The 57,671-nt window shown below is 42.8% G+C and carries 55 protein-coding genes and 3 riboswitches (1 of these 58 running past the window's edge); of the genes, 49 read left to right on the forward strand and 6 right to left on the reverse strand.

Annotated features, from left to right (window positions below):
• The 8 genes from DSBG_RS11125 to DSBG_RS11155 all read left to right on the forward strand — a co-directional run.
• The coding region (locus DSBG_RS11125) for a putative manganese transporter (RefSeq protein WP_282434212.1) at positions 1 to 427 on the forward strand (427 nt) is incomplete at its 5' end.
• 75 nt (positions 428 to 502) lie between these two features.
• Positions 503 to 1,366, forward strand: coding sequence for a uroporphyrinogen decarboxylase family protein (locus DSBG_RS11130; RefSeq protein WP_068964405.1), 864 nt, complete (start codon positions 503 to 505; stop codon positions 1,364 to 1,366).
• 213 nt (positions 1,367 to 1,579) lie between these two features.
• Positions 1,580 to 1,715: riboswitch (cyclic di-AMP (ydaO/yuaA leader) on the forward strand.
• Between the two features lie 176 nt (positions 1,716 to 1,891).
• Positions 1,892 to 2,104 carry a YrzR-like zinc ribbon domain gene (locus tag DSBG_RS21820; protein ID WP_083236832.1) on the forward strand — a complete coding sequence of 71 codons (213 nt, stop codon included), beginning with the start codon at positions 1,892 to 1,894 and terminating at the stop codon, positions 2,102 to 2,104.
• Positions 2,105 to 2,481: 377 nt separating this feature from the next.
• Positions 2,482 to 3,870 carry a cytochrome ubiquinol oxidase subunit I gene (locus tag DSBG_RS11135; RefSeq protein WP_068964406.1) on the forward strand — a complete coding sequence of 463 codons (1,389 nt, stop codon included), beginning with the start codon at positions 2,482 to 2,484 and terminating at the stop codon, positions 3,868 to 3,870.
• Entirely contained in the window at positions 3,861 to 4,865 is a 1,005-nt protein-coding gene (gene cydB, locus DSBG_RS11140) for a cytochrome d ubiquinol oxidase subunit II (protein WP_068964407.1), read from the forward strand. The genes DSBG_RS11135 and cydB overlap by 10 nt, the downstream gene beginning before the upstream one ends.
• Positions 4,866 to 4,991: 126 nt before the next feature.
• Entirely contained in the window at positions 4,992 to 6,755 is a 1,764-nt protein-coding gene (gene cydD, locus DSBG_RS11145) for a thiol reductant ABC exporter subunit CydD (RefSeq protein WP_068964408.1), read from the forward strand.
• Positions 6,752 to 8,479, forward strand: a complete 1,728-nt coding sequence (gene cydC, locus DSBG_RS11150) for a thiol reductant ABC exporter subunit CydC (RefSeq protein ID WP_068964409.1) — start codon at positions 6,752 to 6,754, stop codon at positions 8,477 to 8,479. The genes cydD and cydC overlap by 4 nt, the downstream gene beginning before the upstream one ends.
• A gap of 115 nt (positions 8,480 to 8,594) precedes the next feature.
• Positions 8,595 to 8,879 carry a LysM peptidoglycan-binding domain-containing protein gene (locus DSBG_RS11155; protein ID WP_068964410.1) on the forward strand — a complete coding sequence of 95 codons (285 nt, stop codon included), beginning with the start codon at positions 8,595 to 8,597 and terminating at the stop codon, positions 8,877 to 8,879.
• 77 nt (positions 8,880 to 8,956) lie between these two features.
• Here the strand turns inward: DSBG_RS11155 and DSBG_RS11160 are convergent, their stop codons facing one another.
• On the reverse strand, positions 8,957 to 9,595 hold the full coding sequence (locus DSBG_RS11160; RefSeq protein ID WP_068964411.1) for a lactate utilization protein: 639 nt from the start codon (positions 9,593 to 9,595) through the stop codon (positions 8,957 to 8,959).
• A 184-nt stretch (positions 9,596 to 9,779) separates the two neighbouring features.
• Positions 9,780 to 11,108 carry a DNA recombination protein RmuC gene (locus tag DSBG_RS11165; protein WP_068964412.1) on the reverse strand — a complete coding sequence of 443 codons (1,329 nt, stop codon included), beginning with the start codon at positions 11,106 to 11,108 and terminating at the stop codon, positions 9,780 to 9,782.
• A gap of 374 nt (positions 11,109 to 11,482) precedes the next feature.
• A riboswitch (TPP riboswitch) is annotated at positions 11,483 to 11,595 on the forward strand.
• Positions 11,596 to 11,678: 83 nt separating this feature from the next.
• Here DSBG_RS11165 and thiD point away from each other — a divergent pair.
• From thiD to DSBG_RS11295, 24 genes are all read left to right on the forward strand, one after another.
• Positions 11,679 to 12,482 carry a bifunctional hydroxymethylpyrimidine kinase/phosphomethylpyrimidine kinase gene (thiD, locus tag DSBG_RS11170; RefSeq protein ID WP_068964413.1) on the forward strand — a complete coding sequence of 268 codons (804 nt, stop codon included), beginning with the start codon at positions 11,679 to 11,681 and terminating at the stop codon, positions 12,480 to 12,482.
• Entirely contained in the window at positions 12,479 to 12,733 is a 255-nt protein-coding gene (locus tag DSBG_RS23715) for a cytosine permease (RefSeq protein ID WP_068964414.1), read from the forward strand. Before thiD ends, DSBG_RS23715 begins: the two co-directional genes overlap by 4 nt.
• Positions 12,734 to 12,990: 257 nt before the next feature.
• Positions 12,991 to 13,803 (forward strand): hydroxyethylthiazole kinase, encoded by an 813-nt coding sequence (gene thiM, locus DSBG_RS11180; protein ID WP_068964415.1) that lies wholly within the window; start codon positions 12,991 to 12,993, stop codon positions 13,801 to 13,803.
• Positions 13,796 to 14,425, forward strand: a complete 630-nt coding sequence (gene thiE, locus DSBG_RS11185) for a thiamine phosphate synthase (protein WP_068964416.1) — start codon at positions 13,796 to 13,798, stop codon at positions 14,423 to 14,425. The genes thiM and thiE overlap by 8 nt, the downstream gene beginning before the upstream one ends.
• Before the next feature lie 178 nt (positions 14,426 to 14,603).
• Positions 14,604 to 14,774, forward strand: a complete 171-nt coding sequence (locus DSBG_RS11190) for an aspartyl-phosphate phosphatase Spo0E family protein (protein WP_068964417.1) — start codon at positions 14,604 to 14,606, stop codon at positions 14,772 to 14,774.
• A 336-nt stretch (positions 14,775 to 15,110) separates the two neighbouring features.
• Entirely contained in the window at positions 15,111 to 16,259 is a 1,149-nt protein-coding gene (locus DSBG_RS11195; RefSeq protein ID WP_068964418.1) for an SGNH/GDSL hydrolase family protein, read from the forward strand.
• 25 nt (positions 16,260 to 16,284) lie between these two features.
• Positions 16,285 to 17,676 (forward strand): FAD-binding oxidoreductase, encoded by a 1,392-nt coding sequence (locus DSBG_RS11200; RefSeq protein ID WP_068964419.1) that lies wholly within the window; start codon positions 16,285 to 16,287, stop codon positions 17,674 to 17,676.
• Positions 17,677 to 17,680: 4 nt separating this feature from the next.
• Entirely contained in the window at positions 17,681 to 18,958 is a 1,278-nt protein-coding gene (locus tag DSBG_RS11205) for a (Fe-S)-binding protein (protein WP_068964420.1), read from the forward strand.
• 74 nt (positions 18,959 to 19,032) lie between these two features.
• Positions 19,033 to 20,316: an NPN-dependent 2-hydroxyacid racemase, LarAH10 family gene (gene larAH10, locus DSBG_RS11210; protein ID WP_068964421.1), complete on the forward strand. Its 1,284-nt coding sequence runs from the start codon at positions 19,033 to 19,035 to the stop codon at positions 20,314 to 20,316.
• A 1,888-nt stretch (positions 20,317 to 22,204) separates the two neighbouring features.
• The gene (locus tag DSBG_RS11215) at positions 22,205 to 23,272 is read left to right on the forward strand and encodes a M42 family metallopeptidase (protein WP_068964457.1); all 1,068 of its coding nucleotides are present in this window, start codon (positions 22,205 to 22,207) and stop codon (positions 23,270 to 23,272) included.
• Positions 23,263 to 24,276 carry a M42 family metallopeptidase gene (locus DSBG_RS11220; RefSeq protein WP_068964422.1) on the forward strand — a complete coding sequence of 338 codons (1,014 nt, stop codon included), beginning with the start codon at positions 23,263 to 23,265 and terminating at the stop codon, positions 24,274 to 24,276. The genes DSBG_RS11215 and DSBG_RS11220 overlap by 10 nt, the downstream gene beginning before the upstream one ends.
• 28 nt (positions 24,277 to 24,304) lie before the next feature.
• On the forward strand, positions 24,305 to 25,300 hold the full coding sequence (locus DSBG_RS11225; protein WP_068964423.1) for a M42 family metallopeptidase: 996 nt from the start codon (positions 24,305 to 24,307) through the stop codon (positions 25,298 to 25,300).
• A gap of 558 nt (positions 25,301 to 25,858) precedes the next feature.
• Positions 25,859 to 26,269 carry a VOC family protein gene (locus DSBG_RS11230; protein ID WP_068964424.1) on the forward strand — a complete coding sequence of 137 codons (411 nt, stop codon included), beginning with the start codon at positions 25,859 to 25,861 and terminating at the stop codon, positions 26,267 to 26,269.
• 227 nt (positions 26,270 to 26,496) lie between these two features.
• Positions 26,497 to 26,859, forward strand: a complete 363-nt coding sequence (locus tag DSBG_RS11235; protein WP_242877564.1) for a hypothetical protein — start codon at positions 26,497 to 26,499, stop codon at positions 26,857 to 26,859.
• A 24-nt stretch (positions 26,860 to 26,883) separates the two neighbouring features.
• On the forward strand, positions 26,884 to 27,417 hold the full coding sequence (locus tag DSBG_RS11240) for a flavodoxin domain-containing protein (protein ID WP_068964426.1): 534 nt from the start codon (positions 26,884 to 26,886) through the stop codon (positions 27,415 to 27,417).
• 421 nt (positions 27,418 to 27,838) lie between these two features.
• Positions 27,839 to 28,648 (forward strand): metallophosphoesterase, encoded by an 810-nt coding sequence (locus DSBG_RS11245; RefSeq protein WP_068964427.1) that lies wholly within the window; start codon positions 27,839 to 27,841, stop codon positions 28,646 to 28,648.
• Positions 28,649 to 28,833: 185 nt separating this feature from the next.
• The gene (locus DSBG_RS11250) at positions 28,834 to 29,103 is read left to right on the forward strand and encodes a zinc ribbon domain-containing protein (RefSeq protein ID WP_068964458.1); all 270 of its coding nucleotides are present in this window, start codon (positions 28,834 to 28,836) and stop codon (positions 29,101 to 29,103) included.
• Positions 29,104 to 29,373: 270 nt separating this feature from the next.
• Positions 29,374 to 29,901 carry a hypothetical protein gene (locus tag DSBG_RS11255; RefSeq protein WP_068964428.1) on the forward strand — a complete coding sequence of 176 codons (528 nt, stop codon included), beginning with the start codon at positions 29,374 to 29,376 and terminating at the stop codon, positions 29,899 to 29,901.
• Positions 29,902 to 30,476: 575 nt separating this feature from the next.
• Entirely contained in the window at positions 30,477 to 30,686 is a 210-nt protein-coding gene (locus tag DSBG_RS11265; protein ID WP_068964430.1) for a hypothetical protein, read from the forward strand.
• A gap of 89 nt (positions 30,687 to 30,775) precedes the next feature.
• Positions 30,776 to 31,273, forward strand: coding sequence for a hypothetical protein (locus DSBG_RS23720; RefSeq protein ID WP_068964431.1), 498 nt, complete (start codon positions 30,776 to 30,778; stop codon positions 31,271 to 31,273).
• A gap of 137 nt (positions 31,274 to 31,410) precedes the next feature.
• Positions 31,411 to 32,007: a DJ-1/PfpI family protein gene (locus tag DSBG_RS11275; protein ID WP_068964432.1), complete on the forward strand. Its 597-nt coding sequence runs from the start codon at positions 31,411 to 31,413 to the stop codon at positions 32,005 to 32,007.
• A gap of 643 nt (positions 32,008 to 32,650) precedes the next feature.
• The gene (lepB, locus tag DSBG_RS11285) at positions 32,651 to 33,193 is read left to right on the forward strand and encodes a signal peptidase I (protein WP_068964434.1); all 543 of its coding nucleotides are present in this window, start codon (positions 32,651 to 32,653) and stop codon (positions 33,191 to 33,193) included.
• A 105-nt stretch (positions 33,194 to 33,298) separates the two neighbouring features.
• Positions 33,299 to 33,631, forward strand: coding sequence for a DUF6054 family protein (locus tag DSBG_RS11290; protein WP_068964435.1), 333 nt, complete (start codon positions 33,299 to 33,301; stop codon positions 33,629 to 33,631).
• A gap of 427 nt (positions 33,632 to 34,058) precedes the next feature.
• Positions 34,059 to 34,982 carry a TIGR01777 family oxidoreductase gene (locus DSBG_RS11295; protein ID WP_068964436.1) on the forward strand — a complete coding sequence of 308 codons (924 nt, stop codon included), beginning with the start codon at positions 34,059 to 34,061 and terminating at the stop codon, positions 34,980 to 34,982.
• Positions 34,983 to 35,021: 39 nt separating this feature from the next.
• Here DSBG_RS11295 and DSBG_RS23090 read toward each other — a convergent pair whose 3' ends face one another.
• The 3 genes from DSBG_RS23090 to DSBG_RS11305 form a co-directional block, all read right to left on the reverse strand.
• The gene (locus DSBG_RS23090; RefSeq protein WP_176716252.1) at positions 35,022 to 35,180 is read right to left on the reverse strand and encodes a hypothetical protein; all 159 of its coding nucleotides are present in this window, start codon (positions 35,178 to 35,180) and stop codon (positions 35,022 to 35,024) included.
• Positions 35,181 to 35,222: 42 nt separating this feature from the next.
• Positions 35,223 to 35,423 carry a sulfur carrier protein ThiS gene (thiS, locus tag DSBG_RS11300; protein WP_068964437.1) on the reverse strand — a complete coding sequence of 67 codons (201 nt, stop codon included), beginning with the start codon at positions 35,421 to 35,423 and terminating at the stop codon, positions 35,223 to 35,225.
• 128 nt (positions 35,424 to 35,551) lie between these two features.
• Positions 35,552 to 35,652: riboswitch (TPP riboswitch) on the reverse strand.
• 70 nt (positions 35,653 to 35,722) lie between these two features.
• Positions 35,723 to 36,031 carry a DUF6506 family protein gene (locus DSBG_RS11305; protein ID WP_068964438.1) on the reverse strand — a complete coding sequence of 103 codons (309 nt, stop codon included), beginning with the start codon at positions 36,029 to 36,031 and terminating at the stop codon, positions 35,723 to 35,725.
• Between the two features lie 349 nt (positions 36,032 to 36,380).
• Here DSBG_RS11305 and DSBG_RS11310 point away from each other — a divergent pair, with 349 nt between their 5' ends.
• Together DSBG_RS11310 and DSBG_RS11315 are read left to right on the forward strand one after the other, a co-directional pair.
• Positions 36,381 to 37,439 carry a lipoate--protein ligase family protein gene (locus DSBG_RS11310; protein WP_242877566.1) on the forward strand — a complete coding sequence of 353 codons (1,059 nt, stop codon included), beginning with the start codon at positions 36,381 to 36,383 and terminating at the stop codon, positions 37,437 to 37,439.
• A complete protein-coding gene (locus DSBG_RS11315; RefSeq protein WP_068964439.1) occupies positions 37,415 to 38,527 on the forward strand; it encodes a geranylgeranyl reductase family protein in 1,113 nt (370 codons plus the stop codon). The genes DSBG_RS11310 and DSBG_RS11315 overlap by 25 nt, the downstream gene beginning before the upstream one ends.
• Before the next feature lie 33 nt (positions 38,528 to 38,560).
• On the opposite strand, the gene DSBG_RS11320 is transcribed toward DSBG_RS11315, so the two are convergent.
• Positions 38,561 to 39,607, reverse strand: coding sequence for a lipoate--protein ligase family protein (locus DSBG_RS11320; protein ID WP_068964440.1), 1,047 nt, complete (start codon positions 39,605 to 39,607; stop codon positions 38,561 to 38,563).
• A 305-nt stretch (positions 39,608 to 39,912) separates the two neighbouring features.
• On the opposite strand from DSBG_RS11320, the gene DSBG_RS11325 reads away from it, so the two are divergent.
• From DSBG_RS11325 to DSBG_RS11395, 15 genes are all read left to right on the forward strand, one after another.
• The gene (locus DSBG_RS11325; protein WP_068964441.1) at positions 39,913 to 41,883 is read left to right on the forward strand and encodes a sigma-54-dependent Fis family transcriptional regulator; all 1,971 of its coding nucleotides are present in this window, start codon (positions 39,913 to 39,915) and stop codon (positions 41,881 to 41,883) included.
• A 388-nt stretch (positions 41,884 to 42,271) separates the two neighbouring features.
• A complete protein-coding gene (locus DSBG_RS11330) occupies positions 42,272 to 43,048 on the forward strand; it encodes an acetoin reductase (RefSeq protein WP_068964442.1) in 777 nt (258 codons plus the stop codon).
• Between the two features lie 386 nt (positions 43,049 to 43,434).
• A complete protein-coding gene (locus DSBG_RS11335; RefSeq protein WP_068964443.1) occupies positions 43,435 to 44,595 on the forward strand; it encodes a hypothetical protein in 1,161 nt (386 codons plus the stop codon).
• A 21-nt stretch (positions 44,596 to 44,616) separates the two neighbouring features.
• On the forward strand, positions 44,617 to 45,675 hold the full coding sequence (locus DSBG_RS11340) for a 2,3-butanediol dehydrogenase (protein WP_068964444.1): 1,059 nt from the start codon (positions 44,617 to 44,619) through the stop codon (positions 45,673 to 45,675).
• 178 nt (positions 45,676 to 45,853) lie between these two features.
• Positions 45,854 to 46,429, forward strand: a complete 576-nt coding sequence (locus tag DSBG_RS11345; RefSeq protein ID WP_068964445.1) for a DUF116 domain-containing protein — start codon at positions 45,854 to 45,856, stop codon at positions 46,427 to 46,429.
• A gap of 765 nt (positions 46,430 to 47,194) precedes the next feature.
• Positions 47,195 to 48,157 (forward strand): pyruvate dehydrogenase (acetyl-transferring) E1 component subunit alpha, encoded by a 963-nt coding sequence (pdhA, locus tag DSBG_RS11350; RefSeq protein WP_068964446.1) that lies wholly within the window; start codon positions 47,195 to 47,197, stop codon positions 48,155 to 48,157.
• Positions 48,158 to 48,181: 24 nt separating this feature from the next.
• On the forward strand, positions 48,182 to 49,153 hold the full coding sequence (locus DSBG_RS11355) for an alpha-ketoacid dehydrogenase subunit beta (RefSeq protein ID WP_068964447.1): 972 nt from the start codon (positions 48,182 to 48,184) through the stop codon (positions 49,151 to 49,153).
• A gap of 84 nt (positions 49,154 to 49,237) precedes the next feature.
• On the forward strand, positions 49,238 to 50,269 hold the full coding sequence (locus tag DSBG_RS11360; RefSeq protein ID WP_068964448.1) for an ATP-NAD kinase family protein: 1,032 nt from the start codon (positions 49,238 to 49,240) through the stop codon (positions 50,267 to 50,269).
• Between the two features lie 88 nt (positions 50,270 to 50,357).
• Entirely contained in the window at positions 50,358 to 51,950 is a 1,593-nt protein-coding gene (locus DSBG_RS11365) for a 2-oxo acid dehydrogenase subunit E2 (protein ID WP_068964449.1), read from the forward strand.
• Positions 51,951 to 51,968: 18 nt separating this feature from the next.
• Positions 51,969 to 53,510 (forward strand): lipoyl synthase, encoded by a 1,542-nt coding sequence (lipA, locus tag DSBG_RS24205; protein ID WP_068964450.1) that lies wholly within the window; start codon positions 51,969 to 51,971, stop codon positions 53,508 to 53,510.
• Between the two features lie 29 nt (positions 53,511 to 53,539).
• Positions 53,540 to 53,974, forward strand: a complete 435-nt coding sequence (locus DSBG_RS11375; protein ID WP_068964451.1) for a glycine cleavage system protein H — start codon at positions 53,540 to 53,542, stop codon at positions 53,972 to 53,974.
• Between the two features lie 2 nt (positions 53,975 to 53,976).
• Positions 53,977 to 55,488 carry an FAD-binding oxidoreductase gene (locus DSBG_RS11380; RefSeq protein WP_068964452.1) on the forward strand — a complete coding sequence of 504 codons (1,512 nt, stop codon included), beginning with the start codon at positions 53,977 to 53,979 and terminating at the stop codon, positions 55,486 to 55,488.
• Positions 55,485 to 56,654 (forward strand): (Fe-S)-binding protein, encoded by a 1,170-nt coding sequence (locus DSBG_RS11385; RefSeq protein WP_068964453.1) that lies wholly within the window; start codon positions 55,485 to 55,487, stop codon positions 56,652 to 56,654. Before DSBG_RS11380 ends, DSBG_RS11385 begins: the two co-directional genes overlap by 4 nt.
• Before the next feature lie 110 nt (positions 56,655 to 56,764).
• Entirely contained in the window at positions 56,765 to 57,199 is a 435-nt protein-coding gene (locus DSBG_RS11390) for a glycine cleavage system protein H (RefSeq protein ID WP_242877568.1), read from the forward strand.
• Positions 57,192 to 57,671 carry the 5' portion of a radical SAM protein gene (locus tag DSBG_RS11395; RefSeq protein ID WP_083236833.1) on the forward strand. The gene runs 630 nt beyond the window's last position, so 480 of the gene's 1,110 nt are visible here — the first part of the coding sequence; it begins with the start codon at positions 57,192 to 57,194; its stop codon lies off the right edge, out of view. Before DSBG_RS11390 ends, DSBG_RS11395 begins: the two co-directional genes overlap by 8 nt.

Here is a 57,671-nt window from a genome sequence, read left to right on the forward strand (position 1 = left end):
ATGTGGCATTGATTGTGATTGTCCAAAATGTGGCAAACATAAGAATATCCTGATAAATAGTCTGGTTCATACCTTGAAAATTGCTCTCTTTTTGTACGTTACTGTTTTTATCATCGGGATCTTAGCGGATCAGTTCGGAGAAGAGGGAATCTATGCTCTGCTTGGACGAAATTCCTTTCTTCAACCGGTTTTCGCTGCATTGATCGGTATGATTCCAAGTTGTTTTTCTTCTGTGCTCATCGCGGAGGGTTTCATCAAAGGGGCCTTAGGTTTCGGATCCCTTATCTCTGGGTTATTAGCCAATACGGGATTTGGGATCCTAGTTCTTTTCAGGGAACTTTCCTTGAAAAAAACCTTCGGGATTATCCTGCTCTTACAAGCTATTAGTATCCTGGTGGGGGAGTTATTTTATTTTGTGATAGCGTAGCTGAAAGTCCCTGACTTCTATCATTGGAGAGAACTTCGAATCTCGAATATCGAACATCGAAAAGGGGAATGAGTAATGGACTTCAAGTGTACGGGAGATGATCTGGAGCAGATTCCGGAAGAGGTGATTGAAAAAACGGGTATTACCTTTCCTGGCGCTCATTCGGACAAAAATAATATGGCAACCCTTGCCAAAGAGCTAAGGAAACACAGAGGGGATGTTATAGCTAGGGTTCCTTTCTGTGTTACGGTGGAAGGAGAGGCATACGGCGCGCTTATCAAGCTGGGCGATGCTATGAATGGGCCCAGGGTAGAAAGTTACCGGTATACTTCGATTGAAGAAATGTCCAATATTCAGAGTTTGAACTTAAATGAAGGCCGCATCAGAGAAGTCCTAAACGCCGTGGAAATTCTAGCAAAGGCGGGAGAAAAGGTGGCTCTGAGTGTGGAGGGTCCTTTTACGATTCTATCGTCACTTATAGATCCCATGAATTTTTATAAAGGCTTACGGAAAGAGCCACAGCGGATTCAGGAAATTCTGACGGTCGTTGAAGAGGGTATCATTCGATATAGCCTTGAAGGTATCAAGCGGGGAGCCTCAATTATTTCTTACGGGGACCCAGTTGGAGCAATAGGTATTTTGGGACCAAAAGTATATCGGGAGTATAGCGGCCCCTCAAGTTGGCGAATTATTAAGGGTATTAAACAAGCAGGTGGGAAAGTGCTTCTCCATCTCTGCGGAAAGACTTCAACTGCACTGGAAAAAATAGAGATGGCTAGATCTTTTCCTATTCAAGCAGTTGGAGCTTCGACTTATGGGCAGGCATTGTTAGGACTACAAGATACGTTGACTGAGCCCATTGTGGTTGGGCATAGATGTATTAAAGGAAGCTTAGGCAGGATGAATCAAGCTGTTCTGTGGGGTATTGAATTAATATAGAGATTTTTTAGTATGTAAAAATTAAAGCCAAAGCCTTAAAAAACTCTTCTTGGAAAGGAAGTTTACCCATTAATCGAATCACCAGAATAACAATCTATCAATTTTTAACGCCTAGTTAGTACAGGAAGTATATTCCTGACTCCAAAGGGTTGACATATTCTCGACTGACAACTTATAATAGTGATATCGGTTGTCAGTTGTTTCAACAAAATAGTTAAAGACGCACTAAGTTCCACACAAGTGGAAACGGGGGATCCAGCTTTTTGGGGTGAATCCGCCTTTTGCTGGTAGGGCTGTCTCTTTAGCCCGAATCCGCCAGCTAACTTCGTAAGCGCTTCCAAGAGAGAAAAAATCTGATGTAAAGGGTCCTGCGTCTAGTTCAACGCGGGACTCTTAACGCATTATTGAGAGGGCAGTGAAGGCTGCTATAAACCACTAGCTATCATATTTGATCATTGTCCCGTGCTAGTCTGTGAACATGGCTATCCGGACACAAACACAAGTAGTAATAGGGAGTTGATGGTATTGACTTGTCCCTTGTGCGGAGCGCACGACACGGGCCGGATCGGCCGTAAACGTTATTATTGTCACGAGTGTTGTCTTGAATGGACAAAGGACAGTAGTGAGCTGAAAATTTATCGCATTGGTCCAGACGGGACAGTTTGTCAGGTGAAAGGCGAGCAGATTCTTGAGACTGCGGTTAGCCATAGTCAGAGGTTAAGATTCGTTTATTTGTGAACTTATATCCTTGACAACTCCGGCCATTCATGGGGGAATAGCTGGAATGTTTATCTACCACCAATTTAGTGCCCTTAAATTTTGGCGCGCTCACGTAGTAATTATATAGCTTTGCTCAAGGCCAATCCGTCTCAGACAGATGGTCTTTTTTCATTGAGTTAAACTCTAAACTATTTAGAATTCAGAATATTTTAGTTGACTACTTAATTAATAATTAGTATAATAACAAACAATATAATATTAAGTTTACACGTATCATATTGAAAGAGATACAAACAAGGTGAGGGAAGAGAGGTGGACGATCATAAAACGAACGTTATCCTTTGAACAGGGAAAGACATATTAGGGTATTATACTAAAAAAATGGGGGTGCAACGATGACTGAACTCATCTTGTCCAGATTACAATTTGCCGTGGTCTCATCTTATCATTTTTTATTCGTGCCATTGACACTGGGGTTATCTGTTTTAGTTGCGATGATGGAGACCTGGTATGTACGTACCGGAAATGAAACGTACAAAAAGATGACTAAGTTTTGGGGAAAGTTATTTCTTATTAACTTTGCCATGGGGGTCGTGACAGGATTAGTGCAAGAATTTTTATTTGGAATGAATTGGTCCGAGTATTCCCGGTTTGTCGGAGATATCTTCGGAGCACCATTGGCCGTTGAGGCCTTAGTGGCTTTCTTTATAGAATCAACATTTTTAGGTTTGTGGGTTTTTGGATGGGATAAATTACCCCAAAAGGTACATGCACTTAGTATTTGGCTTGTGGCTATTGCCTCCAATGTATCCGCACTTTGGATTTTGATTGCCAACTCCTTTATGCAAGAACCGGTCGGGTATGTCTTACGCAATGGTCGGGCCGAGATGACTGATTTTTGGGCCTTAATTACGAATCCTCATGTTTATTATCAGTTTCCGCATGTGGTTCTCAGTGGATTTGTGACCGCAGCATTCTTTGTTATGGGAATTAGTGCTTATCATATGTTGAAAAAGAACCATCTGGACGTTTTTCGTCGATCATTTCATATGGCTGTGATTTTCGGGTTAATTAGTGCTGTTGGAGTCGCCGGTATAGGGCATTTACAGGCAATGCATCTTGTGCAAACGCAGCCTATGAAGATGTCAGCAGCTGAAGCGCATTGGGAGACGGAAAATCCAGCTGGGTTATTGTTATACGCATCTATTGATCAGCAGGGACATGAAAACAACGCTGAGCTTAAAATACCTGGTTTATTAAGCTTTCTGTCCTACAACCGTTTTACAGGTGAGGTTAAAGGAATTAATGAACTTCAGGCTTCTGCAGTTGAGAAATTTGGACCAGGCAACTATATACCACCAGTAACCTCTCTGTTCTGGAGTTTTCGAATTATGTTAATTGCAGGTTTATGGTTAGTCTTGATCCCTCTTCTGGGGCTTTACTTTTATAAGAAAAGAAGTTTAGACAAAAAGTCGTGGTTCTTAAAAGTATTACTATGGACTATTCCTGTACCCTATATCGCCAATACCTCAGGTTGGTTCATGGCAGAAGTTGGACGTCAACCTTGGATCGTTTATGGATTACAAAAATCAGAAGCAGGTCTATCCACCTCGGTTTCGGCAACCTCCATCCTTATTACTTTAGTGGGTTTTACCCTGATTTATGGAATTTTGGCGGTAGCAGACGTCTATCTCTTGTTAAAGTTTATTAAGAAGGGTCCAGAAGATACTAACACGGAAGAAACGCTGAAAAGTGGAATAAAGGGGGCGTCATTGTGGACTTAAACATCCTCTGGTTCATACTCATTACCGTCTTGTTTGTCGGATTCTTTTTTCTGGAAGGATTTGATTTCGGAGTAGGAATTCTGCTTCCTTTTCTAGGGAAAAACGATTTAGAACGTCGTGTGATTATTAATACAATCGGGCCTATCTGGGATGGGAATGAGGTCTGGATGATTACGGCCGGTGGGGCAATGTTTGCTGCTTTTCCTAATTGGTACGCAACTTTGTTTAGTGGCTTCTATCTTGCGTTGTTTCTGGTGTTGTTTGCCTTAATTATCCGTGGTGTCGCCTTTGAATTTCGCAGTAGTGACAGCAGTCCCCGTTGGCGGGCCACTTGGGATTGGATGATATTCACTGGCAGTTTTCTGTCAGCACTCCTGTGGGGTGTTGCTATGACGAATATAGTTAAAGGAGTGCCGATTGATGCTCATATGCAATACGTTGGTACCTTTTTCACCCTACTCAATCCTTATGCAATAGTTGGCGGTCTAACGACGTTGCTGGTTTTCATGCTTCATGGGGCCTTGTATCTCAACTTGAAGACTACGGGTGAGATGGCTGAACGAGCATCAAAGATCGCCAAGAAAATAGCCTTGGTCGGAATTCTGGTTGTTCTGCTGTTTGCGGGTTTAACTTATTTCCAAACAGATTTGTTCGCTAATCTTGGGGCTGGTATCACTTTGCTAGCCGCAGGAGTAGCCTTAGTCTTGACCAATGTTTTAATCCGTTCTCACAAAGGGGGTTGGGCTTTTGTTAGCAATAGTGTAACGATTCTCTTGTTCACAGGAGCTTTATTTTGGGGACTGTTCCCTCGCGTGATGATTTCCAGTCTGAATCCAGAGTGGAGCCTAACTATCTATAATGCCTCATCCAGTCCGTACACTTTGAAGATTATGACGATCATTGCCCTGACTATGGTCCCGATTATTCTTTTGTATCAGGGATGGACCTATTGGGTTTTTCGCAAACGCGTTACAGAAAGAGACCTTCGCTACTAAGTTGGTACCCCTCAAGAATGAAGGGGCAAGTGACGTCTTGCCCTTTCATTTTGCATCCTTAGACCTTTTGGGATACTCTATAGCAAAGGCTCATGATGTACGGGAACGAACGGGAGATGACCTTAAATGTTTGATAAGCGATTAGTTCAAGAGGGGAGGCCTGTCTGGAGCTACCTGTTGCTCACTGTTGGGTTGAGTATGGGGATTGCTTTTCTGGCCGTTGCTCAAGCTTGGTTTGTCTCCCGGGTTGTGGCCGGAGTGTTCCTGGAGGGGGCTACCCTTAGAACTGTTTGGAATGCACTTTGCACAATTCTTGGGATTATTGTGTTGCGAGCGGTCCTGCAATGTGTCAGTGAAATAAGTGCTCATGAAGCATCTTCGCACATCAAGCTGAGTTTGCGCAACCGTTTAATGAACCATATTGTCTCATTAGGGCCGGTGTATGCTCGAGGGGAAAGGGCAGGAGAGTTAATCACCACAGTAGTGGATGGCATAGAATCTCTAGAGGAATATTTTTCGAAGTATCTGCCGCAACTTGTGCTGGCCGTAGGAATACCTCTGCTTATTTTAGGGTTTGTGTTTCCTCTAGATTGGAAATCTGGCTTAATTCTTCTATTGACAGGACCGCTTATCCCTGTATTTATGATATTGATTGGAAAGCTGGCCGAGAAAAAATCCCTGCACCAGTTCCAAAATTTAAGTTGGATGAGTGCTCATTTCTTAGATATTTTGCAAGGAATGACGACGTTAAAAGTTTTTGGCCGTGCTAAAGATCAAATACGGGTGATTTCGAGGGTTAGTGAGTCATATAGGGAAGCTACACTAAGTGTGTTGCAGATTGCTTTTTTATCGGCACTAGTCTTAGAGCTCCTTGCCACGATGAGTACAGCCTTAGTCGCTGTAACTATAGGGTTAAGGCTAGTGTATGGAACACTATCTTTCTCTGCGGGATTGTTTCTGTTGCTACTTGCTCCTGAATTTTACAACCCCCTCAGAACTCTCGGATTAAATTTTCACGCAGGTTTATCTGGGGTAAACGCTGCAGAGCGAATCTTTGAAATTATGGATCTGCCTTTAATGGATAGCGATAAGGAAGCTGTTAACAAGGAGGGGGATACTCTAAAAATACGCCGGGAACATGTAATATCCTCCGATTTTCATCTTTCGTTTCAAAACACTAAGCTGACGTACCAATCAGGTTCTACACCGGCTCTAAATGGAATCAATTTATCCCTGCATTATGGTGAGAAAATTGCTCTTGTCGGGCCTAGTGGAGCTGGAAAAACTTCGCTTGCTCAGTTAATTCTTCGCTTTATTGAGCCTTCTGCGGGAGAAGTTTATGTTAACGGAGGTTTACTTAGGACCATCTCACTTGAGAGTTGGCGGGAACAGATTGCTTATGTATCCCAGAGTCCTTATCTATTTGCGGGAAGTGTTGAGGAGAATATTCGCTTTGGAGGTCCCTCTGCTACGATCGAAGAGGTCATGTCTGCGGCCCGAGGAGCCGCGGCCCACGAGTTTATATCACAACTTCCAGACGGTTATCAAACCCAGCTTGGAGAAGGGGGTACTCTCTTAAGTGGCGGACAGGCCCAGAGGATTGCTATTGCTAGGGCTATCTTGAAAGATGCCCCGCTGCTCATCTTGGATGAAGCGACGTCTGGATTGGACTCGGAGAGTGAGCATTATGTTCAGCAGGCCTTGAAACGACTGATGCAGGAAAAGACCGCTTTAATTATCGCCCATCGGCTGAGCACAGTTCGTCAAGCTGATCTTATCGTAGTGATGGAGCAGGGGCGAATCTTAGAACAGGGTAAGCACGAAGAATTGATGAAGATGCAGGGGCTCTATTATCGAATGGTTTCAGAATACCGAGGTGGATCAATATGAAGAGCATGCGATGGTTAATCCGCTTGATATTACCTTATTGGCGGCGAATCTTATTGGCTTTGATCTTAAGTACGCTTGCAATTACCAGTCACATCGGCTTGATGGCGGCGTCTGCCTATTTGCTTGCCAGGGCTGCTCTTCATCCGCCGATTCTGGATTTAATGGTAACGATTGTTGGAGTACGTGTTTTTGGGCTTTCGCGCGCGGTTTTTCGCTATTTAGAGCGCTATGTTTCGCATGATGTGACGTTTCGGGTCTTAAGTCAAATTCGAGTGAAGTTTTATCAAGGCTTAGAACCACTAGCCCCTGCCCGGTTGTTAAACGTTCGCAGTGGAGATTTGCTGAGCAGGATTGTGGCGGATGTGGAAATACAGCAGAATCTTTTTTTGCGTGTTTTTGCTCCTCCGTTCGTCGCCGTACTGGTTCTCTTTGGCTATGGGCTTTTTTTAGCTCATTATGATGTACGATTCTCTTTTATTCTTGCTGCCTGCTTTCTGGTAGCAGGGCTTGGAATTCCGTTGGGTATAAAAGGTTTGAGTCGAGGTGTCGGACGCCGGATGGTTGCCTTGAAGGCCGAGCTGAGTACACAAGTCGCGGATACCCTCTTGGGAATGACCGAATTAGTGGTTTATGGTCAAATCCAAAAGCACTTGGCAAAAATCCAACGAACTGACCAGAAATTGCAAGCGCAACAAAGTAGAATCGCCGGACTTTCCGCGCTGTCCAGCGCTCTGACGGGAATGATCGCGAACCTGGGCCTGTGGGCTGTTCTTGTTCTGGGGATTCTTCTCGTTGAAAATGGGAATTTAAGCGGAGTGAACTTAGGGATGTTAGCTCTGGGGACCTTCAGTAGCTTTGAAGCGTTGTTTCCCTTAGCGCTTGTTCCGCATTATTTAGAGCAAAACCGTGCCGCAGCGGAGCGCTTGCTAGAGTTGATCGAAAGTGAACCCGCATTTAAAAGTAGTGGGGGACTGTCTCCAAGGCCTAAGGGAATGGATTTGGCGTTTAATGAAGTGAGCTTTAGGTATGAGCCAGACGCCCCATGGGCTTTGAACCAGCTCACCTTTCGGATTCCACAACACGGTAAGATGGCGATTGTTGGACCAAGCGGAGCAGGCAAAACCAGCGTGGTGAACCTTCTGCTTCGTTTTTGGGATTATGATGCGGGGCAGATTGACTTGGGTGGGCATTCAATCAGGGAGTACACTCCGGACGATGTTCGAGGTTTTATTGGGGTTGTGACCCAGCGAACACATTTATTTAATGCAACAATTAGGGAAAATCTCCTTTTGGCCAAGCCTAAGGCAACGGAAGATGAACTGATTCAAGCGGCTCAGCAGGCAAAGCTTCATGATTTCATCCTGTCAACGCCTCTAGGGTATGATAGTCGCGTTGGGGAAGGTGGATTTAAACTATCGGGGGGACAGAGACAACGCTTGGCAGTTGCTCGAGTCTTTTTGAAAAACGCTCCGATCTTAATCCTTGACGAAGCCATGGCAGGACTCGATCCTTTGACTGAACGAGAGGTCATGGATGAAATCTATCGACTTATGGAAGGGCGGACAACTTTAGTGATAACGCATCGCCTTCTCGGATTAGAGAAAATGGATGAGATATTAGTGCTTGACCACGGGCGGATCGTGGAACGTGGTAAACATGGAGAGCTCCTTCAACAACAAAGGCTCTACCATATGTTGTGGGAGACAGAGTCGGTATTCGATTAAAAATATTACTTTTCTGGAAATTATTGAATTCTCTTGCGAAAATACGTGCACAGAAAAGATTTGTCCTACCATAAAATGAATATGGATAAATTTCCAAGAGAAGGGATGTCTATTGATGTACTATATAGTTCAACCGGGAGATTCTCTGCACAATATTGCTATGCAGTATCATACAACGGTTAGGCGTTTGATGAATTTAAATCCTCGAATAAGCAATCCTAATAAAATTCATGTTGGTCAAAGAATAGAAGTTGGTAATCAATGGAGCGCTCTCAATCCATGGAGGGGAAATGAATATCAGAGAGGCCAGGAAGAATATAAAAGGGGTCGCGAAGCATACCGAAGGGGCCAAGCCGAATATCGAAGAGGCCGAGAATACTCGAAACACCATGATCGGTAAATTCCACAAGATAATAAAAATCCCGCTGAATGTTTACAGCGGGATTTGCTCATCTCATTATATGAAAGAATCGAAGATTAGAATCCGTAGCTCTCAGGTATAATTACTACAGTTATGTCGGTTGCCACTGGCTTTTTTCTCATTACAGAATATACCCTACATATTCTAGTTGGGGCCTGACAATTAACACATACACCGGTTTTTGTACATGGATTTGGAGTTTCCAGTCTTTTATTATTCATTGGAGCTGCAATGCCTTCTAATCTTTCGAAAGCAGCACTTTCATTTTTGCATACTTTGTCAACACTTGCTACTATGATAACTTTTTTAGGACCAAAACTCATGGCACCTACTCTATTTCCAATCCCATCTATATTTACAAGCATACCATCCATAGTAATTGCATTACTGCTACATAAGTATAAATCACTTAGCATTTCTTCTCTGGCAATAGCTAACATTTCTTCGCGCGTAATACCTGGTGTGCCGTGGTCCAAAACCTTGCCACCAACACCTTTAACCTTATCTTGAATTCCCATTTTCTTTATTGTCATTGATCCACCAAAACCCACTGTCATTTCAGGCTTGACGTGACTCATAATAAAAGCCGCGGCCTCCTCGGCAGTAGAGAAGTACACCGCATCAAACTCATTTTTTTTAAAAGCTTCAACCGCTTTTCGACCAATTGTTTCCTTATGCCAATCTTTTATTTCCATAATAATTTCCTCCTTTTTACTTAATAACAACTTCTATACCTTTTGTTACCTCGATTCTAGCTTTTGTTTATTAGTCTTTCTCTACGCTTTTAATTATATATGATATTTATGACAAAAAGATAGTATGCACTTAAAGGGTAGATACTATCAGAAAGGAATGTATTAATAAATGGAAGGGATGTTTTTAACAGTCATCGTTCTCCGTTCCTTGCCCCAAAAGTGATTCGACTTCGTCGTTGGGAAGTGTCTGCACATTTTTAAGCTTTCGGGCAATGGTTCGGGATTTTCTAGTCGCGGTTTCAATGGTGTTGCTCGCTTCTTGGAGCTTTTTTTGTGTTTTTTCAAGGATTTCCACAAATTTGCCAAATTCGGTTTTTACAGCGCCGAGTAAGTTCCATACTTCGCTAGAACGCTTTTCAATGGCCAAGGTTCTAAAACCCATTTGTAAGCTATTGAGGAGAGCAGCAAGTGTGGTTGGGCCGGTAATGATGACTTTATAGTCCCGTTGGAGGAGTTCACAAAGGCCGGGACGACGCAACACTTCTGCATACAATCCTTCAACAGGTAAGAATAAGATGCCAAAATCCGTGGTATTAGGGGGATCAATATATTTATCACGAATGGTTTTCCCCTCAAGCTTGATGCGGTTTTCCAGGGATTTTCCGAGTTCCTCAATGCGTGGAAGGTTGGCATGATCTTGAGCTTCAATTAAGCGTTCATAATCTTCCAGCGGGAATTTCGCATCTATCGGAAGCCAAATGAAGCTGTCATGGCCGTCTCGAGCAGGAAGTTTGATGGCAAATTCGACGCGGTCGTTGCTGCCAACTTTGGTCGGGACATTCTTGGCATATTGTTCAGGAGTTAGGATTTGTTCTAATAAATTCCCGAGTTGAATTTCTCCCCATATTCCGCGAGTTTTTACATTGGTGAGGACTTTCTTTAAGTCCCCGACGCCGGAAGCCAGGCTTTGCATTTCTCCAAGCCCTTTATGCACCGCTTCTAAGCGCTCACTGACTAATTTAAAGGATTCTCCTAAGCGTTGTTCAAGGGTGGCCTTTAGTTTTTCGTCCACTGTTGCTCGCATCTGGTCTAATTTCTGACCGTTATCTTGTTGGATAAGAATAAGCCGTTCTTCCACCGTTTTGCGTAGTTGTTCTAATTTCTGATCATTTGTTTTGGTCAAGGCAGCTAATTGATTGGCGAAAATGTCCAATTGATTGCGTTGAAGAGTTGCAATTTCCGTCATACGCGTCAGTACAGATTCATTAAATGAATGGACGGACTGATTTAGTTCTTCGCGGACTTGTCTGGCGTTACTAGATGATTCCTCTCGGTTCCTGGAAATTTCTCCATTGACAAGTCGCTCGTTGCGTTCGAGGGATTTCTCTAAAGAAGCAAATTTGCTCTCGAACTGGACAACGGAGGTGTGTGATGATTGTATTAATAGGATAATTAGTAAGATGATGTTTATTACGACTAGAGCAATTAATCCGAACAGCAATGATTCTGTCATTATATTAGAGCCTCCTGTTATTTAGTGTGCTTTTAATTAATACTTTATCATACTGGGGACATACCGGGTCTTATTAAAAAAATAAATCGTTGACAAACAAGTCTTGGAGTTATTGAATGTACGAGTAAGAAACCGTGATTTTTCCATAAGAAAAACCGCCTCTTTATATTGTCGAAAAAAGTAAATAGAAAAGATAATATGATGATGTAGATTTTATAAACGATTTTGCGATTTAAGGCGGATGCTATCCCTTTGGAGTGATCCCCAATTAGTACCGATATTCACTAAAGTGATTGCTCACCAATGGTAAAGGGAATACATTTTATTGCGTTGACTTAAAGCTACTTCCATGTTAGATTTAACGAAAGTAAATATCATAATGGGCGGGGGGCTGGAAAGGCCAGCTGAGATTTAGACACGATAAGGTCTAGGACCCTTATAACCTGATCTGGATAATGCCAGCGTAGGTAAGCATTTTACTCTTTTAGAAGATGAAAGAGCACAAACCCTATTCTGGGATTTGTGCTCTTTTTGTTGAAAAGAATTTACATGAATTTAGGAGGACGTTCAATGAAAAAGGTACTGACCATAGCTGGTTCAGATTGTAGCGGGGGAGCTGGGATTCAAGCCGATTTAAAAACGTTTTCTGCTCATGGAGTCTATGGGATGAGTGTTATAACTGCGGTCACGGCCCAGAATACTCAAGGAGTCACTGCGGTACAGGATATTTCTAGAGACGTCATTGAGAAACAAATCGAGGCCATCTTTGATGATATTGAGGTCGATGGAGTGAAAGTGGGCATGGTTTCTCAAGTACAAACTATCGAAGTGATTGCGGAGCTGCTGAGACACTACGAGCCCCAAACGATTGTTGTTGATCCAGTCATGGTATCTAAAAGCGGCTACCACTTGTTAAACCCGGAGGCGGAAGTAACTCTGATTAAGGAATTGCTGCCTTTGGCTACGCTCGTTACACCTAATATCCCTGAGGCAGAGGTCATGACCCAAACGTCCATTCAGACATTGGAGCAAATGGAGGAGGCTTCCAGAATCATTTACCAGATGGGAGTTAAGAATGTTCTACTTAAGGGGGGGCACTTAGAGGATGATGCTATCGATATCCTCTATGATGGACAGGAATTTAGCTACTTTTTCTCTTCGCGGATTGCTACAAAAAACACCCATGGAACCGGTTGTACATTATCTTCTGCTATCACCTCAAATCTAGCCTTGGGATATAGTTTAAACGAGGCCGTCTCTTTAGCTAAGGAGTACATTACCATTGCCATTCAGCATTCTTTATCGATCGGTAAAGGTGTAGGGCCAATACATCACTTTTATACTCTTTACAAAAAGGCGGGATTAATCGAGTGAGCGTCTCTGAAAAAAATAACTTGAGCATGTTTAACTTTACGACCCTCTGGTTTGGTGCAGCGATTTCGGTGGCCGAAATTTCAGCTGGCGGGTTACTGGCTCCTCTAGGTTTTAAAATGGGGCTTTTGGCGATCCTTCTTGGACATTTAGTGGGAACAACTCTTCTGGTTTTAGGAGGAATCATCGGAACCACGGAAAGAATTCCAGCCCTAGTCTCTGGGAACCATCCTGGCAATCGTCGTCAATATTGAACAATAACAAGACTTCCTCTATGCCATTGGTTCGGTGTTTGCACCTCTGTTTGCCATCCTTTTGACGGACTACTTTCTATTAAAAAATAAAAAGATACAAACAGAACTGTTAGTAAATTGGGCTACCCTAGGTCTCTGTGTAATAGGAACGGGATTATATTACTGGTTTGTTAAGTTGAACCTTGTCTGGGTTACACCATTCCGGTTATGCTGATTATAAGCTTAATACGTTTAATAACTTGGAGGTTGACTGATAAATGGATATACGTGAAAAAATCCTTGCCAACCTAAGCGCAGTAAAAGAAAAAAAACCGTTAATTCACCACATAACTAATTATGTTACGGTCAATGACTGCGCTAATATCGTCCTGGCCATTGGAGGTTCCCCGGTGATGGCGGATGATCTCGAGGAAGTAACCGAGATGGTTGGCTTTGCCTCAGCACTAGTTCTTAATATTGGCACTCTAAACTCCAGAACAATTGAAAGTATGCTGGTTGCTGGCCAACAGGCGAAGGAATTGAGTGTGCCGGTGATTCTAGATCCAGTTGGAGTAGGAGCTACTAGGCTACGAACCAATACCGCTGAGAAACTCATTAGAGAACTAAAGCCTGAGGTAATCCGGGGTAATATGTCCGAAATCAAAGTTTTAGCAGGCCTAGACGTAGCCATCAAGGGGGTCGATTCGCTTGCGGACGAACAAAACAGTTCAAAAATTGCCAAAAAGCTGGCCTCAGAATTAAACTGCGTGATTGCCATTACAGGAAAAACAGATGTCGTTTCCGATGGCCGTCAAGTTTGTCTGCTGGACAATGGACACCAAATTTTGGCTGATGTCACAGGTACAGGGTGTATGACGAGCTCCCTTGTAGGTACCTTTTGTGGTGCAACCCCTGATTATTTCACGGCGGCCGTGGCTGGCATAATCAGCATGGGCCTAGCAGGTGAGAATGCTCAGGCTTTGTTGCACCATGGTGAGGGAATAGGAACATTTCGAGCCCGGTTATTGGATAGTATCTATAATCTAACCCCCGAAACTTTGGCCAGAGAAGGTAAAATCAGCTATGAGTGATGTCTTGGTGGACTATAGCCTGTACCTTGTTACGGATCGGAGCATGCTTCGTGAAAGAGATCTGGGTCAGAGTATTGAACTAGCTATTCAGGGCGGGGTTACCTTGGTGCAACTTCGAGAAAAGTCAGTTTCTACCCGCGAGTTTTTACAGTTGGCTATCAGGGTAAAAGAGATAACATCCCATCATCGAATACCTCTAATTATTAACGACCGTCTTGACATTGCCCTTGCTGTTGATGCTGACGGATTACATGTTGGACAAGATGATCTCCCCTTGCCCAAAGCAAGAGAGCTCTTAGGACCCCGTAAAATTATTGGGGTTTCGGCCAGCACTTTGGCAGAAGCCATACTTGCCCAACAACAGGGTGCTGACTATTTAGGAGTCGGAGCCATTTTTAGCACATCAACTAAAACTGATGCCCCTGAGGTCAGTCTTGAGCAATTAGAAATCATTAAGAAATCGGTTACAATTCCCGTGGTTGCAATCGGCGGAATCAATGAGATGAACATAAAACAGGTTCTGGCTACTGGTATTGACGGTGTTTCAGTCGTATCTGCTATTTTGGCGAAGAAGGACATTTTAACTGCCGCAAATAAGTTGCAAGAACTGATTAGGTCATAAATAATGCGCTCTTCCTTAGACGAGCGCATTATTTTATGGCTGTATTTCTTGAATCTGCAACAAATAGCAACATCTAAGGATAGAAGTTGCTATTTGTTGTTAGTGCTTTCATATTGCGGAAAAATAGTGTAAACTATATAAATGTTTGTAGATTATCGACTTAACATGGAGGGAAAGAGTGTCTGAAACAATTGATCAAATAATTCAGCAAATTGAAGAACTACGACTAAGTCTTATTAAGATTAAAGAGGGAAGATCTTATACCGATAAGGAAGTAGTAACAGCAAGTCAAAGATTGGATCAAGTCTTAAATAAATACCAAGAATTGATCAATCAACACGGAGGCTAATTGTAATGATTTACAATTAGCCTCTGTCTTTTTGAACTAGTTAAGAAGGTCCCTTCTCGCCATTCATGGTCAGCGTATCTGGTGTAACTATGGCGGCTACCTTCGCCAAGGCTAATAAGAAAGAAAGTTAACACGTGCGAAGACAGTGTCTTCGGACTCCTGCCCAGTTTTCCTTTAAAAGCTTGCAGTAGAAGTGTTGAAGAAGATGGAAGTGGGGAAGCAATACAGAATAAACAAGGTTACTCGAAGCTTGACGTATGATATAATTATTTGTCTGATATTAGATATCTCTGACTAATTTATGTTCATTCGAAACTGGCTAAAGGAGGAAAGTCCTTGATATTTCGCAAAACAATTACATATGCACTTATCCTATGTCTCATCATTATATTACCCGTTAGTATGTTTATGCCCAAGTCCGCAGTAGCCAGCCTAAATGGGACCCTGGATATGGTTTCTTTAGGGGATTCAATCGGTTATGGTTTAGGAGCGTCTGCTGGGCAAGGATATTCTGAACTCTTCTATTCCTATTTACAAAGCAGACCTGAATTAGCAGGTATAAGATTATACAATCTATCCCAACCAGGTGCTCAGAGTTGCGATCTCTTAGATCAATTAAAAAGCGATGGTATTCTGAAAGGTCATCTAGGAAACGCACGTGTTGTAACCGTAAGTATTGGAGGAAACAATCTTCTTGAACCAGTGATTTGGTGCGTAGCAACTGCATACCATCTGGATCCAGCAGACCCAAAATTGGATGATAAACTTGAGAAAGCTATTGAAACTGATAAAAATCAGAACAACACTCTTCTCAGAGTAGCACTTTCTGAGACCCTGGAAACAGAGTTGAACGCGGGAGTGACCAAGTTTAAGGAGAATTGGCCGAAAGTGGCCGAATTACTTAAAACTCAGGCCCCCAAGAGTCAAATTTACGTTTTGACCGTTTATAACCCATTTCCTCAGGATGATCTCTTATTTTCTCTATTTGATCCTTATGTCCAGCAAATTAATTCAACGATCAAGGCCGGAGATGGTTACACTACAGCGGATATTTATACCTGTTTTCTGGAAGAAAGCGCGCAAAAGCCGTTGAACTTTGATTTGTTCCAGGACCAAATCGACCCACATCCTACTCAACAAGGTCACAAGATGATTTCCCAAATACTGACGACCCTATTCAATCTGGCTGATGCTTCTCCTTGGGAAAGCAAAGTAGGGGTTGTGACAAACAAGACATGGACTATTAAATTTAACATGACCTTGGCCGACTCAGCTGGAAAATTCATTCAAGTCTATACTGCAACTGGCCTCCCGGTGAATGTCACTGTTAAACTCGGAGGAGTAGGGTCCGATTCCCTCAGCGTGTTTCCTCCTCCTAATGGCTATGCCTCGGGTCGTTATAGCCTTCTGATAAAGGATGGATTACTTTCTGAATCTAGTCGGAAATTAGATAGAAGCGTAAGAATGGATTTCACGGTGGAATGAAAATGAATGGAAGGAGGCAACGATTTTGAAATCAGAGATTATCCAGAGGCTTACAGAAATTGTTGGGAGAGATAATATATATACAGCTTTAGAGGATCTATATTGTTATACCTATGACGCTTCCTTTGTTAAAGCAGATATTAAAAAAGATTTAGCAGGAGTTGCTGTGTATCCAGGAAACACCGAAGAAGTTTCCCAAATTCTAAAGCTAGCAAATCTCGAAAAAATCCCAGTCGTTCCGCGAGGAGCAGGGTCAAATGTCAGTGGAGGGACGATTTCTATTGGGGACTGCATTGTTTTGGTTTTGAAGAGAATGAACAAAATTCTGGAGATTGACCGGAAAAATTTGATTGCCGTTGTAGAAACTGGGGTCATCACGGGCCAATTGCAAAGTGAAGTTGAGAGTGTAGGCTTGTTTTATCCACCAGATCCTGCTAGCCAAGCTTTTTCCACTATGGGTGGGAACGTGGCGGAATGTGCAGGAGGACCGCGTGGTGTTAAATATGGAGTGACTCGGGATTATGTAATCGGGCTTGAAGTCGTGCTACCGACCGGAGAGGTTATTAATACTGGTGGAAGAACAATCAAGAACGTAACGGGTTATGACATGACAAACCTCTTTACGGGTTCAGAAGGAACGTTGTGTGTCATAACTAAAATCATCGTCAAACTTATCCCTTTACCCGAAGGTAAGAGCACTATGATGGCAGTTTTCTCTGAGATCGAGCAAGCCTGTGAGACCGTATCAGAAATTATTGCTGGCGGATTGGTTCCCTGCTCGCTTGAATTGTTAGATAATATTTATATTAAAAACATCGAGGAGTATGCTAAAGTTGGGTTGCCAACAGACGCCGGTGCAGTTCTTTTGATAGAGGTCGATGGGGATTCGGAAATTTTAGCTAAGCAGATTGGGAAGATAGAGCAAACTTGTCGACGGCTAGGGGCAGTACAGATCCGGATTGCCAAGACGAAAGAAGAAGCCAACGAATTATGGCGTGCGCGTCGTTCAGCCTTTGCTGCAGTATCTAGAGTGAAACCAACCATTATCGGTGAAGATGCGACTGTTCCTCGAAGTAGTATTCCTGTTGCTGTAAGACGGATTCAAGAAATTGCGGCTAAGTATAATATTATCATTGCCATCCTCGGACATGCCGGGGACGGAAACTTGCACGCCACGATCCTTACCGATGCCACGGACCTGGAGGAGGCGGCGCGGGTAGAAAAGGCCATCGACGAAATCTTTGTAGCGACCGTGGAAATGGGTGGATCCTTAAGTGGTGAACATGGAATTGGTCGGGCAAAATCCAAGTTCATTACACGACAGACCGGGGAGGTTGGACTTGAAGTACAACACCGGATTAAACAAGCGCTTGATCCTAACAATATCTTAAACCCCGGCGTAATGTTTGGAGCGTGATGGGATGGAACGTTCATTTGAGTCTTGGGAAAAAGAAGTCATTCGCTGTATTCGTTGTGGCGCCTGCCAGAATGTCTGTCCGGTATTTAAAGAGCTTCAGGCTGAATCCACGGTAGCGAGAGGAAGAGTTAAGCTAATAAGCGGAGTGATCACTAAAGAATTAGATCTTACTGAAGGTTTTAGCGACAAAATGTCGTTGTGCTTGATGTGTAAAGCTTGCGTAGTAAACTGTCCCAGTGGTGTGAAAGTAGATAAGTTAGTGGAAGCGGCGCGTAAGGAAATCGCAGAGCAGAAAGGTCTCTCTCTGCTTAAAAAACTAATCTTTCGTTTGGTTCTCAAAAACCGTTGGGTTTTCAACACAGGAATGAAGGCGGGCAGTGCATTCCAAGGTTTGGTCTTCCGCAAAGGGCCTCAAGGTAAAGGAATGTTGCCAAGAATGTCGCTGGGACTGGACAAAAGAAGACTTCTTTCACCACTGGCACCCAAATCGTTCAGGTCGGGATGCCCTCAAGTAATTAAAGTTCCAGGTGCTAAACTGCGGGTTGCCTTTTTTACGGGGTGTATGATTAACTACATTTATACAGATATTGGTAACGCAGTCCTCAACGTACTTAAACACAATGGGGTTGAGGTCGTTATTCCCTCTCTCCAAAACTGTTGCGGTACCCCTGTTCGGATTAACGGAGATTATGAATCTGCTAAAGAGATGGCCAAAGCAAACATCGATGTTTTCTGGAATGAGGAGGTTGATTTGATCGTCGTGGCCTGTGGTACCTGTGGCTTGGCGCTTAAGGAAGAGTATGCTGAGTTACTCGAAGATGACCCAATTTATGCTGAAAAGGCCAAGAAGTTAGGAGCCTTAGTTAAAGATTTCACAGAACTGGTGGTCTCCTTGGAGGGATTTGCGGACAGAATAGGTCATTTGCCAATGAAGGTGACCTACCATGATCCTTGTCACCTCGTCAGAGGATTAAAGGTAAAAGAGCAACCTAGGCAGATCATTAAAAGTATTCCGGGAGTAATTTTTAATGAAATGCAAAAATCAGATACCTGTTGTGGAAGTGGAGGTTCTTTCAGTTTAGCTCATTATGAACTTTCGACCAAAATAAATGACCATAAAGTTGATGATATTAAGCAAACAGGTGCAGAGGTGTTGGTTACTGGGTGCTCTGCCTGTCGAATGCATATCGCGGACGGTCTGCATCGTCAGAACGTCGCGGTGAAGGTGATCCATACAGCCCAACTTTTGGAAATGGCTTACGCAGCAAAGAACAATAGTTAATTCTGCATCATGGCCAGATATTGCTTTTTGAAGTGGATTTAGATAACCTAAGAAAAATGAGAGGAGTGTAAAGCATGACTCGTTTTGAACTTGCTTATGGCAAAGAAATGTTGGCTTTTGAGCTTCCGGCCTCTGTAAAAGTTCAGGAGATTAAGGCGAAGGCCAGCCAGCCAATTCCAGATATTGAACAGGCGATTCGCCAAGCAGTGGCTCATCCTCTTGGAACAGCTCCATTGGCAAAGGTGGTCAAAGCAGGGGACCAAGTGGTTATTGTCGTTAGTGATGTTACCCGGCTTTGGATAAGAACGGACGTTCTCTTGCCGGTTTTATTGGACGTCTTGAATGAGGCAGGGGTACCAGATAAGGATATATCTATTGTCACAGCAACGGGAGATCACCGCGTACAAACGTTAGAAGAACACACGGCTATTTGTGGTACAAAGGTTTTAGCAAGGGTTCCTATTTACGATCATGAGTGTAAGGCGGATGATTTGGTGGATTTGGGCAAATCATCACAGGGAACACCTATTCTTGTCAATCGTCGCGTATGGGAAGCGGATAAAGTAATTCTGACCGGAGGCATTGCCTATCATCTCCTCGCAGGATTCGGTGGTGGTCGCAAGTCAATTGCTCCCGGAGTTTGTGGCTACGAAATGATCCAGAAAAATCATGCTTTGGCACTTAAAGATGCTGGCCCCTCGGGAATTAATCCAAACATCGAGACCGGAAAAATGGACGGCAATCCGGTTGCCGAGGACATGTTAGAAATCGCCCTTAGAGTTGGAGTGGATTTCATTCTAAACGTGGTAGTCAACGAGAAAAAGGAATTTGTCTATATTGCAGCTGGTGAGTTGGAGCAAGCACATTTAGCGGGCTGCAGGGTTACTGAAGAAATCTTTGGTATTGAAATAGATGAAAAAGCAGAGCTAGCCATTGTTTCAAGTGGGGGGTATCCTAAGGATATTCAACTTTACCAAGCGATCAAAGCCTTGGATAATTCCACTTATGCGGTTCGAGAAGGTGGAGTCATTATCCTAGTGAGTGAATGCTCAGATGGAATTGGTTCTCGACCATTTGAGGAGTTCTTTAAGCACGGTGAGGTTGAAAACATGAATGCACAGCTTCATGCCAACTTTACTATGCCAGGGTTTGTAAGTTTAAGAACGGCCAGCATCTGTCGAAAGACACCAGTCATTTTGATCAGTTCACTACCTGAAGACGTGGTTAAACGGGTGAAGATGATCCCAGCCCATTCTGCTGACGAAGCTTTGCAGTTAGCCGCGCAAATCCTTGGGCACCAACCGGATTCCGTTTATTTAATGCCTCACGGCGGAAACACCTTTCCCATTGTGAATTAGCTTTAATGTAGTAATTTGTTTTTTACCAACGTTCACAAAAGAATTCGCTACCTCTTAGGTGAGATTTTGTTCACGAACAAGGAAACTGAGTTTGCCGCAAGTTTAAGTTGAAAGTTGGGGCAGAACTACCTCAACTTTCACTTGACAAAACCCAGAATTCAGCTATAATGTAGACATAGCCAATCAAGATACTTGAACCAAAAAAAGATTCAGTCTATTTATTAACTTGTGGTAGCGTGCTAGGTAAAGTTTCGATTCATCGAAGGTTTCAGCATTGCAATCAGTTAAGCCAATGCTGGATTTCGGGGAGTTGGAGCCACCTAGAAGGGTGGTTTTTGTTGTTTAAAAGAAAGGTTTCCCGCAAAGTTCCTCCTCCAGTCAGTCTGTATGAGTTAAGCGTTTCTTTCCGGCAGTCTGTAAATCAAGGAAATTAAGTTCAGAATTCAGGTGATTGTAACCTTAACGTTTCCCGATTATAAAGGGTTGTTGTCAGATTGACCCCAGTTAGACCTTAAAGTTAACAGATGAAATAGTGGAGGATTTGTCCAGATTAGTTTCCTTACCTTAAACTTAGTTTTTGACTGGTTTGCTTTCGTTTAGGTCAAAGTATTTAATCCTTACGAGTTTGGTTTTTAAGATCATTCTTTATCTAGTAATTTGGCTTAGTTGTAAGGTGTGTTCGTTACAAAAACTTATGTTATTCCGGTTAATAATGATTTAGTAAAGAGTAAAGTTAGATTAATCTCGAGCCGTGTATCCATTAATTCTGGAGGAACTTTGCGGGATTTAAATTAAGTTTTAAGGGCCACTCAATGAGTGGCCCTTACTTTTGCTAGTCAGAAAGTATAACTTTTTGTTTCATACTTTCTGGAAGGTCCCTTCTCGCCATCACGGCGCTCTAACCTCGAACATCCTGTTCGAGTCTTGGCCACAGGGACACTCGGCCCATCCATGGCCAGCGCATCAGTGCAATTAGGGCAGCCACCTTCGCTAAGGCTAACAAGAAGTCTAACCCGTGCGAAGACAGTGTCTGCAAGAAGGGTTAATACGTGCTAAGACAATGTCTTCGTGGGCGCCAGCCGAGTTTTCTTTATCGAATTAGCATAATTAGACCTTGACAATGAACCCAATTTTGTTATAATTAGACCATAATCAACTAAATTATCAGTAATTCAGTCTATATTACTAATTTAGTGGTCGCGTGCTAGGTGAAATTTCGATTCTTCGAAGATTTAAGCATTGCAATCCGTTGAACTAATTTAGCAAATGCTGGATCTTGAGAATTGGAGCCACCTAGTAGGGTGGTTTTTGTCTTTAGAAAAAGAAAGCTTTCCCGCAGAGTTCCTCCCAGTCAGTCTGAGTTAAGTCTTCCTTATCGGTAGTCTATTTTAGTAAGCTGGGAAATTGAGTTCAGATTTGAATGGGCTGATTTCAGATTGACCCCAGTTGGTTTTTTGTCGACGGAACTAGTGGAGGATTTGTCCAGATTAGTTTCCTTACCTTAAGTTGTTTTTGACTGGTTTAAGTCTTAGTTTAGTTAAAAGCAATTACCATTACCAATTCGGTTTTTCGGAACGATTTCTTGTTCGGTTGCTTAGTTGTAGGGTATATTAGCTCTAACCTATTTTACTCCGGTTAATGACAGTTCGGAAAGTTTGGTTTAAGATTAATCTCGAGTCGTGCATCCATTAATTCTGGAGGAACTTTGCGGGATTCAAATTAGATTTAAAGGTCACTCAATGAGTGGCCTTTATTTTTTGGTCTTTTTGGAGGACTATAATCGAAGATTAAACAGGGAGATATGTATAGAAGGTATTCTGAATTGCAAGGAGAAGTAATATATAAAAATTATGAAATTGAAACAGTTTTTCTGAAAGAAGGTGATCGTTTGCTTAACGCGCAAAGGGAGAGCGCGAAAGAATTCCTGAGTCTTTTATCGATTAGCTCAGGGGTATCCGGCTATGAAATGGCTATCGCTTCTTTAGTTATGGAACGATTTAAGAAATTAACTGATGAGGTGCGCTGCGATACATTTGGCAATGTATATGCTCTGAAAAAGGGCAACAGCAAAAGTCACCAAAAAATCATGTTAGCAGCTCATATGGATGAAATCGGTCTTATCGTGAAAGGAATCGATCCTCGAGGTTTTCTGCGTTTCACCTCCATTGGAGGAATAGACCAGCGAACTCTCTTGTCTCAAGAAGTGCTCATTCATGGACGCCAGGTGATTCCGGGAATTATTGGCTCCGTGCCTCCCCACCTTTTAGCAAATGAGGATTCAGATCAAGCCGTTAAGATGGAGGACATGAACATTGATGTAGGGCTTTCTCTCTCTAAAATCAAGGAACTTATTCAAGTGGGGGATACTATTACGCTAGAGAGACGGACATACCCTTTGCTAAATAACGTGATGGCAGGAAAATCGTTGGATGACCGCGCCGGGGTCGTGGTGATGATGGTTTGCCTTGAAGAGCTCTCCCGCCTACAGCATTTTCACGATGTCATTGCGGTGGCTACGACTCAAGAAGAAGAGGGGATTCGGGGAGCGCTTACCAGTGCTTATACGCTGAATCCAGATTTAGCCGTGGCTATTGATGTTACCCACGCGAGTACGCCAGATACTAAGGGTCAAGTTACGATTGAATTGGGAAAGGGGCCGGCAGTGGCTCTCGGTCCTAACATTCACCCCGCCATCTATCGTCAGCTCACAGAAACCGCGCAAGAGCACCGTCTACCCATACAAATCGAACCAATCCCAGGACATTCTGGAACGGATGCTTGGGTTATTCAAGTAACTCGAGCAGGTATTCCTACGGGGCTGGTCTCAATTCCCTTGCGCTATATGCATACCTCTGTGGAAACGCTCGATATGCAAGACGTACTTAATTCTGGAAAACTACTCGCTCATTTTATTGCCTCTTTACCGGATGATTTGGAGGGATTTTTATGTTATTAAAGAGCCTGAGCGAATTAAACGGTACCTCAGGGGCTGAAGCCCTCGTGCGTGATTTTTTGCGCCAACAAATAGAACCCTATGTCGACACGATAAGCGTTGATAAAATAGGAAATTTGATTGCGACCAAAAACGGACATTTAAAGGGTCCTAAAGTTATGCTTACAGCTCATATGGATGAAGTGGCGTTGATGATCATGGAGATTACTAGCGACGGTTTTCTCAAGTTCCGACCAGTCGGTGGAATTGATGCCCGAATCCTCGTCTCTAAACCAGTACAAATTAACCAATCCTTGGTCGGAGTAATCGGGGCCAAAGCCATCCATTTACAAAAACGTTCAGAACGCCAAAGGGCTTTGTCCTTTGACCAACTATATATTGATATCGGAGCTAAATCTAAAGAAGATGCCTCCAGTAAGGTGAAACTCGGCGATTATGCTTATTTCATAACGAAATGTGAGCCATTCGGAGAGGGGCTTTACAAAGGAAAGGCATTTGATGATCGAGTAGGTTGTGCCATCTTAGTAGAGCTTCTTAAGCGGGACTATGATTATCCCTTAGTAGCCGCTTTTACAGTACAAGAGGAGGTAGGTCTTCGGGGTGCCAAGGTCGCTGCTTATCATCTTGCTCCGGATTTTGCCATTGTCATCGAGGGAACTGTCGCTGCAGACGTGTCAGAGTGTAAAGAAGAGGGCTGGGTTACGGAGTTAGGCAAAGGTCCTGCTTGTTCGCTGCTGGATAGAACAACCCTCTACAGTCCAAAACTTATCCATTGGGTGACGGACTTAGCTCGTCAAAAAGGAATTCCCCTCCAGTTTCGACGCGGAACCAGCGGCGGAAATGACGCTGGTCCAATACATGTGAGCAAAGCTGGAATCCCGATAATTGTTTTAAATGTACCATGTCGTTATATCCATTCTTTTGCCTCGATTATCTCAGAAAACGATTTTACAGCATGTCTTAAGCTCGTGGATGAACTTTTAAAGGACTTTCCTCGTATGCTTTAGCAGCTTTATGATAGGAGGTTAATTTGTAATGGATTTGAACTATGCAATGCTTGAATATTTAACCCAAATATCGGGTCCGTCCGGTTCTGAAGAGCGAGTCGCGGAATTTATAGCTGGACAACTGAGTTCTTACTGTGATGAACAAACAATAGATACCTTAGGGAATCTCATTGTCCGGCGCCATGGAACTGGTAAGAAAATCATGATAGCTGCTCATATGGACGAAATTAGCTTGATGGTAACCCATATTGATAAAGAAGGGTTCTTGCGTTTCGCCCCTCTTGGCGGAGTGCGTATTCCCAACCTTATTGGGCAAAGAGTAAAGTTTAGCAAGGGTAGAATCGGAACGATTGGGGTGGAAAGATTAGATAAGCCCAGTGATTTTAAACTTGATAAACTCTACCTCGATATTGGTGCATCGACTCGGGAAGAGGCTGAGCAGTTTGTCCGGATAGGGGAAACTGGGGTTTTTGTGGGGGATTTTATAGAATCAGGATCTAGGATTATATCCAAGGCCCTTGATGATCGAATAGGTTGTTTTGTGGCGATTGAAGCTCTTAAACGAACCCAGTCCCCACATGAATTGGCATTTGTCTTTACCGTACAAGAAGAAATCGGGACCCGCGGTGCCCGAACGGCTGCCTATGCTCTCGAACCCGATTTGGCAATCGCTGTCGATGTGACAGCAACCGGGGATACCCCTAAAGCGCACCCAATGTCCGTAGAACTAGGAAGCGGTGTAGGGATAAAGGTACTCGACCGTTCTATGATTACCTCTCCTCAAATTAAACGTTGGATGGCTGATATGGCCGCAGAACTAAACATTCCTTTCCAGTGGGAGGTTTTAGAGTATGGGGGAACGGATTCAGGAGCTATTCATTTGGCAAGAGGAGGGGTGCCCTCAGGCGTTCTCTCGATCCCCACGCGATATGTTCATAGCCCAGCCGAAATGATTGATAAACATGATGTTGAAGCAGCCGTTGATTTACTAGTAGCTCTGCTAGAACGTCCTACAGAATTATAGAGACAGAAAAAAGAGCTCGTTCTAGTTCTAGGACGAGCTCTTTTTCTGTCTCTTTATCATCAGATTTCGATTGGCATCATAGCGATTGCGTTAGTCTGACGTTGGTCTCTAAATACCTAGAGGCGATTCGAAAACTAGGGGTTCCTTAAAGTTTGTTCTGACTACCGATTTTGGCATCGAATAAGAAAATCCAGTAAATAGTGTTAATTAATTGCAGTCACTGGAAGGTATTTGACTTTTGAGAACGAAGTTTATCTTTAAAGAATTTGGCTGTTAAAGGAAGATATCCTGGAGAAACACTGCTTTGGACCCGATCTAAATAAATTGGAAGATGTCTCATGAAGTAATAAGCTTAAGATATTTTTATCCAGATTCTCAAGGTAAGCTTGCAATAATTTGAAGTTCTAGGTGAAGTCCAAAACTCCATGGGAAATTTGAAGGAGAATGGGATTTCCGATCTTACTCAAGTGCATGGAGGGTCTTAAAAGATAATCTAATTTGTGGATCATACGATTCCTCTGAGGATGAAATTTCAAAGAAAAGGTAGGGTTTCGATTAATGGGAGTAAAGTTTAATGCCTTCGCGATTTTTGTTAACGATCTTAAGTTGATGATAGAGTTTTATCGAGATGTACTTGGTATTGAGATTGACTGGGATGGTAATGGCCCACATGCTGAGTTCAGACATGAAGGGATTCGATTTATGATGTACGAAAGGAAAGAGTTGCCGGGTTATTTAAGCACGGAAGTTTCCTTTCCCAAAGGTATTAATGGAACTTTTGAGTTAGCAATAGACCTGCCAAACTTCTCTGATGTAGATGTAGAGTTCAATCGAGTTATAGATCTAGGGGTTACCCCAGTGGTTTATCCAAGAAATGAGCCATGGGGAATGCGAACGTCTTTTGTATTAGATCCTGAAGGTAACTTGATTGAAATCGGATCATGGGGTGAAGGCCAAAAAGAAGAATAGATTAGTTGATTTACTTGATGATTTCTAAACAGTAAACGGTTTTGAATGAATCATTTGTCAACTTCTGATAACAGCGTGTTCCCAAATCTGAGAGGATATAAATGAAATATGAAGACTTCGGGAACCTGCGAACCGTTATACTGAACCCAATCAATTAAAGAATATCTTTGAAGTTTTTTCTTTGGGCAGAAATATAGAGGGAATGGAGGGGATATTTCTTATTGATTATGGCTTTTAAGAAAAATAAATTAAGAGCAGTATTTTGGATGATCATTTTGTTTGCTATTTTAACAGGAACATACTATTGGCTGAGCTTTAGATTCTTTATTAACTTGACCCGGTTTTGGTTAGTGGGCATCATCTTATCATTTGCTCTTGTGTTTATTCTTCACAAAATTTTAAAACTATGGAAAGTACCTATAGTGATAATAGGTTTAGACTTAATTTATCATTATAACTTTACTTCTATCGGTGAAGTAGCGATTACTTACTATCTTATCGAAATACCATTTATTATTTTAACTATCTTATTTACAATTTGGATTTACATTTTTTATAAACTCAAAAAAGGAATCGAAGTAAGCGACTAATTATTATACATTGAGGAGCAAGTAATGAAAACAGTGGTAATCTACAAGTCGAAAACAGGTTTTACAAAGAAATACGCAGAATGGATTTCGGCGGAGTTGTCAGCCGATATTTATTGTGCTTCAAGAGTCACTACTAATATGCTGTCAGTCTATGACTGCGTAATTTATGGTGGCGGTTTGTATGTAGTGGGTATCAATGGAGTCAAGTTAATAACGCAAAACGTTGACAAACTTAAAGGTAAAAAAGTTATTGTCTTTGCAACGGGGATGTCGCCCGCAAGAGAAGAGGCAGTAAGTGAAGTGATCAGTCGGAACTTTACTTTAGAACAGCAAAAAATTATACAGTTCTTTTATTTGCGGGGTGGTTTTGATTACCGTAAACTTAATCCTTTTGATAAGATACTTATGACATTACTGAAGGTATCTATAAAATGGAAGAAGATGATGAAAAAGGAACTGATTTCTGATGAAATAGGTATTCTCGAAGTCTTTGACAAGCCAGCAGATTATACAAGAAGGGCTAAAATAAATGAGTTAGTTGAGTATGTTACCTCATAAAAAAGTCCATAATGTGAAATTCATTTGGGGAGTTCAAGTGTGGCTTCGCGGGGTGTACGGCATCATATAACAGAGGCTTTGCAACATCGGAGAATATATGAATGTAATAACCAGACTTCGAGAATACGCGGAAGGTTAGACGACAGACCCTTGCAAGCAAAGATTGGAGAGACTGAGAATGTTTTTGCGAAGAGTGAGTTTTCTAAATGAAAGGATTCAAAGACATCGCAACCCATTCTCCAATTATTTTGGCTTACCCAGATGCACAAATTCTCGATTTCGATACTAAGAGTAGGGTCCGCCGCCAAACAGAGGGTTTGCAACATCGGTGAAAATATGAATGTAGTAACTCGACGTCGCAAACCATAGGGACGTTATTTTTCATTACTCTATCGGAGTGGAATTTGAGGGAGGTTTGATTTTGGGAGCTAAACTCTTATCCCGCAGATCATTTATCCTAGGTGGGATTGCAACATTATCCTATCTATATTTTGATCTCCATTCGATCGCAGTAAAACGATATACTATTGCTATTACTCAATTGCCAATTGAATTTCAGGGATTCACTATTCTCCATTTAACTGATTTACATAGCAAGGAATACGGAAATGGTCAAAGGCATTTAATTGAATTGATTAACCAACAGCAATTTGACGCGGTTGCAATAACAGGCGATTTAGTTGATAAGAGTAATCCTAATTTGCTACCAGCAATATCATTGGTGAAAGGGTTGCAATCTAAGCCTGTATTTTTTGTTCCTGGAAATCATGAGTGGTGGACAAATTACCAAATCAAATCTCCATTAGAAGACCAGGGGGTACATATACTGGAAAACGAGCATTTCAAATATAACATAGGCAATGCTCATATTTGGATATTAGGTGTCGATGATCCCTATCTAGGAAGAGATCAGTTAGATGTGGCACTTGCAGGTGCCACAGATTCTAAACCTAAGGTTTTATTAGCACATGCTCCTAACATATTTTATAAAGTGATTAATGGCAATATTGATTTAGTTTTAGCGGGACATACGCATGGTGGACAAGTCAGACTTCCAGTGGTTGGCGCAGTGGTAGTACCTGGACAAGGACTTTTCCCTGAGCTTGATTACGGCCAATTTACTTCCGGTTCTACGAATATGATTATAAATGGTGGTTTAGGAGAAAGCGTGTTGCCAATAAGGTTTTACAATAGACCCGAGATTGTCTTGGTGACATTAGTTCAAACATGAAGAGCTAATGGATGAGATAACAAATTGATCGATTAAAATGATATCAAATTTAATGACTCAGTCTTTGAAGAAGTGAATACGAGGAACGTCGACAGATGATGCAGGAGACGGGCATCCTTGCCCGGATATTGTTGTGGGAGTGTTATTATAGACTACCGGTTATTTCTTATGGGGGGGAAGGGAAAGTGTCAGAGTTATTTAATCGAGTTAAGAAAGGTGTAAGGGCTATGAAGGATTCGTTTGGCCCATGTACATACAGAGCTTCTGGTATCCAAGTCGTTTGCCCTCATTGTCGTAACGAGGAGTTCGAAGCGGGTGAAGCACAATTGAATACTGCAACAGCTACATTCTTAAACCTGGATTGGCTAAATAAATCGGCAACTGTGCTGATTTGTACACATTGTGGTTACATCCAATGGTTCGGAAAAACTGTGGAGAAGGTTCAAAGGAGTTAGTGCAAATAGACATTTGAGGACGTCCTATAAGGGTGTTCCCGTAAGAATATGAATGTAATATGACGCTATGGGAACACCCGGTACGTTAGGATTGGAAAATATCTAGACTTTGGGGGCGGGGTTTATCGTATAACACGTATGCCCAAAATCTGTGAAAAAATATCAGATATAGATAGGTCGACCATAGTAATCAGACTTCAGAAATACGTGAGGCGTTATGCAAAATAAGCATATCGGAGTATTCTATGAAGTTTGGAAGGAGGAGTTCTTTTGGCATCATCTAAAGCAAAGCTACTCATAATACTTTCTGTTGCGTTGTCCTTAGTTTGCGGGTGTAATAAGGAAAATAAAGTTAGCGCTGTCCATGATTTTTCAATATACTTAGTTAAAGATTTATCTACAACTGAAGCTATGAATAAAAATCTTGATGAACTACCATTAGAAAATGTACCAGCGCTTACTGATAAGGAAATTAGGATGTACAATTGGAGAGAACACACCTTTTCATTAAAGGAAGGTTTCAGTCTAGAGGAAAAGTTAGAAGGGAGAGTTCCATTAAGTGGTAAGCCTTTTGTTGTTGTTGCTGATAGTGAAAGAATATATCTAGGGAGCTTTTGGACCCCGATTTCTTCGTTATACATTCCTGAAATTCCAACTATCTATTCCATATGGTTTAAGGACAATAAAAATGATATCTATACAATCAAATATGGAAATCAACAACAAGATCCAAGAGCTGACATAAGAATATATGAGTCTTTAAAAGGTTTAGGGAAAGTAATTCTGAAGGAGCGTTGACTTCACATAAACAGCGGGTTTGTGACATCTGAGAGAATATGAACGTAGTCTAAGATACAGGATGAAAGTTTTTGTACTAGATGGAGGAGACGAATTTTGAATAAAATAGTTTAGACAATATTCATATTTACTATCCTTGCTTTGTTTACAGGATGTGGGAGCAGCAAAGTCGAAGATAAGATTGATTCCACACTGACTAAACCCAATGCAGATGTTTCAGTAGAATAATCTAAGAATATAAGCGTAAATTCCGGATTGTTAGTCGGCTTAGCAAGAGATAATGAAATAGATAAACAAGTACCGACTATGGAAAGAGTTCCAAACAGTTATAGAACTATGTGGATTTATCCAGGCAAGAAAAAAACGGGGTAATTATTGCTCCCTATGAAGATCGTTTTTCGAAATTGGAAAACAATAATTTCTTTATGGCAACACCAAGTAATCAAACTGGAGACAGTGTTTTTGATAATTATAGTACATATTATAATTTTACAAATATCGTTTCTCATGAAGTGAGGATGGGCTTTGGGGACTGTGACTCCAGATAATAGGGTTTGTAAAAGGGGGCGTGGGGAATGGTAACAATCATCTGGCTTTTGTTTATTGGCGTAGTATTTCATCTAGCTACAATTCTGTTGGCCCGAGAAGTTGACAAATCTGAAGGCTCAAATACCTTAGTATCATATTTAGGTTCAATAGTGATTTTGGGTTTTAATATTTTGAAGGTTTTTATTTTATTTGGTATTATTTTGCAAGTGATTAACTTATTCCAGCAAAGTAGTTAATTTTCTTGCAGATAGGCTCAGGCTCACGCGAGAGGACAGCCCATGTCTGGATTTGAAAAGATTAAAAATATCCCAAAGAGTATTTCGAAGTGTGGAAGGATGAATTGACAATCACTCTAGATTACATAAATAAGAATGAAGTTTATGTCGCAAAGGTTGATAGGGATCCCAATACAGCCGCGTTTAATTATGATAGGGTAGAATTCAAATTAACAGGGGAATTGCCGGAAGGTTGGAAAATATCTTTTACAATGAAAAACCAGGGACAAATATTTAAACGAGGTAAACAAGTTGGTTCAATAGAGATTTTGGGGTATTACGGAGATGCGTCTGGGTCTGGGCGTCCAAATCATAGTTCAATTGTAAGCGTTGAAGGTATTAAATCAGGTCTTGGAAATGGAAAATTATATATATTAGAACGAGATATGCCTAAAGATCCAAGGACATTGACGGAATATTATGCAATAATACCAATAAAAGGGCATGAGTTGGCGTATAATGTCTGGATCGATTGTGATGATCTCGATAATGATTTATTGGCGATGAAAAGGTTTCTTCAGATCTTAGAGGTGAACAATGGAAATTAATTAGAGTTTAAGTGACGTGCACAAATAGCGTATTCCTAAAATCTGAGAAGATATAAATCGCCTTCTCTATCCTCACGAAAAAACTTCATAGACATGGAATCAGTGTCCAGTCAGGTATTGTTTGGAGGAGGAGAACTATGGATCAACAGTGGAAGATAGGAATTTTACTTTTTAACGAAGTTGAGGTAATGGACTTTGCTGGACCATTTGAGGTATTATCTATTACCACTTACCCAAGGTCCAACGTTAAACCATTTGATGTTAAGACAGTTGCTCAAACAAAAGAAACAGTCCGGGCCCGCTATGGGCTTCAGGTTTTACCTGATTATAGCTTTGCAGATAATCCAAACTTTGATATTTTGATTATCCCAGGTGGATATGGTGCAGAAGAGATTGAAATACATAACAATATAGTTATCAGTTGGATAAAAGATCAAATGAATAAGGTTTCAATAATGACATCTGTATGCACCGGTGCTTTTTTGCTGGCTAAAGCGGGTTTATTGGACGGCAAGAGAGCCACAACCCACTGGATGGATATTGATAGGCTAGAGAAGGAATTCGCAAATGTTGTAGTACAACGAGGCGTTAAGTACGTTAATGAGGGTTCAATAATAACATCTGGTGGGATCTCAGCCGGAATTAATATGTCATTTTTTCTGATTACAAAACTCATTGGAGAAGAGATTGCAAGGACAACGGCTAAGAGAATGGAGTATGATATTAGTATTTGAACTTCAGGAAACGAGCGACTTTTTCTAACACAGGGTTAAAAACGTTCCAACAGACTTCCTAGAGGATACGATGTAGTACCCATTTATGGTGATTCATGGGATATTTATTGAACATCTAAGGGTTAAAAAATGGGTCCAGTTCTGTAGGAAGAAAACAAAAGTAATTCTTTGATCAGAGAGCACTCATTATTGGCATGACGTAATAGATAGAAAGAGATGGATATATGATTAAGAGGATACTTAGTATATTTTTTGGCTGGGAAACGGTTTACTTCACAAGCAATATTGATGAATATACACGCATACGAGGGAGGCTTATTGACAATGGGGTAAAAACAAAAATTAAGATAACCAGTAATTCTTCTAGCAGCGTAGGGCGCTCTATGATGGCAATTAGTTCAAACATAGGAGAGAATTATGAGATTTTTGTCAGGAAAGAAGATGTTCATAAAGCTACTCAAATAATTTATAGTCATAGGTAAGTATTATTTTGAAGGTTTTGTTAGAGGGCACGCTGTTCTAGCAGATTTCTAAATATAGGGTCGCTACTTCTACGTACAACAGCTGGTTCTTGACGCAACTAGATATAGAAGAATGTGAATGGTTGCATCTGGTAAGACAAATGAATGCAGGAGGGAATAGCATGTTTGACAGAAATAAAACATTTAAACTCATTTTTGATGTATTGCAAGTCGTAGTTTTTTCCTTTGTATTTTATTGGGGAATACGAGCGACAGTAGCCGATGCTAGAGTTGTCCCAACACCTTCGATGCTTCCCACAATCCAACTACAGGATAGATTGATCGTTGACAAAATATCCTACGACTTCGCAGCGGTTAAGAGAGGGGACGTTGTTGTATTTCGCCCTCCATCAAACGTAGACCAGAGTGGAACGGATTGGGTTAAGCGTGTTATCGGACTTCCGGGTGAAAAAGTTGAGATCAGAGACGGCAAAGTCTTTATCAATGAAAAAGAACTCACGGAACCATATGAACTAGAGAAACCAGCCTATACATATGGCCCTATTGTGGTTCCGGAAGGTTCGTATTTCGTCTTGGGAGATAACCGGAACAACAGTAAGGACAGTCACTACTGGGGTGAATTATCCAATCAAAACATCATTGGTAAGGTATTCATTCGATATTGGCCACTTAATCGTGTTGGATCTTTAGACATCGGGATTTAAGGCAACATCACCCGTGGGAGCATAGCAAGTTGCTTAACAGGGGATTTGTCATAGGGGTGGAAAAGGAGTGCATTAAATAAGGATACTTAAAGGGGATGAAAGGGTATGAGTACCTACAACTTTAAAGTAAGAATTTCTCCGGAAGAAGCAATGAATTTGGTCAAGGAAAATGAAAATGCGGACTTAGTTCATGAAGAGATTCATAACCTAGGCAATAATGTTTATATTGGTACATTGGTATTCGAAAAATACTTTATGAGAGTTGAAAGTCGGGTAGCCTTGGTTGTGATTATTGACAATATTTATGGTGCTACTGACGTACGATCAATTTCCACGGGTAGTTCACAAGGAGCTTTTTTTAAATTTGACTGGGGTGCAGCTGAAAAACTTGCCGGTAGTGTCCAGAAAATACTAAATGATTACATTGTAGATAAGTAATAGGATAAGGGGTTTCGCATGATATTCTCTGCCGGCGTCGTAAACCTTCGTGACATTGTATGACAAATGGTGGAAAAACGAATTAATTCTCTATATTCAGGGGTGTTTTAAGTGGAGAAATAAAATTTCTATAAGGAAATCTATTTACTAAGTGCTAATAGTGGACAGTATTTGAAAAAGTCTTTGGTCATGACAGCCTATGAATGTAGGGGCGGCATTGTATAACACGGATTCCCGACACTTTGCAGAATGTTGCCTATGGCGAGTCAAGAATACATATACGTCATACAATACCGTATGCCAGAGACAGGGAGTTTTTTGCGCATATTCTTGGAAATGGTGCTAAGAGTAATATAAGTGAGTTAAATGGTTTTGAGACTATGAGGAATGACATAGAGATAGAATCATCATTCCGGAGGTGGGCAAGATGAATGTTTTAATTTTCGGAGGAACAGGTTTTGTTGGAAGAAGCCTGACAGGGCAATTACTTGCTTATGGATATCAGGTATATGTTGTAACGAGGAATTCTCGAAAAACTGCCATCAGTTTGGGAAATAAAGTTCAGCTAATAGAATGGGACAATATCTCCCCGCTATCTTCTATTTATAAGCTACCAGAAATTGACGTAGTGATTAATTTAGCGGGTGAGTCGATCGGCAACCGTCGATGGTCCAAGTCAGTAAAGCAGGAGATTCTAGCAAGTAGAATTAGAACTACTGGGGCAATTGTTACAGCGATAAATAATCATACCATTCGGCCAAACGTTCTAATTAGTGCTTCGGCAGTTGGATACTATGGCCCCCGTCAGGATGAGGAGATAACTGAATCTGAAGAAGCGGGGCAGGATTTCCTAGCTCAAGTTTGCCGAGAGTGGGAAAATGAAACAAACAAGGTTCAAAGCAATTTAACCAGAGTCGTAACTATTCGGATTGGCGTAGTATTAGGGAATGAAGGCGCACTGAATAGAATGCTGATGCCATTCAAATTCTATATTGGTGGTCCACTGGGTACAGGAATGCAATGGCTTTCCTGGATACACATCCAAGATTTAGCGAGTATGGTAAGGTTCATAGTTGAAAATAAGGAGGTAAATGGTCCAGTAAATGCGTCTGCTCCAGAGTCCGTAAGAATGAGAGATTTCTGCAAAGTTCTGGGGGAAGTTCTAAACAGACCATCCTGGTTACCAGTTCCCGAAGTTCTATTGAAAATAGTTCTAGGACAAATGGCGGAAATGTTAATACATGGTCAACGGGTTGTGCCGAGGAAAATTCTTGGTGCTGATTTTGTATTCCGGTTTCCTAAATTAAGGGCTGCTTTAGAGGATGTTCTGGGAAACCGGAACGTCGTTTAATTTCAATCGTTTTCAACCGGTAGTAAACTCAAATTAGACCTATTTGTCCATAATATGGTTCATGAGGCGCATCGAGCACATTTCCCCGCTCATGGTGCAGCTGTCCTGATGTTCAGGGGCGGACTCTTTTCGATAGCGCTCTGATCCTGTACTACTTCGATCTTTACCCAGTTTCCCAAAGCCAGCAGCCTGAGCCAAGCGAGCAATTCGAACGGCTTCTTCAGCAGTGCGTTCACGTTATTAGCCACCTCCCATAAAAATTAAGATCTCTAAACGGTCGTCAGCGTGTAAAAAAGTACTCTGCCAATGTTCTCGAGTTAGGATTTTGCCGTTGAGCTCCACGACCGCCGCTTTAAGGGTCACCGCTTTGTTTTCGAGAAACTGGAATACAGTACATTCTGAGAGAATATCCGGTGCTTCGCCGTTGATAACAATCTGCATCGGTAACGTCTCCTTTCGCTTGTTCACACACGTTTGCTATTATTTCTTGTCTCACTGCCATGGTACCAGGGAGGTTTAACATAAAAAAGTGAGAACTGCGGTAAGCAGTTCTCACTTTATTTCTAGCATAAGTAAAACGATTGCTTTCCTCCGCTGGTATTAACCAGATCAGGTTCAAAGAGATCGAGTTTCCTCATCTCAGCCCCGAAGGGCACCCCTAGCAAACAAACATATTCAGTTAAGCAGGCATTAATACTTGTCCTGTGTCATTAGTGATTTATCCTCACAGCTCTTGGTAGTTAAGTTAGGAATAGATCATCCCCGCTTTTTCCGCTCAAACCGGGGTGGCTATCAAATCGTACTGTACCTACTGGAATTTTATGTTTTACAGCTTCAACGATTTTTGCCGTTCCAATGTTACCAAACCCTCCGCATAATTCCAACGCCTGAACTCCTTCAGTAACTAGTTGCTGTGCAAGATTAACAGCTTCCTGATAGTTTTGGACTCCCCGTATAAGTAGGGTTACCTGTGGAGTTTGAATATCCGCCTGATGTTGCGATGGGTCGGCTTGAGGTGCAAGGAAGATAAAGGCGGCTTTTAAGGACAATTAAATCACATCCTCTCCATGTAAAAGTTAATTTGAGATTCACAGAGTAGAACAGGGGAACAAGCAACAATGTGATTACAATAAACATGCAATTCACATGCCAAAACCAAGAAGTTCCTTAGGTTTGGCATGTGAATTGCATTATAAATATAAGAAAGATTAAGAATAAAAATATAAAAAGAAGATAATACCCATCCTTCGTACTAACTGAAGACTAAAATTGGCCAAATTACTAACGTTTCTTATTGAAAAGAGGTCCTATCCACTGTTCGATTTTCGTCCACTGTTCGAGAATCGAACAGTGGACATGATCAATAACTTTAAAATTTAATTAAAGGAGGACTTAGTGGTGACGAATTGGCGGCTACTTGACAATAATCCATTGAATTCGGCTGATCACATGGCTTTAGACGAGGTCCTGCTTGCTTCTCGTAGCACAGGAAAATGCCCTAATACATTGCGATTTCTCCAATTTTCTCCCCGTTGTGCCCTATTGGGTTTACATCAAGCGGTAGAGTTAGAAATTGATGAGGAATATTGCCAAAGAGAAAGTATTGAAATCAACCGTCGTATCACAGGAGGGGGAGCAATTTTTTGGGGACCGTCCGAACTAGGATGGGAAATTTATGCAGGTAAAGATTGGCTAGCGGGAAGAAATCTCGATGAGGTTTATAAACTGTTGTGTAACGTTATGGTTAAAGCTTTGGCCGATCTTGGAGTCAAGGCATTGTTCCGTCCCCGTAACGATATTCAAGTTGGTAATCGTAAGATTTGTGGTACAGGGGGGGCAGAATTAGATAATGCCTTTGTCTTCCAGTGTTCTTTACTCGTCGATTTTGACGTTGAGAGCATGGTCAAGGTACTAAAAATTCCGTTGGAAAAAATAAGCGATAAAAAAATTAGTGCTGTAGGGGATCGGGTAACGTGGCTTAAAAGAGAGCTTGGTCAGGTTCCAGATATGTCCAAGATCAAAGAAGCCATTTGTGCGGCATTCGCATCTGTTATGGATATGCAATTTATTAGGGACGAACTTAATCCATGGGAAGAGACATTATTTCGAGAGAAAAGAATGTATTTTCATTCGCCTGAATGGATTTATAAAGTTTGTTTACCAACCGAGGCGGGAGAAATAAAGGAAGCTTGCCTTAAAACACCAGGCGGATTAATCCGGATGCTTGCCAAGGTGGAGTTAAAGGCACGAGTTTTGAAAAGCGTATTAATTAGCGGGGATTTCTTTACACATAATCCGTCGGTCGTCTTCGAGCTAGAGGCCCGTTTAAAGGATTGTCCCATGGAAGGGGATAGACTCGAAGAGATAATCAGAGCTTATTTTAAGGCTTACCCGGATCAGATTCCCGGTGTGAGTGCTCAGGATGTGGAGTCATGTTTACGCAGCGCCTTAAGATGAACGCCGAGTTTGAAATTGACGAGCTTCCTATTTTAGCTAAAGGTGATGTTGTAGTAATCGGAGCTGGCCCAGCGGGTAGCTCTGCAGCCGCTGCAGCGGCTGCCGGTGGAGCCGCGGTGTTGATGTTGGAAAAAAAAGAGCAGATAGGTATACCAGTTCAATGTGCAGAGTATGTACCATTGAGTTTAGTTGCAGAAGTACCTGTTCCAACCGATTGCATTGCTCAAAGGGTTGAAGGTTTCATTACCTATATTAATCGAGAGCAAGTGGCTCAAACACGGGCACCCGGTTACATACTTAACCGGGATGTCTTTGATCGTTATTTAGCTGAGAGAGCGGTTAAATCTGGGGTTAAGTTATTCACTAAAGCACAGGCAGTAGCGGTTACGGATCAGGGTGTTATAGTCAATGAACAGGGGAATTTATCCATGGTAAAAGCGAGAATTGTTATAGGGGCGGATGGCCCTAAATCTGTAGTAGCCCAGGCAATGCCTTGCCCACCGCAGGTTTTGGCCTATGCTAAGCAAATCACGGTCAAGTTAAGGAAAAGGTCGCCATGGGCTCAGATTTACTTTAGTCCGTCCATCCCCGGAGGATATGCCTGGCTCTTTCCTAAAAATGATCTGGCAAATGTCGGAGTTAGCATTGATTTGAGTTTAGGAGGGAATGTAGCAAGAGCTTTAGCGGAATTTCAACAATATTTAATTAAAGAAGGGGTAATTAGTAAAGAAGTAATGAGAACGACTGGAGGAGCGATTCCTATCGGAGGGCCGCGGTTAAGGATGCAACAGAAAAACCTAATGTTAGTTGGGGATGCAGCAGGACATACTCATCCAATCAGTGGAGAGGGGATTTTTCCGGCAATAGTGGCCGGAAAAATAGCGGGTTCTTTAGCTGTTGACAGTATTCGAACGGGTGATCTTATCGTGTTAGCGCAGTATCCTCGGCAGTATTTAACAAGATTTGGAGAATTTATAGAAAGGGGTATTAAAAGGAAAGTCGAATATAATATAAATTGGGAAAAGACGGATTTTCCCGTCTTAGTACGAAAAACTTGGTTTGCATTTTCGGAGTACTTTAAATCTTAGGCAATATAGTTTAACTGTCATACTTAAGAATTATTACGTCGTTCCAGCAACATTTTTCCCGCTAAGGGTAAGGGCTAGATTTTTTGCATTAGAGGGGCTTATGGCATGTGCTCCTTTACAGGCTTCATTTAATGTATCAAAATCCATCCTTTTTCCGAGGAGGGAGTATTCCAACCGACGCAAAAGTAAAGGAGAAATTAAGCCGTTGGAGTCACTCAAGATAATTTTGGTAATTTGTTGATCAGCAAGGACTAAACGGCAGGTTAATTTAGCACCATCAAGAGAGACCTTATATTCTCTGATATAACAGTTTTCCGCTACTTTAATCTCCCGATAGGGGAGGCGGCGCCCGGCTTCCATGAGCCATTCTTTTGATTGAAACGTAGGGGTGAGTTCGTGGATTTTTTCAAGAACCTGATTGTCTAGTTTAGTTGAAGTAAGTGAGAAGGTTCTTGAGAAGTTAGTTTTGAGCCTTTCGATAACTTCCTCACTACTTACGGCTCTCCCTATTTCTGACTGTAATGTCGTGAGGTTTGCTTGCATTTGATGTAAATACTCCTGGCGGAAACCCTCTGAGGGGACACGGATAAGAGAAGACATAACCTCATAATTGAAATCCAGTAGAATGTTTCCTACCAAGACATAACACTCTCCGATTTGACCTGCACCGTTGCCGGAAATCTTTTTGAAGTTAATAATTAAGTCACAAGGCGAGCGCAACTCCGCCGCCAAGTTGACATCTCGAAGAGTTTGGACTACAGGTTCAAGGAACTTTCTGTAAAAACGCTCCCGGTTGATGGGGACGTTTGAATTATTTCGGTTAAGGACAATTTGAAAAAAAACCTGTCGGTGGTCTAAATATACCACCCCTCCTCCAACTTCACGCCGGAAAATCGGGATATTTTGTTCTTTGCAGGTCTGTAAATCGATTTCGCTGCCCACATCCTGATGGAACCCCACACTGACATAAGGTGTTGCCGGAGTACAGAGAATTAATGCTTCCCGGTTTAGGTGAGCGAGAGCGTGATAAATTACCTGTGATTCAAACCAGGTAACTAGGTTAAGATCGTATAATTCCATAACGAGTACCCCTAACATAAATTTGCTTTGTAACTCCTTGATGCAAATTCTATGCCAAGGAAAGATGCAGAGTATGCTGCATATAACAGATTCTACCGGTTTCAACTTTGATATTTTTAGGAGTTAGCTTGCTTATGATGGGTTTAACTGAACTATTACAGGTTGTTCGTAGCCATAGAATAGGGAGATCACGGATTTCGATTTGTAATTATGCAATGGCCAGTTAATAATTTTCAATGAGAAGGAACTTGTAGCATGTGTAATTGATGATTTCGTAAGCAGAAAGTTTTAGGAGGTGCTCAAGGATGTCTATGCAATCTGTAAAATGTGTAGAAGATTCGTTAGGGGCGTGGAGAAACTTTATCGAGGGCGGAATGGGCGATGTCGCGGTTACACGCTCAGAGATTCTTGAATCGTGGCATCGCTGTAAGAAACATGGTATAAACCCCTATGAGGGCATTGGTAAAAATCCATTGGACCAAGAAAAACTGCAAAAACTGATTAATCATAACTCGCGATTAGTAGAGGTTGCCAAACCCTTCATGCATACCGTTTACCAAAGTGTCAAGGGTTCAGGATTCATGGTCGTGATTACAGATAAGGAAGGTAGGATTTTGCACACTTGCGGAGATTCTGGGATTTTGGATAAGGCTGCAAGTACAATTCGATTCATAAAGGGTACAGACTGGTCAGAACAGGCAGTGGGAACTAACGCGATCGGGACAGCGTTGGTCATTAATAAGGCCATTCAAATTTCTGGGACTGAACACTTTTGTCAATCGCATCATTACTGGACATGTTCTGGAGCACCGATTCATAACTCTCTCGGGGAAATTATCGGATGCTTTGATATCTCCGGCCCCGCTGAATGTGTCTATTCTCATACATTTGGTATGGTTGTAGCCGCGGCTGAAGCCATAGAAAATCAAATGCGGAAAGAAGAAATACAAGAGGAAAAGAACCGAGCGTATGAACTATTAAGTGCAGCAACTGAGAGTGTGACTGAAGGCTTACTGGCTATTGATAATGAAGGGCGAATTATTCATCTTAATCCCGCTGCCCAAAAAATATTTGGCTTGAGTGAAAAAATAGAGTCTGGCCAACTTCTGAAATCAATCCTCGGCCCTAATGAGAAGTTCAGTGAAATGGCCGACCAACTTCTTTGGAAGACGGATGTGGAAATTGTGCATGATCAAGGACGGGACCGTATTCATTGTACATGTTCAGCCCGTCCATTCTCTAAGAAGGATGGCTCAATGGCTGGTGTAGTGTTTACCTTGCGGGAAATGAATAAGGTTCGCCGTTTGGTAAACAGGATGGTAGGAGCTACAGCCCGTTTTTATTGTAAGGATATTATTGGAGAATCTGAGGTTATGAAAAATGCCTTAAAATTAATACCTGTCGCTGCAAATTCTCGATCCAATGTACTTTTGACAGGAGAAAGCGGTACAGGGAAGGAATTGTTTGCCCAAGCAATTCACAATCACAGCAGTCGCTCGGAGGGCCCTTTTGTTGCAGTTAATTGTGCAGCCCTGCCACGGGAACTCATTCAGAGTGAACTCTTTGGCTATAATGAAGGAGCCTTTACTGGAGCAAAACGAGGAGGGAATCCAGGAAAGTTTGAAATGGCCAATGAGGGGACCATCTTTCTGGATGAGATCGGTGATATGCCCATCGAATTGCAGGTAAACCTATTGCGGGTTTTGCAGGAACGGAAAGTAACGAGGGTCGGTGGAGAAAAGGTAATTCCTATTAACATCCGGATTATTGCTGCTACCAACAAAGACCTTGTTAAGGCAGTTAAGGAAGGGCGTTTCCGTCAAGATTTGTATTACCGCTTACATGTCTTAAGCATTCAAATCCCACCCTTAAGAGAGAGAGGGCGAGATATTGAACTCATAACCTTTCATTTGATCAACGTTTTCTCGGAACACTTAGATAAAGAGATTAAAGGCGTTGAGCCGGAATTCCTTGAGGTCATTTGTAATTATTCTTGGCCAGGAAATATAAGGGAGTTGCAAAATGCCGTGGAATATGCGATGAATGTGGCTGAAGGGGAATACCTCAGTGTTCACGATTTGCCAAATGACATACGCTGTCAGCCTATGTTCATGCAGAATGTTGGAAAAGTAATCTCCTTAACAGAAATTGAGAGAATCACCGTTGAGTCCACGTTCAACAAATTCAATGGTAATATCACACAAACAGCAAGAGCATTGGGAATTGGACGCAACACGTTATATGACAAGTTGAGAAAGTTGGGGGTTAGAGCTTAAACTGGGCTTTAACATAATTGATGTGAATGAAGTGCCTGGAAAGCGAACACTGTTCGTTTTTCGGGCATTTTTCATCGTCCGAATACTTTTCTCATAAATTAGTATTGAATAATTTTGGACTATTTTGAATATATGAGTTTTCCGAAATATGAGCTTCAGTGAGTCAAAAGTAAGTATTATTTAGAGGAGAAAAATAATTGGTATAATATTTGCAATCTTTTGGATAGTGAGTAATTAAAAAGGGAGGGTACTTATGAAATCAGCAGTGTGTTAATGGAAGAAAGATGTTCGAGTTGTAGATGTACCGGAGTCACCTTCACCGGGTGAAGGGTGGGTAAACGTAAGGGAGCAGTCCTGAAGACTGCGAGAAATGAGGGAGGAAATGAACATGAAGCTGAAGGGTAAAGTGGCCATTGTTACTGGAGCCGGAAGGGGTATCGGGAGAGGAATTGCTTTAAGATTAGCGCAAGACGGGGCTGACGTGGTGGTCAACGATATCAATAGTGAGACGGTGAACAAGGTAGTAAAAGAAATTGAAGCATTGGGGAGAAAAGCGTTAGCCATTGTAGCTGATGTCAGCATTGGGGCGGCGGTTTACGCAATGGTGGAACAGGCAGTAGCGGAATTTGGTAAACTGGACATAATGGTAGCTAACGCCGGCATTGCTCAAGTTAAGCAGGCTATCGAGATCACGGAAGAGGACTGGGACAGGATTTTCGCCGTAAATACTAAAGGAATCTTTTTATGCGACCAGGCTGCTGCCAAGCAGATGATCAAGCAAAAGAATGGGAAAATAATTAATTGCGCCAGCATAGCCGGGCATTCCGGGTTTAGCCTGTTGTCTTCCTACAGCGCTACCAAATTTGCGGTAGTCGGATTTACCCAAGCTTTAGCTAAAGAACTGGGGCCTTACGGAATTAATGTCAATGCCTATTGCCCGGGAATTGTTGGTACCGATATGTGGGATCTTATCGACGAGAAGATGGGTATTATAACAGGCTTGCCTAAAGGGGAAACGTTAAAAAAATACACAGAACTCATAACTCTCGGACGGGTGGAAACGCCAGAGGATGTCGCTTGCTTGGTTTCCTATTTAGCGTCTGCTGACGCCGACTATATGACAGGTCAAGCCATTAATATTTGTGGTGGCATTATAATGAGTTAATATATAGGTTAAGTTAGCTACGATGTAGTTTCTCGGTTGAGAGGTTAACGTTTTCATAGGTCAGCAATACTTTATATGACAAGCTAAAAAAGTTAGGGGTTAGTAAGTGCTCGGGTAACGAACATACTGTTCAGTTCCTGGGCACTTGTTTTTAGGGATAGTATATAAAAAGCTGAACACACCTTAATTTAAGTAGTACTTAGAGTTTTTAAAAGAGATTGATAGAATTAAATGTTGGCATAAAATTTGCAATATTATAGAAAATTGGCTGAACAAATTAACAATAAGGAGGTATTTTTAGAGGAGAAATTAAATCATTGAAGATTTTGTTTTGGAACGATTGTAAATGGAGAGTTAGAACGAAAGGCAATTTAATTGGGAGGTGTATGGGTTTGGATCCTTCAACTAATGCGGCAGGGAAGGGCGGTGAGAAGACTATTAGCGCCAAGAAACAATTTGGTTTATCCGTTAATTCGATCACGTTTGCAATGGCACATCTAGCAATAATTCTGGTAGTTAGTCTTCTGGTTTGGAATGTATTTGCCGATCCAAAGCAAGGGATCTGGAAACTGTACCCACAGCCCTTTGGTGCTGTCATGTTCTGGTTCGTTCTAGAGGTCGTATTTCTGGCATTTAATGGTGAGCTATGGCCTTTTCAGCGGCTAAAGCAACCCCTAGCAGGATTAGTTGCATTTGTTACAGGCACAGCTTTAGCTTTTCTTACAGTGGGAATACTCGTCTACGGCATCGGAAGTTTTGAACCAGCTTTTAATCCAAGCGGAGCAGGTTGGACAGCAACCGGTATGATTGTCCTAATGGGTTTTTACTTTTTCGGTATCTTACCAACAAATATGGGGCATTGGCCATGGGTGGATTTAGGGTTAAAGCAGCCCTGGGTAGGCATTATAGAGTTCTTCGAAGGGTTCTTCTTGGCGTTTTTGGGTTATCTGGTATTAATCTATCCGAGTGTAGCCAGTTGGTCCCAGAGTGGAAAAGTAATTCTTCCCTTGGTCACAGCGGTCGGTTGGTTTTATTCAGTTATTGTCTCTTGGCTAACGACAGCGAATGCCTTAGATAACTGGCCGTGGAGTCGATTGGGTTCCAGAGCCAAAATGGCTCTGGGATCACTCTTTGGCAACTTTGTCATCGGGACAGGAATATATTTCTTGTTTTTGGCTTTGCTTAAAAATTTTCTGATCCCCGTTGAGGCGCAGAAATCTCTGGGAGTTGCGATTACAATGTGGCCAGCTCAATTAGGGGTGTGTATCTTGTTTTGGGTCTTAACCTGGGCGACAGTCTTTGACAATCAACTTCTCAATACAGTCTCAAAAAAGGTTGTTAGAGTAGTAATTACTTACGGTCTCGGGCTGATAACGTTTTGGGTCTATACCCGGTGGTTCGCGATTTCAGTGCTGCATGAAGCTGAGATTAGCAAAGGATTCGGTGGAGATCCTTTAACGTGGATGGATTTAATGATTTTAGTCATGTTGATTTATGCCGTATATTTTGGTTCTTATGGCTTAATCAAAAAGACAAATAAAGTTTGAATTTTAAAGGAGAGATGATTAATGAAAGCAGCAGTTTGGTATGGAAGAAAAGATGTTCGAGTTGTGGATGTACCGGAGCCACCGACACCAGGTGAAGGTTGGGTTAAAGTAAAGGTTAAATGGTGTGGAATTTGTGGTTCCGATCTCCACGAATACTTAGCCGGTCCGATTTTTATTCCCGTTTCAGCTCCGGATGCGCTCACAGGCAGTAAAGCACCCATTATTCTTGGACATGAATTTTCCGGGGAAATAGTGGAAATCGGGCCGGGAGTAAAAAATGTTCAGCTGGGAGATCGGGTTGCCCCTGATGCTTGCCAAGTGTGCTGGGAATGTTATCACTGTAAACGCATGAATTACAGTATGTGCGAAAAATTGGCGTTTACTGGGTTGATGACAGATGGCGCCTTTGCAGAATATGTCAATGTACCAGCCTATACGCTGTATAAAATTCCGGATGATATGTCCTACGAAGTAGCGGCTGTCATCGAACCGATAGCAGTTGGGATCCATGCCGTCCGAAAGGCACCTGTTATCGAAGGAGATATAGTCGTTGTCTTAGGCGCAGGAACAATTGGACTCGCGACATTACAAGCCGCTAAGGCTGCTGGAGCCAGTAAAGTTTATGTGATTGAAATGGCTAAGGCTAGAAAAGAATATGCTTTAAATATGGGGGCGACGGCAGTCTTCGACCCGAGAGAATTAGACGTTGTTGCCAAGATCAAGGAGCTTACTGACGGATTAGGAGCGGATATTTCCTTCGAATGTATCGGGAATGAGAAGACAGCACCACTGGCCATACAATTGGCACGAAAAATGGGTAAAGTTGTCATGGTAGGTATCTTTGAACGTGAGAGTGCGTTTAACTTTTTCGAGGTTACCGCTAATGAAAAAGAAATTATCGGGTCCTTGGCCTATAATGGAGAGTTTAGCACGGCGATTGCGTTGATGAATGATGGCCGGATCCAGGGAGAACCTATGATTACAGGAAAAATTAAACTCGAAGATATTATTGAAAAGGGATTTGATGAGCTGGTAAACCATAAGGAAGAAAATATTAAAATTTTGGTTTCGCCGTTCTAGAAATTTCCAGTCTTAAAAAAACGCCTAGGAATATTTCAGACCTAGGCGTTAAAAATTTGCTTGAAACAAAATTTGAGTTGACCGTTGAATTCTCTAATGAAGATGAGCCTATTTTCGTTCAACGTTTGTCCATTCAAGAGTTTTAGAAAACTACAAGGAACTGGGAAGGTAATTATCGATGAAACTGAAGGGTAAATTAGACATTGAAATCTTAAGAAAGAACTGGCTAAGCGAAGTTGAAGCCCATTCTGAAGAAATGAACTCGATTTTCTTTGTAGGGAAGAGTGTAAATCCCAGAGACATTGGGGTTACCAAAAGTTTTAACGCATTGCCTTTGTTGCTTCCTTACTGCGCCAAAAGTCCAACTTGTAAGTTTCGCTATACGGAAGGGTGTGAACGTTGTGGACGCTGCGATATAGGGGAAGCTTATCAATTAGCAGAGGAGTATGGGATGGAGCCGGTTACGATACAGAACTATGAAATGCTGGAGCGGGTTTTACAAAGTTTGAAGGAACAAGGGTGCAGCGCTTTTATAGGAACGTGTTGTCAGACCTTTATTGCCAAACACCGGCACGACTTTGAACGTATTGGCTTACAAGGTGTACTCATAGACATTGATAATTCGACCTGCTATCATCTGGGCAAAAATAGGGAAGCCCATCAGGGGACTTTTCAAAGCCAGACTCGATTAAAACTTGATCTCCTTCGAAGAGTGTTAGATAAAGTAATTGTAGATCAACTGCCCCTACCCTAAAGGGATAGTGGCTTGTAACTAACCAGTAGTACGAACACTTTTATGCTCCTACCTTTTAACACCCTTTCAGGCGTGTTGTTACATTGAGGATGATTGACAGCACCCTAACTCGCCAAACGTATTATGAAAATTTGCTTAGGGAACGAACAGGATTTGTTTCCTAAGCAAATTTTTTGAGTCTGTATTTTAAAACAGCTTAATCAGTAAGTCAACCTGTGCTGCAAGGTATTTCGGCAAAATTATAGCTGTGATTCTTGTACTAAGGTTGGATTAAGATTTCGCAATAAACTGACAAATTGTTCGAAAACCGAACAGTGTTCATTATCAGAACCGATCATTCGTGGCAAATCTTGTTGAATAGAGAGAATTAAATAGTTTTAAACAATATTAGCCAACCCTTGTTAGCCAGTAGCTGTCTGCTTATTAATGCAAATTTTTGAAAATTTTTAAGGTTGGCATACCGTTTGCATATTTAATGAAATTGTGGAGATTTTGCAATATCTGAATGAAATGGGCGTAAAAGTTAATTCTTCGCCTCTTGTCCTTAATTTGTTATTTATGTAAGAAATGTAAAATCATATCACATTTAGCGCAATGACAGGGTGGTTAGCAAAGGGGGGGATGGAAGTAGCGGGTATGTTAGTGCCGTAGGTGATGTCGTTGAGGACAGTCTAGATAGACTTGGACTCCTATGTTGATAGAACCAGGGCGGATATTTGCAAGTGTGTAAAGAAAAAAACTTATTCGGATGAGGAGTGATTATAAGTGGCGCTTAATAAAGAACAAATGCTTGATTTATATCGTCAAATGCGTATGATCCGTGAATTTGAAGAGACTGTGGCTAAATTTTTTTCACAAGGTCAAATTCCTGGTTTTGTTCACCTGTACATTGGTGAAGAGGCTGTGGCTACCGGAGTCTGTGCGAACTTAGAAAAACAGGATTATATCGCTAGTACTCATCGGGGGCATGGGCATGGGATTGCCCGCGGAGCATCGCTTAACAAAATGATGGCTGAGATTTTCGGTAAGGCCGACGGAGAATGTAAAGGAAAAGGCGGTTCTATGCATATTGCTGATGTAGAACTAGGTTTTCTTGGCGCGAATGGAATTGTTGGTGCGGGTTTACCTTTAGCAACCGGGGCAGGTTTTGCCGCTAAATATATGAAAACTAATGGAGTTGCAATCTGCTTTTTCGGGGATGCAGCATCGAACCGGGGTACTTTCCACGAGTCCTTGAACATGGCGAGTGTTCAGAAATTACCTGTGATTTTTGTCAACGAGAATAATATGTACGGTATTTCAATGAGCCAGGAAAGACATCAAAATATTACGGATATTGCAGACCGCGCAGGCTCCTACGGAATGCCTGGTATGGTCGTTGACGGCAATGACGTTATGGCTGTCTACGAAGCAGCAGAAGAAGCTGTGAAGCGTGCTCGTGCTGGTGGAGGCCCTGTCTTGATTGAATGTAAAACATATCGTCATCACGGCCATTTTGAAGGGGATCCCTGCGTATATCGGAGCGATGAAGAAGTGAACGCCTGGAAAGCGAAAGATCCTTTGCCACGGTTCGTGAATCGTTTGCAAGAAATGAAAATGGCTACAGAGGCAGAAATCAATCAAATCGATACTGAAGTTAAAAAGATTATTGCTGATGCGGTTGAGTTTGCTCAGAATAGTCCTGTACCGTCTCTTGATGAACTAACGACCGATGTTTACTGCGACTAAGGAATTTGAAGGGGTGAGATTATTATGGCAGAAAAGACATATTCCCAAGCGATCAATGAGGCCCTCGAAGAAGAAATGCTTAGGGATGAGAAAGTGTATATCTTAGGAGAAGATGTTGGAGCCTTCGGTGGGTGTTTTGGAGTAACAACGGGTCTTCTTGAAAAATTTGGTGCTGAAAGAGTGTTGGATGCACCGATCTCTGAGACCGCGATCATGGGCTCAGCGGTAGGGGCCGCAGTCGCTGGTTTGCGCCCGGTTCCAGAAATCATGTTTGTGGACTTCGTAGGTGTCTGTCTCGATGAGCTGCTTAACCAAGCAGCAAAGATGCATTATATGTTTGGTGGAAAGGCTAAAGTTCCGCTGACGTTAAGGATGGCCTGCGGTGCCGGAGTGGGTGCAGCAGCCCAACACTCTCAGAGCCTTGAAGCCTTTATGTGCCATATTCCTGGGCTTAAAGTAGTTATGCCGGCGACTGCAGCAGATGCTAAAGGTTTGTTGAAATCGGCCATCCGTGATGATAATCCGGTTATCTACTTGGAGCATAAAGCCCTCCTTGGGGTAACCGGGGAAGTTCCCGAAGGGGAGTATACTATTCCACTTGGCAAGGCGGATATCAAACGGGAAGGAAAAGATGTCACGATCTTAGCTTATTCTATGATGCTTCATAAAGCGTTAGCGGCTGCGGAAACCTTAGCTCTAGAGGGAATCGAAGCAGAAGTGATTGATCCTCGTACGCTTGTACCGTTTGATAAGGAAACGTTGTATAAATCCATAGAAAAAACCGGACGACTGGTTATTGTGCATGAAGCTGTCAAACAGGGAGGATTTGGTGCGGAAATCGCCGCAATGGTTGCTGAAGAGTGTTTTGATTCTCTCGATGCATCAATTAAAAGAGTAGCGGCACCCTTTGCTCCTATTCCTTTTGCATCTAACCTGGAAGCAGCCTATATTCCGGATGAAGCAAAAATTATTGAAGCGGTAAAATCCTTTTTCTAGGATATGTCGTATAGAAAAATCATTCTCCGAGAAGGGCGGCCGATCGTTCGGTTGCCCTTAGCTCTTGGGTAGGAGGAGAAGACTATGATTGCAGGAATTATTGCAAATCCCGCTTCAGGAAAAGATATCCGCCGTTTGGTGGCTCATGCCACGGTCTTTGATAATCAGGAAAAAGTGAATTTGATCCGGAGAATCTTGCTGGGGCTGCAAGCAGCAGGGGTTCAAAGGGTCTGGTTTATGCCGGATTATTTTGGCTTCTACGAGCGGGCTTTAGAGGTTTTCAGGGGTGAGAATCAATTAACCATGGAGACAAAGCTCTTGCCCATGCACTGGAAGGGGAATCAAGAGGATTCGCGGTTGGCAGCAGCCCAAATGGTGGAAATGGGTGTAGGTTGCCTGGTAACCTTAGGAGGTGACGGAACCAACCGAGTTGTAGCTAAAGGAGCCGGGGAGGTTCCGATCATGCCTGTTTCGACAGGAACTAATAATGTTTTCTCGGTTATGGTGGAAGGAACAATCGCGGGTTTGGCAGCTGGTTTAGTGGCAACAGGTGCGGTAGAAGAAGAGTTTTCTCTTATTCGGACTAAAAAGCTGATTATCTATATTAATGGTCAAGCGGTAGATATAGCCTTAATAGATGCCGTTGTGCTAGCTGAGCAGTTCGTCGGTTCCCGGGCGATTTGGGACATTGGTAAGATCCGGCAGATTGTGGCTACGTGCGGCGAGTCCTTTCATATTGGTATTGCGGCAATCGTCGGTGCCCTGCATCCCATCAATAAGCGCGAAGCCAAAGGGATCAACTTAATCATCGCAGACTCGGAAAGTGGCGAGCAAACGTTGGATTCAACTCAAGGCTCCTCAATCCAGGTAAAAGCAGCAGTAGGACCTGGTCTGATTCGATCGGTTCCTGTTCGTTCCTACGAATTAATGAGCCCTGGTCAGAAAGTCGTTGTAAATCATGTCCCTTGTGTTATAGCGGTGGATGGGGAAAGGGAGATATTGGTCGGTCCAGAAGACCGTGCCGAAGTAGAACTAGTGCAGACAGGGCCGTTTGTGGTCGATGTCCAAAGCACCTTAAACCGTGCTGCCCAAAAAGGTCTATTCATAAATCGTTAAATTTTTCTAAACACATACTCTTCTAAACTCTCATGCCCCGTTGGGGCCCAAACTATAATGAAAATATAAATTTGGAGGAAAAAGAAAAATGGCACAAATCATGCTTATGCCTAAATTAGGTTTAACAATGAAAAAAGGAAAAATAGTAAGCTGGCTAAAAAACGAAGGGGAGACGGTTGCCCTGGGAGAAGCTCTTTTAGAGGTGATGACGGAAAAAGTAAATATAAAAGTTGAATCACCTTATAAGGGAGTACTTTATAAGATTATCGGTGCTCCAGGCTCGAACTATCCGATCTCTGTTCCGCTTGCTGTTTTGGCGGAAGAAGGGGATGATGCCGCTGCCTTAGAAGTCGCTCTGGATGAGGCGAAAAGTGTTTTACAAGCAGCCCTGGCAGGTGGGAGTGACGGCGCAGAGAAGAAGAAAGAAGCCAAACCTGTTAAGCCTTTTGGGGTTTTTGCCGGTGCCGGCAAGGTATCTCCTCGTGCGGCTAAACTCGCCGATAAAGAAGGCGTAGCGCTTGGATTAATTAGTGGCAGTGGCCCAAATGGCAAGGTTGTTGAAGAAGATGTTTTAAATTACATCGCTCAAGTTAAGGGAGAAACAACTTCCGAGCTGCGTCCCATTGATCCTCAGAGCATGCGGGGCGTCATAGCGGATCGCATGATTAAGAGTCGGAGAGAGGCTGCCCATGTCACCCTGATGAAAGAAGTGGATATGACCTCGTTGAAAGATGTTCGGGAGCAATTAAATGCTCTGGGCGCGGACAAACGAGTCAAATTCTCCTTTACAGATTTCCTTGTTAAGTTTACAGGACAGGCTTTAGCGGAATTTCCGCTTGTGAACTCGCGGAGCACTGATAAGGAAATTGAATTAGCCAAATCGATCAATGTAGGGGTAGCTGTCGCCTTGGAAGAGGGGCTCGTCGTTCCCAATGTGAAAAATGTGCCGATTCTTACTCTTGAACAAATTTCGGCAAAAATTAAAGACTTGGCAGCGCGAGCTCGTAATTCTGAACTTGACCCGTCAGAGATAGAACAAGGGACCTTTACGATTACTAATTTGGGGGCCTACGGAGTAGAAGGGTTCACACCCATTATTAACCGGCCGGAAACTGCCATTCTCGGTGTTGGAACGATAAAACAGAAACCAATTATGGTCGAAAGTCGCTTAGAAAATCGCTTTTTTATGACGCTCAGTCTTTCTCTGGACCATCGGATCATTGACGGTTCACTCGCTGCTGACTTTTTAGGCCGTCTGATAGAAATGTTGGAGAATCCCTATCCTTGGTTCCAGTTACAACCGCAAGCCAGTGACGATCTTGTGATCAAGACCGGGGGCAAAGAAACACCGCATGATCTCTTGGAAGCATTTACCACTGGACTGGAAGCGTTGAAAGAAGAAAATCCGGAATTGGCGATTGGCTTTGAAGGCCTCATGGCGCCGGTCTTTTGTGAAGGCGAATTGGGGATCATGGAAAAAGAGTTAATGGCGGTGGCTGTTGCCATTTATGCCAAATGTGAGTTCTGTATTGCTGCTCATGTTTATAATGCCATGAATGCCGGAGCGTCAGGTGAACAAGTTCTGGAGGCAGCTGGAGTGGCTGTCGCTTTTGGAGGCGGCGCGGCTATGGCTTATACCGTAACAAAAGTTCGTGCCTGTATCAACGCTTTTGGCGGTTAAAGAAAGCGGGGATAACCGATGGTTGAATCGTTTCACCCCACGTATCTTCTTGACCTCGGGAAAGCGGATTATAAACCGGTTTGGCAACTCCAAAAGAAGTTACAGAGTCTCAGAATCGAGGGTCAGGTCGCGGATAGCTTGATCTTGGTCGAACACCCTCCCACAATCACGTTGGGAAAAGACAGTAGCCTTGACCATATCTTAGCTGGTGAAGAATGGCTCGCTGCTCATGAATTCCAGGTTTTCCAGATCGAAAGGGGAGGGGATGTTACTCTTCATGGTCCGGGCCAACTTGTAGGCTATCCCATCCTAGATCTCCATGAATACAATAAGGACGTCCATTTGTTGGTTTATAAATTAGAAGAAATGCTGATACGAACGCTTTCTGCCTTTGGAATCCAAGCGGAGCGACGTGTTGGATTTCCCGGAGTCTGGGTTGGGGAGAAGAAAATTGCCAGCATTGGCTTAGGGGTCAATCATTGGGTGACAATTCACGGTTTTGCTCTTAACGTAAACCCGGATTTGTCTCAGTTTAAGACCATTGTTCCTTGCGGTTTACCTGGTGTGCAAATGACTTCACTTGCCGAAGAGCTGAACCGCTCGATTAGCATTTCCGAGGTCAAAAATAGGGTCATCGAAGAAATGTGTGCACTTTTTCGATGGGAGATTCGCTCTCTATCCGAGGATATGGAGAGCTTGTTGCTTGCTGACGGTCTGAAAGCACAAGTTTTTCGACCAAGTTGGTTAACGGTTCAGGCTCCTACGGCGGGTGTGATGGAAGAAATGGAAGGGGTTTTAGCAAAGGGTCGCTTGCATACGGTCTGTGAGGGAGCACGTTGTCCCAATGCGGGTGAATGCTTTGCTTTAGGCACCGCCTCGTTTATGATTCTTGGCGACGTCTGCACCAGGGGATGCCGTTTCTGCGCAGTAAGCAAAGGAATCCCCTGTCCTCCTGATCAGGCAGAAGCTGAAGCAGTGGCGGAGACCGTCAAAACCCTTAACCTTAAACACGTAGTCATCACATCAGTGACTCGGGATGATTTACCAGACGGCGGAGCAGGGGAGTTTGCCCGAGTTGTGAGAGCCTTGCGCCAAAAGACTCCCCAAACAAGTATTGAACTGTTGATTCCAGATTTGGCGGGATCAGAACAAGCGCTGGAAACGATTGTTGCCGCTAAGCCAGAGGTCATTGGTCACAATATCGAAACAGTCCCAGATCTTTATCCTCACGTGCAGCCGGGGGCAAATTATGAGCGCTCGTTGAAGGTTCTGGCCGATGTTAAAAGACTTGATCCTGCAATCAAAACTAAAAGTGGTTTGATGGTCGGCTTTGGAGAGAAAACACAGCAAGTTTGTCGCGTTATGGAGGACTTGCGCGCGGTAGGGTGTGATTACCTTACTATCGGCCAATACCTGCAACCCACGCCTAAACATCTGCCGATAAAAGGGTTCATACCTCCGAGTATGTTTGCTTGGTATCGGGAGCAGGCCCTCGAACGTGGCTTTAAAAAAGTGGAAAGTGGCCCCTTAGTCCGCAGTTCCTATCATGCGCAACCATAGTGAAACATTGAGATCTGGAGGTGGAAAGTATGGCAATTATTGAAGGGTACAATTTACCCGATGACCTCTACTATACGGAAGACCATGCCTGGGTGAAAGTGGAGGGAAATTTAGTCAGAGTAGGAATGAATGATTTTGCCCAGAAATTGGCGGGAGATATCTCGTTTGTTAAACTACCCAAAGTCGGTAAAGACGTACCAATAGGTAAACTTCTCAGCTCAATGCAGTCGGGAAAGTGGGCGGGACGTATCGAGGTACCTGTAACAGGTAAGATCGTGGAGGTTAATAAGGAGTTATTGCATGAACCGCAAAAGATGAACCAGGATTGTTATGGAAATGGTTGGATTGCGCTGATTGAGCCCAGCAATTTCCAGGAAGACTCCGCTAAACTAATGGATGGGGCTAAAGCCGCAGAGTGGCTTAAGGGGGAAATTGCCCGGAATGTTCCGGGTAAGGAGGGATAGTCATGGAACAGGCTTTGCAAAAAATATGTGGAGAAAAAAGGACCACAACCGACCCTTTTGAACTTGCTCCATATGCTAAAGATGTCGCCTATGTCCCCGCTATTCTGGTTAATTTACTAACAAATCCTCTACCTAACGCTGTGGTTCAGCCCATCTCGGCAGAAGAAATCTCTAGTTTGATCAAGTGGGCCAGGCAAGGCAAAATACCAGTCACAGTCCGGGGCGGGGGCTCTACTGCCTATTTCAATTGCATTCCGATGAAGAGTGGTTTAGTGATTGATATGAATCGCCTCCAAGGATTTTCGGAAATTGAGCTAGACCAGGGGAGCCAGAAAAAAATGGTCTGGGTCAAAGCTGGAATGACTTGGAAAGACCTCGATGACGGATTGCGACAGCAGGGCTGTGCTGTGTGCTCTAGCCCAAGTAGTGCACCCTCCGCTACGATCGGAGGATGGGTTTCCATGGGAGGCTTAGGTATCGGCTCTGTTCCCTATGGCTCAGTTCACGATCAAATTATGGCTATACGGGGTGTGACGGCCACTGGAGAAATCGTGGAGTTATCACGACCTGACAAAGCCCCTGCCAGGAACCAGGGATCTGAGCAATCAGGCTTACAATTTAAGGACTTGATGGGTACTGAAGGAACCCGGGGAATTATTACGGAGATTAAGCTGTTGGTACGTGACGTTCCCGAAAAAGAGGAACATCTCCTAGCCGTTTTTAATAATGCAACGGATACTGGGGTGATGATGTCTTGGCTGGGTGGAGAGCATTTCACTTCTCTGTACAATGTTCATTTTAGTAGCCCGGAATTCATTATGTCGCTCCAGAAAGCTGGCTACGCTCAGGAGATCCCCCCAGGAAAGTATAGCCTGGAAATTGATCTGGAGGGCAAGCGTGACGAAGTAGATCAAGCGGTTGCTCATATCCGAAAGCAAGTAAAAGTTCTAGGCGGGACTTTATTGCCTGATGGAGTAGGAGCTGAGGAATGGGCCGATCGGTTTAAATCTCTCCGGCTTGAACAAACACTTCCTTCTCTCCTAGCGGCAGAAATGACACTCCCGGTCCGTAATTTTGCGGCCTTTTATGAGAGGTTAAGTAAATTGGGCCAAAAGACCAATACCCTGTGTGTTACGTATGCCCATCTCGTGTCTCCTGACATGGCCTTGGTGATGGTTCTTTATCCCTCAGATGAACTGAACCTGATCCGTTACATTGTCGATCTTAGTTTTACCAGCAACCTTTACAAATTGGGACACAGTTTGGGTGGTAAACCCTACGTCATTGGCTTTTGGAATACTCCCTATTTAGGAAAAATATATGACAAGGGAGAAAGAGGACGCCGCCGCCAGCGCAAACAAGCGGCAGATCCCCAAGCTCTGCTCAATCCCGGAAAGGGTTACAATCCCCCGAATATTATTTTGAACAGCCATGTCTTTGGTTTGGCGATGATTATGATTGGTCTCTTTCGACCTATGGTCCTTAAAATCCTAAAAGGAGGCAAAGGACAATGAAAACGATTGAAGAACTTCGGGAGCAAATAGCCAAAACCAGTTATATCTGTGGCAGCTGCGGTAGTTGTCGAAGTGTCTGTCCCGTTTACCGAGAAATTGGTTGGGAATCCTCGGCACCCCGCAGGAAAATTGCTTTGGCCAAAGAGGTATTCCTGAAGAAAAAGGAGAAACAAGCCACAGGTCAATATGCTCAGCGTTTACAGGAGTGTACGCTGTGTGGTAAATGTGCGGAAATATGTGCATCTGGGATTAAAACCCGTGAGCTTTGGTTGAATCTGCGGGAAGATTTAAGGGCTCGGGGAATGGAACATCAGAACTTAACCCAGATGGCTCATCAAGTTAAAACAACTCACAATATCAGTACGTTCCCCAATGAAAATCGCCTGGACTGGGTGGACGATTTAGATGAGGTTGAGGTAGAAGTCTCCAAAACCGGAAGTGAGGTTGCCTACTTTGTAGGATGTGTGTCTTCCTTCTATCCGATGTCGGCTGGAATCTCTCAAAGTATTGTCAGCTTATTGGACCGAGCAAACGTTAATTACACCGTTCTTGGAAGTGAGGAATGGTGTTGTGGCTTTCCCCTCCTCGCTTCGGGAAACTCTGAGCAAGTCACTGAATTAGCCCAACACAATGTGGAAAAGGTTCGCGCCCTTGGTGTCAAAACTTTAATAACGGGCTGTGCCTCCTGTTTTCATACCTGGACCCATGAATATCCGACGATCCTCGGGGGAGGTCTGGGCTTTGAGGTGCTCCATGCAACACAGTATCTGGCTAGATTAATCCTTACAAAACAATTAGAGGCTGGCAATATGGATGAGACCGTCACTTATCATGACCCCTGCGATTTGGGTCGTAACAGTGGAATCTATGACGAGCCCCGCGAACTTTTACAGGCCATGGAGGGACTTGACTTTGTAGAAATGCCTCATCGCCGGGAGATGGCTGACTGTTGCGGTGGGGGAGGGAATCTAGCTGCCGTAGATAAGGAGTTAAGCCAAGCGATTGCTGTGAAACGGGTACGGGAGGCTGTGGCAACTGGGGCAACTATTTTAACCTCGGCGTGTCAGCAATGTGTCCAGACTTTGCAAATGGCGGCAAGACAGGAAAAATTACCGCTTGAGGTCTTAGACGTTACTGAGTTATTGTGGCGGTCCTTGGAAGAATAGGATTACCCGCTTCTGAAACAGGAGTAGGATGTTTGGTTACCTAAACTATATAGAATATTTGACTACCTAAACTATGTAGAACGTTTGGCTACCTATACTATAATGATAGAGTGGGTGAAGATTTGAAGATCGGAGAGTGGAATTTTCCGGAAGAATTACTCTATGATGAACATCATCAGTGGCTCAAACGAGAAGAAGAAACGGTCACCGTTGGCTTGACTGACTATGGTCAATACACTCGGGGGGATATATTGTACTTGAGTTTGCCAGAAGCCGGTACTCAGGTGAAGGCAGGAGAGGCCGTAGGTTCTCTGGAAACAGGAAAATGGGTCGGGCGATTTTATGCTCCTCAGGCAGGGGAAATTTGTGCCGTGAACGCGGAGGTTTTGGAAAACACACGCTCGATTAATCAAGATCCCTATGGGCACGGTTGGCTCTTTAAAATAAAGACTTATTCCGTTGAAGGGCAAATGCTTATGACCGTAGAGCAACTCAAGGTATGGTTAGACAGGGAGTTAGAGAGGGAGAAGGCTTGTGATGTCTAACACTCACCCTTATCGTTCCCAAGGTGAACGTGCCCAAGAGATCGAGGAAATGGGTTTAGAAAGTCCGGAGGTTATCCAAACGAGTCTTGCGGCCGCGATGACCCTCGGTTTAAAAGGCGGTATTTTTTATCGCGATGCCAAGCTCACCTGCTTAAACTTGCTCCTGACTTATCAAGAGGGCTGTCAGGGACGCTGTGGTTATTGTGGTTTGGAGCAAAAACGTTCCGAAAAAACCAAAGGAACAACCTTCATTCGGGTTGCTTGGCCCACCTACTCCTTTGATCTCATTCTTGAACGGACAAAACAATATCAAAACTCACTGAAACGTATTTGTCTATCCATGATTACTCATAAGAAAGCCTTTGAGGATTCGTTAAATCTTGTATCCCGTTTACACAGGGAAGTCAATTTGCCGGTTAGTATTCTTTGTGCCCCAACGTTGATCCGCAAGACAGAAGACCTGCAAAAACTC

The sequence above is a fragment of the Desulfosporosinus cupriresistens genome, assembly GCF_001707885.1.
Taxonomy (GTDB): domain Bacteria; phylum Bacillota; class Desulfitobacteriia; order Desulfitobacteriales; family Desulfitobacteriaceae; genus Desulfosporosinus.

Excerpts from the sequence above, each read along its gene's own strand:
- DSBG_RS11130 (WP_068964405.1), top strand. The coding sequence starts at position 503 with ATGGACTTCAAGTGTACGGGAGATGATCTGGAGCAGATTCCGGAAGAG.
- DSBG_RS11135 (WP_068964406.1), top strand. The coding sequence starts at position 2,482 with ATGACTGAACTCATCTTGTCCAGATTACAATTTGCCGTGGTCTCATCT.
- cydD (WP_068964408.1), top strand. The coding sequence starts at position 4,992 with ATGTTTGATAAGCGATTAGTTCAAGAGGGGAGGCCTGTCTGGAGCTAC.
- cydC (WP_068964409.1), top strand. The coding sequence starts at position 6,752 with ATGAAGAGCATGCGATGGTTAATCCGCTTGATATTACCTTATTGGCGG.
- DSBG_RS11155 (WP_068964410.1), top strand. The coding sequence starts at position 8,595 with ATGTACTATATAGTTCAACCGGGAGATTCTCTGCACAATATTGCTATG.
- DSBG_RS11160 (WP_068964411.1), bottom strand. The coding sequence starts at position 9,595 with ATGGAAATAAAAGATTGGCATAAGGAAACAATTGGTCGAAAAGCGGTT.
- DSBG_RS11165 (WP_068964412.1), bottom strand. The coding sequence starts at position 11,108 with ATGACAGAATCATTGCTGTTCGGATTAATTGCTCTAGTCGTAATAAAC.
- thiD (WP_068964413.1), top strand. The coding sequence starts at position 11,679 with ATGAAAAAGGTACTGACCATAGCTGGTTCAGATTGTAGCGGGGGAGCT.
- thiM (WP_068964415.1), top strand. The coding sequence starts at position 12,991 with ATGGATATACGTGAAAAAATCCTTGCCAACCTAAGCGCAGTAAAAGAA.
- thiE (WP_068964416.1), top strand. The coding sequence starts at position 13,796 with ATGAGTGATGTCTTGGTGGACTATAGCCTGTACCTTGTTACGGATCGG.
- DSBG_RS11205 (WP_068964420.1), top strand. The coding sequence starts at position 17,681 with ATGGAACGTTCATTTGAGTCTTGGGAAAAAGAAGTCATTCGCTGTATT.
- larAH10 (WP_068964421.1), top strand. The coding sequence starts at position 19,033 with ATGACTCGTTTTGAACTTGCTTATGGCAAAGAAATGTTGGCTTTTGAG.
- DSBG_RS11220 (WP_068964422.1), top strand. The coding sequence starts at position 23,263 with ATGTTATTAAAGAGCCTGAGCGAATTAAACGGTACCTCAGGGGCTGAA.
- DSBG_RS11225 (WP_068964423.1), top strand. The coding sequence starts at position 24,305 with ATGGATTTGAACTATGCAATGCTTGAATATTTAACCCAAATATCGGGT.
- DSBG_RS11230 (WP_068964424.1), top strand. The coding sequence starts at position 25,859 with ATGGGAGTAAAGTTTAATGCCTTCGCGATTTTTGTTAACGATCTTAAG.
- DSBG_RS11235 (WP_242877564.1), top strand. The coding sequence starts at position 26,497 with ATGGCTTTTAAGAAAAATAAATTAAGAGCAGTATTTTGGATGATCATT.
- DSBG_RS11240 (WP_068964426.1), top strand. The coding sequence starts at position 26,884 with ATGAAAACAGTGGTAATCTACAAGTCGAAAACAGGTTTTACAAAGAAA.
- DSBG_RS11265 (WP_068964430.1), top strand. The coding sequence starts at position 30,477 with ATGGTAACAATCATCTGGCTTTTGTTTATTGGCGTAGTATTTCATCTA.
- DSBG_RS11275 (WP_068964432.1), top strand. The coding sequence starts at position 31,411 with ATGGATCAACAGTGGAAGATAGGAATTTTACTTTTTAACGAAGTTGAG.
- lepB (WP_068964434.1), top strand. The coding sequence starts at position 32,651 with ATGTTTGACAGAAATAAAACATTTAAACTCATTTTTGATGTATTGCAA.
- DSBG_RS11290 (WP_068964435.1), top strand. The coding sequence starts at position 33,299 with ATGAGTACCTACAACTTTAAAGTAAGAATTTCTCCGGAAGAAGCAATG.
- DSBG_RS11295 (WP_068964436.1), top strand. The coding sequence starts at position 34,059 with ATGAATGTTTTAATTTTCGGAGGAACAGGTTTTGTTGGAAGAAGCCTG.
- thiS (WP_068964437.1), bottom strand. The coding sequence starts at position 35,423 with ATGCAGATTGTTATCAACGGCGAAGCACCGGATATTCTCTCAGAATGT.
- DSBG_RS11315 (WP_068964439.1), top strand. The coding sequence starts at position 37,415 with ATGTTTACGCAGCGCCTTAAGATGAACGCCGAGTTTGAAATTGACGAG.
- DSBG_RS11320 (WP_068964440.1), bottom strand. The coding sequence starts at position 39,607 with ATGGAATTATACGATCTTAACCTAGTTACCTGGTTTGAATCACAGGTA.
- DSBG_RS11325 (WP_068964441.1), top strand. The coding sequence starts at position 39,913 with ATGTCTATGCAATCTGTAAAATGTGTAGAAGATTCGTTAGGGGCGTGG.
- DSBG_RS11330 (WP_068964442.1), top strand. The coding sequence starts at position 42,272 with ATGAAGCTGAAGGGTAAAGTGGCCATTGTTACTGGAGCCGGAAGGGGT.
- DSBG_RS11335 (WP_068964443.1), top strand. The coding sequence starts at position 43,435 with ATGGGTTTGGATCCTTCAACTAATGCGGCAGGGAAGGGCGGTGAGAAG.
- DSBG_RS11340 (WP_068964444.1), top strand. The coding sequence starts at position 44,617 with ATGAAAGCAGCAGTTTGGTATGGAAGAAAAGATGTTCGAGTTGTGGAT.
- DSBG_RS11345 (WP_068964445.1), top strand. The coding sequence starts at position 45,854 with ATGAAACTGAAGGGTAAATTAGACATTGAAATCTTAAGAAAGAACTGG.
- DSBG_RS11355 (WP_068964447.1), top strand. The coding sequence starts at position 48,182 with ATGGCAGAAAAGACATATTCCCAAGCGATCAATGAGGCCCTCGAAGAA.
- DSBG_RS11360 (WP_068964448.1), top strand. The coding sequence starts at position 49,238 with ATGATTGCAGGAATTATTGCAAATCCCGCTTCAGGAAAAGATATCCGC.
- DSBG_RS11365 (WP_068964449.1), top strand. The coding sequence starts at position 50,358 with ATGGCACAAATCATGCTTATGCCTAAATTAGGTTTAACAATGAAAAAA.
- lipA (WP_068964450.1), top strand. The coding sequence starts at position 51,969 with ATGGTTGAATCGTTTCACCCCACGTATCTTCTTGACCTCGGGAAAGCG.
- DSBG_RS11375 (WP_068964451.1), top strand. The coding sequence starts at position 53,540 with ATGGCAATTATTGAAGGGTACAATTTACCCGATGACCTCTACTATACG.
- DSBG_RS11380 (WP_068964452.1), top strand. The coding sequence starts at position 53,977 with ATGGAACAGGCTTTGCAAAAAATATGTGGAGAAAAAAGGACCACAACC.
- DSBG_RS11385 (WP_068964453.1), top strand. The coding sequence starts at position 55,485 with ATGAAAACGATTGAAGAACTTCGGGAGCAAATAGCCAAAACCAGTTAT.